The organism is Terrabacter sp. Root181 (assembly GCF_001428505.1).
Classification (GTDB): Bacteria; Actinomycetota; Actinomycetes; order Actinomycetales; family Dermatophilaceae; genus Terrabacter.
The window spans coordinates 602,457-660,127 of record NZ_LMHU01000001.1 but is presented as its reverse complement, the minus strand read 5'-3'; the positions used below and the strand labels follow the sequence as shown (position 1 = coordinate 660,127).

The following is a 57,671-nucleotide window of genomic DNA, read 5'->3' as shown; positions in this document are numbered from 1 at the left end:
CTGCGCTGCGGTGAGCGCTCGCGGCACCAGCGGCCGGTGAGGTCGAGCACCTCGTCGGCGCGCACGGGCAGCGGCAGGATCGCCCGCAGCGCCGACACGTCGAGGGGTGCGGTCTCGTCGCTCGTGTTGGTCACCGACGCGTCGACGCGGAGCACGCCGTGCTCGTCGAGCGCGTGCCGCACCTCCAGGCGTATGCCGTCCGGCGAGCTCGCGCGCGTCACGACGGCGCCGTCGGTGGCATCGCACGTCACGTCGCCCCAGCGCACGGCGCCCGCGGCACCGGCCCGGTGCCCGGACCAGCCGGGCGTGCCCGACCAGCCGTCGGCCTCGCCGGGCAGCACGGTGAGCGGCCACGGCACGTCGAGCGCACTGTGGGTGACGGGCGCCGTCGTCACGGCGGACAGGGCGGCATACGTGCTCGCCCCGCCCTCGAGCGCGGGGCCCCAGTGGACCACCTCGGGCAGCCCCGAGCCGCCGGGACGCGGCTCGAGCACGAGCGCGGTCCCGGCGGACTCCAGGTGGACGGTGGACGGTGCGGACTGGTCGGTCAGGTCGGTCACGTCATCCCTTGGTCGCGCCGAGCGTCAGGCCGGCCACGAAGTGTCGTTGGAGCACGAAGAAGATGACCAGGGTCGGGATCGCGACGATCATCGACCCGGCGGCCACGAGGTTGTTGTCGGTGAAGAACTGGCCCCGCAGGTTGTTGAGCGAGCTCGTCACCGGGAACTTGTCACCCTGCTGGAGCAGCACCGTGGCCCAGAAGAACTCGTTGTAGATCCACGTCGTCTGCAGCACCGCGAGCGCCGCGAGGGCCGGACGGCAGAGCGGCAGCGTGATCTGGAAGAACTGCCGGCTCACGCTCGCACCGTCGATGACGGCCGACTCGTAGAGCTCCTTCGGCAGCGCCTTCATGTAGTTGCTCAGCACGAAGGCGCAGAAGCCGATCTGGAAGGCCATGTTGACGAGGATCAGGCCGACGAAGCTGTTGAGCAGGGTGCCCGAGTCGCTGATCCACAGCGGCACCTCGATGGCGCGGAACATCCGGTAGACCGGGATGAGCAGCGCCTGGGGCGGCAGCAGGTTCGCCGCGAGGAAGAAGCCCAGCAGCGCGAGGTTGAACCTGTACGAGAAGCGCGCCACGACGAACGCCACGCAGCACGACAGGAACAGGGTGAGGATGACCGCGGGGATCGTGATGATCGCCGAGTTCATGAAGTGCAGGCCGAAGTCGGCCTGCTGCCACGCGTTCGTGTAGTTGTCGAAGGTGAAGCCGCCCCACGAGACGTAGCCGTTCTTCGCCGTGAAGGCGTAGTCGCGGAACGAGTTGACGAGGGCGAGGAGCAGCGGGAACAGCCAGATCAGCGAGATCAGGGTGAGCATGACCGGCAGCAGCCAGCGACGGCCGGACTGCGGGCCCCCCTCGCGCGGCTTGAGCAGTGCCTCGCTGCGCTCCTGGACCGGGTCGGCGGTGACGGACATGTCAGTCCTCCTTCATGGCGATGCGCAGGTAGACGAAGACGAGCACGCTCGAGATGAGCAGCATGATCGTCGCGAGCGCCGACCCGAAGCCGATGCGGCTCGCCTCGCCGACGACGTTCTGTGTCACGAGGGTCGAGATGAGCTCGAGGCCGTTGCGGCCCTTGTTGATGACCCACACGAGGTCGAAGGCACGCAGCGACTCGATGAAGGTCACGACGAGGACGATGATGTTGATCGGCCGCATGACCGGGAAGACGACCTTGAAGAACGTCTGCGACTCGCTGGCACCGTCGATCTTGGCCGCCTCGCGCAACGACGGGTCGACGCCCTTGAGGCCGGCCAGGTAGAGCAGCATGATGTAGCCCGCGTGGCGCCAGCTCGCGGCCACGAGCGCGGCCCACAGGTTGACGTTCGGGTCGCCGTACCAGTCCGTCGTGCCACCCGTGATCGCGTTGATCAGGCCCTGGTCACGCGAGTAGATCAGCTGCCAGATGAAGCCGATGAGGGCCAGGGACAGCACCACCGGGAGGTAGATGCTCGTCTGGTAGAACCGCGTGCCGGCCACGCCTCGGTCGACGAGCACCGCGAAGAGCATGCCGAGCGGGGTCGCGACGAGGAACATCACGGCGAGCCAGATCAGGTTGTGCTGGATCGCCGGCCAGAACGGCGGGTAGATCGTCGCGATGTCCCGGTAGTTCTGCAGGCCCACCGACTTGATGCCGGAGAGCGGCCCGATCCCGTCCCAGTTGGTGAAGGAGAGCAGGACCGAGCCGATCGCCGGCAGCCAGACGAGCCACAGGACGATGAGGGTCGGCACGATGACCATGAACGACACCACGACCTTGTCGCGTGTCGACAGCTGGTCGATACCTCTGTACTTGCGCTTGCTCGCCATGGCGGCTCGCCTCCCGTCAGGAACCGAAGATGCTCTTCTTCTGGGCCTCGATGCTGGTGAGGAGACCGTCGATGTCCTTCGGGTTCTTGATGAAGCTCTGGATCGCCGGGATCATCACCGTCGAGGCGAAGTCGGGGCGGGTGTCGCGGTCCATGAACTGCGCGATCGACTTGGCCGACTTCACGTACTCCAGCGACTTCTTCTGCAGGGCCGTGTAGCCGCTCGTGTCGGCCGTCTGGTTCGTGGCGATGACGCTCGGGTCGGCCTTGAGCGCGAGCAGCTGGGCCTCGGGCTCAGAGATGTACTTGAGCAGCTTCTTGGCGGCGCCCTCGTTCTTCGGCTTGGCGCTCATCATGTAGCCGTCGATGGGCGCCTCGATGGCGTCGGTGCCGATCGTCGAGTCGATCTCCGGGAAGGTGAAGAAGTCGAGGTCGTCCTGCTCGGCGCCCTTGCTGAACTGCTGGGCGAGGAAGGAGCCGAGGACGTACATGCCGGACTTCTTCTGCTGGAGCGACTGCGCCGCCTCCTGCCACGTGCGACCGAGCGAGTCGGCCTGGTGGAGGGGCAGGATGCCGGCCCAGGTGTCGAAGACCTTCTTGACCTTGGGGTCGGTCCAGGCCTCCTTGCCGGCCATCAGGCTGACGTGGAAGTCGTAGCCGTTGACGCGCAGGTTGATCTGGTCGAACGTGCCCATGGCGGGCCAGCCGTCCTTGTCGCCGAAGGCGATCGGGGCGAGGCCGTCCTTCTTCATCTGGGCGCCGAGGGCGTTGAGGTCATCGAGGGTCTTGGGGACCTCGTAGCCCTTCTCCTGGAAGACGCTCTTGCGGTAGAAGACTGCCCACGGGTAGTTGGTGATCGGCACGAAGTACTGCTTGCCGTCGGCGGCGGTCGAGGCCTTCTTGAGGGCGTCGGGCATGCCGGTGATGTTCTTCCACACGTCGGAGATGTCGCCGACGAGGCCCTTCTCCGCGAAGAACTGCATGCGGTAGCCGGCGAACCACGTGAAGACGTCGTCGGGCGAGCCCTGCAGGTAGTTGTTGATGTTCTCCTGGAAGGAGTTGTGGTCGACGGTGTTGATCTTGACCGTCGTGCCGGGGTTCGCCTTGGAGAAGGCGTCCATGTAGGACTGGACGGCGGCCTTCGGCACGGCGTCCGACTGGTTGGAGCCGACGGTGACGGTGCCGGTGACGGCCCCCGTCGGCACGCCGGTGCTGCCCGTGCTGTCGGAGCTGCACGCGGCGAGGCCGCCCGCTCCGAGCAGGGTGCCGACGCCGAGGGCGCCGCGCAGCAGGGTCCGACGGTCGACGCCGCGGACGGAGGGGGGAACCATGCGGGCCAGGTACTCGGCCTCGCTCGAGGGGCGGGTCATTGCGGTCTCCTTTGACGCTGTGCCGGGTTCGTTGTCGACAGGAGGCGACAGAGTCGAACATCTGCCACCAGAAACCTTCAACAACAAACAGAGGATGTCGGCGCCCGGTGGCGCTGTCAAGGGATTCGTCCAGACCCACAGACGTCCGCGACCGAACCGAGACCTCGAAACAGCGCTGACCTCCGGTTTTACACCGTTGTAAAGGGATTCGCGCCCTCTGCGAGGCCACGTCGCCGGACGGCGGACATCGGCCCCTGCGGCGTCCCACAGCGCGAGACCGCCACGCGACGTCCGAACATCGCCACGTCCGATGTGTTTGAAATTGTTGACATCGCGTCGAACGAGGAGACACCCTGTGTCCCATGCGCTCATGGCCGACGAAGACCCTGGCACTCGGTGGCGACTACAACCCCGAGCAGTGGCCCCGCCACGTCTGGGACGAGGACATCGAGCTGATGCGGCGCGCCAACGTGTCGTTCGTCAGCCTCGGCATCTTCTCGTGGAGCTGGCTCGAGCCGGCCAAGGGCGAGTACGCGTTCGAGTGGCTCGACACGATCATGGACAAGCTCTACGCCGGCGGCATCGCCGTCGACCTCGCGACCGCGACCGCGACCCCGCCGCCGTGGCTCTCGGCCGCACACCCGGAGATCCTGCCGGTGGACGTCGACGGCCACACCCTGTGGCCGGGCAGCCGGCAGACGTGGTGCCCCACCTCGCCGGTCTTCCGCGAGTACGCCGTCGCCCTCACGCGGCAGCTGGCGACCCGCTACCACGAGCACCCGGCCCTCGCGATGTGGCACGTGTCCAACGAGTACGCGTGCCACAACCTGCCGTGCTACTGCGACGAGTGCGCCCGGCACTTCCGCACCTGGCTCCGACGTCGCTACACCACGCTCGAGGTGCTCAACGACGCGTGGGGCACGGCCTTCTGGAGCCAGCGCTACACCGACTGGGAGCAGATCCTCCCGCCGCGCCGGTCGACGACGTTCAACAACCCGACCCACGTGCTCGACTACAAGCGCTTCAGCTCCGATGCCCTCCTCGACCACATGTGGGCCGAGCGGGCCGTCCTCGACGAGCTCTCCCCCGGCGTCCCCGTGACGACGAACTTCATGACGCTCGACCACTTCCGCCACCTCGACTACTCGCAGTGGACCCCCACCGTCGACGTCGTCAGCACCGACCACTACATCGTCGACGCCCTCGAGCACCCGCGCGCCGAGCTCGCCTACAGCGGCGACCTGACCCGCGGCCTCGCGGACGGCGCGCCGTGGATGCTGATGGAGCACTCGACGAGCGCCGTCAACTGGCAGCCGACCAACCACGCCAAGGACTTCGGCCAGACGATCCGCGACGCCCTCGCCCACGTGGCCCGCGGCGCCGACACCATCGGCTGGTTCCAGTGGCGCCAGTCGCGCGCCGGCTCCGAGAAGTTCCACAGCGCCCTCGTGCCGCACGCCGGCCCCGACAGCGCCCGCTTCCGCGAGGTCGAGGAGCTCGGCCGCATCGCCGGTCGCCTCGGGGAGCTCGTCGGCAGCCGCGTCGACTCCCGCGTCGCGATCCTCCATGACTACCAAGCGATCTGGGCCGCCGAGGGGCCCTGCATGCCGAGCTCCGAGCTCGACGCCCTGACCGCCGCGCAGGCGATCCACCGGGCGCTCCACGACCGCGGGGTCACGGCGGACGTCGTGCACCCGTCGGCCGACCTCACGGCATACGCCCTCGTCGTCGTGCCGCAGCTCTACCTCGTCACCGACGCGCACGCGGCCGCCGTCTCCGCGGCCGCCGAGGCCGGCGCTGAGGTCCTCGTCACGTACTTCTCCGGCATCAGCGACGACAACGACCACGTCCGGCTCGGCGGCTACCCGGGCGCGTTCCGCGACCTGCTCGGGGTGCGCGTCGAGGAGTTCTTCCCGCTCGGCCCCGACGAGAGCGTCGCCCTCGCCCACGGCACCGGCACGTGGTGGAGCGAGGACGTCACCGCCCTCCCCGGCACCGACGTGCTGGCGACGTATGCCGCCGGGCCGCTCACCGGCCGACCCGCGGTCACCCGTCGCGCGGGCACGGGCAGCGCCGGATCCGCTTGGTACGTCAGCACACTCCCGGACGACACCACCCTGGGCGCCCTTCTCGACGACGTCCTGGACGCAGCCGGCGTCGAGCCGACGGTCGCGGACCTCCCCCGCGGCGTCGAGACGACCCGGCGCCGCGGCGGCGGCAGCTCGTGGCTCTTCCTGCTCAACCACACCGGTGCCGAGCAGACCATCACCGCAAGTGGGTACGACCTCGTCGCGGACGCCCCTGTCGACGGCAGCGTCCGCCTCGCCCCCGGTGGCGTGGCCGTGCTCAGGGAGGACTGACGATGCTCGCCAGCCAGCGGCGGTCCGTCATCCTCGAGCTCGTCGAGGAGTCGGGTGCCGTCAAGGTCTCGGACCTCGTCGAGCGCCTCGGTGTCTCGGACATGACGATCCGTCGCGACATCGAGCGCCTGTCGACCGACGGCCTCCTCGAGCGGGTCCACGGCGGCGCCCTGGCGCTCGGCGGCACCCGGAGCAGCGAGGAGCCCGGCTTCTCGGCGAAGTCCCTGCTCCAGCTCGCGCAGAAGCAGGCCATCGCCCGCGCTGCCGCGCAGCGGGTCGAGGTCGGCAGCGCCATCGGCATCTCGGCCGGCACGACGACCTACGAGCTCGCCCGCGCCGTCAAGGACATCCCGCAGCTGACGGTGGTCACCAACTCCGTGCCGGTGGCCCAGCTGCTCCACGAGTCGGGAGCGCCCGGCCAGACGGTCGTGCTGACCGGTGGGGTGCGCACGCCCTCCGACGCCCTCGTCGGCCCGGTCGCGGTGTCGGCCCTGCGCAACCTCCACGTCGACCTGCTCTTCCTCGGCGCGCACGGCGTCGACGGCCGCACGGGCCTGACCACACCCAACCTCGTCGAGGCCGAGACCAACCGCGCCCTCGTCGCGTCGGCCCGGCACGTCTGCCTGCTCGCGGACTCCTCGAAGTGGGGCACCATCGGCCTCAGCACCTTCGCCGACCTCGCCGACGTCGACCTGTTCGTCACCGACAACGCCTTCCCGGAGCGCGCGCGAGACGCTGCGCGCGAGAGCGTCGGCTCCCTCGAGATCGTGGAGGCATGATGCCCACCGACAGCCGGACGGCCGCCCGCTTCACGACGAGGCACCTCGCCGACGGGCGCGAGATCATCTACGTCGACGAGCCCGGCACGCCCGAGCGCACCGCCGTGGACCCGCGCCCGGTCGAGCCGCGCGTCCAGTCGGGCGAGCTGCGCCACGACGCCCTCGTCGACGACTCGGTGGCGGTGGCCGCGCACCGCCAGCACCGCACCTTCATGCCGCCCAAGGACGAGTGCCCGCTCTGCCCCGCCGGGCACGGCTCGGCGCCGTCCGAGATCCCCGAGCGCGACTACCAGGTCGTCGTCTTCGAGAACCGCTTCCCGTCGTATGCCGTCACCTCCCTCGGTGCCGACGTCCCCGACCCGACGGGGATCTTCGGCACCCGTCCGGCTGTCGGCCGCTGCGAGGTCGTGTGCTTCACGAGCAACCACGAGTCGTCGTTCAAGGACCTCCCGGTCGACCGGGTGCGCACCGTCATCGACACGTGGGCGCAGCGCACCGCGGCCCTCGGCGCCCTGCCCGACGTCGAGCACGTCTTCGCCTTCGAGAACCGTGGCCGCGAGATCGGCGTGACGCTCCCGCACCCGCACGGCCAGATCTACGCCTACCCCTACCTGCCCGACCGCACCAAGGCGCTGCTCGACGCGGCCCGCCGTCACCACGAGCGCACGGGCCGGCTCCTCGGCGCCGACATCCTCGCCGCCGAGCGCGCCGACGGCTCGAGGGTCGTCGTCTCGGGGACGCACTGGACGGCATACGTCCCCTTCGCGGCGCGCTGGCCGGTCGAGGTGCACCTCGCCCCCCACCGCGACGTGCCCGACCTCGTCGCGCTCGACGACGACGAGCGCGACGAGCTGGCCGTCATCTACCGCGACCTGCTCGGTCGCCTCGACCGCTACTACGTCGCCGAGGACGGCTCGCCCGTCACGCTGCCCTACATCGCCGCGTGGCAGCAGGCCCCGGCCAGGACCGGACGGGACGTCTCGCGGCTGCACCTGCAGCTCATGTCGGTGCTGCGCGGCCCGGGGCGGCTGAAGTTCCTCGCCGGCTCCGAGTCCGGCGTCGGTGGCTGGGTCAACGACGTGGCGCCCGAGAAGGCGGCTGCCCGCCTGCGCGAGGTCGCCCGGTGAGCGAGCGCACCCCCGACGAGGTCGTCGAGTCGGTGTGGCGCGCGTTCGAGCGGAGGTTCGGCGACGCCCCCGCGGGCGTGTGGTCGGCGCCGGGCCGGGTCAACCTGATCGGCGAGCACACGGACTACAACGGCGGCCTGTGCCTCCCGATCGCCCTGCCGCACCGGACGTATGCCGCCGTGTCCCGACGCGACGACGGCGTCCTCCGGATGGCTTCCGCCCAGCAGGACGGCGTCGTCGAGGTCGCCCTCGACGACATCTCGCCCGAGCAGCCCGGTGGCTGGGGCTCCTACGTCGCGGGCGTCCTCTGGGCCCTGCGCCGCGACGGCCTCGACGTCGACGGTCTCGACGTCCTCGTCGACTCCACCGTGCCGCTCGGTGCGGGCCTCTCGAGCTCCGCGGCCCTCGAGTGCGCCGTCGCCGCGGCGGCGAGCGACCTCTTCGACCTCGACCTGCTCGGCTCGGCCGAGGGCCGCGCACGCCTCGCCGCACGCTGCGTCGAGGCCGAGAACGTCATCGCCGGCGCCCCGACGGGCGGCATGGACCAGTCGGCCTCGCTGCTCTGCGCCGCCGCCGCCGCGCTCCTGCTCGACTGCCGGTCGGGCGAGACGCGCCAGGTCCCCTTCGACCTCGACTCGGCGGGCTACGTCCTGCTCGTCACCGACACCAGGGCCGAGCACGCGCTCGTCGACGGGCAGTACGCCGCCCGGCGCGAGGCCTGCGAAGCCGCCGCCGAGGACCTCGGCGTCGAGACGCTGCGCGAGATCGACCCCGCCGGGCTCGAGGCCGCCCTGGGGCGGCTCGGGTCCGACGAGGTGCGGCGCCGGGTGCGCCACGTCGTCACCGAGATCGAGCGCGTCACGCTCACCGTGGCGGCTCTCGAGCGCGGCGACCTCGACGAGGTCGGGCGGCTCTTCGACGCCTCGCACGCGTCGCTGCGCGACGACTACGAGGTGTCGTGCGAGGAGCTCGACGTCGCGACGCAGACGGCCCGCTCGCACGGTGCACTGGGTGCCCGGATGACCGGGGGCGGCTTCGGCGGCTCGTGCATCGCCATCGTCCGCGCCTCCGACGCCGACGCCGTGACCGCGGCGGTCACGGCAGCCTTCGAGGCCGAGGGCTTCACGCCCCCGGTGTCGTTCACGGTGACCGCGTCGGGTTCCGCCGACCGCGACCGCTGAGGCTGCGCGCTCACTAGGGTGCGTCCATGACCTCGGCGACGCCGCCCACGACGAGCCCCGCCCTGCCCGCTGCCGTGCGGCGGGGCTACGGCCTCGGTTCGGTGGCGACCGGGTCCTTCGGCACGGTGCCGGGGCTGCTCCTGCTCCCCTACCTCACCGACCGGCTCGGCGTGCCGGCCGCAGCCGCCGGGGTCATCGTCTTCGCCCCCAAGGCCTGGGACGTCGTGCTCAACCCGGTCGCCGGCCGCATCAGCGACCGGTCGACCCATCCCGACGGGCGGCGCCGGCCCTTCCTCATCCGCGCCGGCCTGCTGCTCGCCGCGGCCTTCGCCCTGCTCTTCCTCGGTCCGACCGCGCCGCAGTGGCTCGCGGCCGGGTGGGTCGCCGTGGCCTATCTCGCCTGCGCGACGGCCTACAGCTTCTTCCAGGTGCCCTACGTCGCGATGCCGGCCGAGATCACTGACGACTACGACGAGCGCACCCGGCTCATGACGTGGCGGGTCGCGATCCTCGCCCTCGCGATCCTCGTCAGCGGCGGGGCGTCACCGGCCATCCGGGACGCGTTCGGTCCCGACTGGGGCTACCGCGTCGTCGGCTTCTTCGTCGCCTCCCTCATCGCCCTCGGGGCGTTCGGCGCGTGGCGCGGCACCCGGTCGGCGCCGGTCCGCATGGGCGCGCCGACGAGCACCACCTTCGGCGACCAGCTGCGGATCATCCGCTCCGACAAGCCGTTCCGGCTGCTGCTGACGACGTTCGTCCTCCAGGCGCTCGCCACTGGGGCGATGCTCGCGGGAGTCGACTACGTCTCCCGCTGGATCATCGGCACCCCGCTGTCCGCGACGCTGCTCTTCGTCTGCTTCGTCGCCCCCGCCCTCGTCGTGACCCCGCTGTGGCAGCGCCTAGGGACGAGCCGGGGCAAGAAGCCGGGCTACCTCGTCGCCTCGCTCCTGCTCGGCGGCGGCGCCCTCGCCCTCGTGCTGCTGCGCTCACTGCCCGAGGGCCTCGTCTACGCGTGCGTGGCCGTCGTGGGCATCGGCTACGCCGGCGCCCAGATGTTCCCGCTCGCGATGCTCGCCGACGTCGCGAGCCGCACGGAGGAGTCGCGCACGCGCGTCGGCCTCTACACCGGCGTGTGGACCGCGGGAGAGACGCTCGGCCTGGCGCTCGGACCGGCCACGTATGCCGCCGTGCTGGCCCTCGGAGGCTACGTGTCCTCCACGGGATCGACCGTCCCGCAGTCGGAGTCGGCCCTGGTCGCGATCGGGATCGGCTTCTCCCTCGTGCCCGCCGTCCTCGTCGCGCTCTCGTTCCTCTCCCTCCGAGCCTTCCCCTCCCCTGGTTCGATGTATTCCGCGATCACAGGTGACAGCCAGATACCTCGATCCGAAGGAGATGGATCCCTGTGACGATGGACCACGACGAGATCCGGGACGCCCTGCAGGCGATGCGCGCCCGCGACCTGCCGACCCACGGCGGGCGCACCCTCGCCTACGTCTACGACTCCGGCCTGGCCTCCGCCGACGCCATCGGCCGCGAGGCCCTCGCGGCGTTCGCGTCGACGAACGGCCTCGACCCGACCGCCTTCCCGTCGCTGCTGCAGATGGAGAACGACCTCGTCGGCATCGCCGGCCGACTGGTCGACGCGCCGGCGCGATTCGCAGGTGTGGTCACCTCTGGCGGCACCGAGTCGATCCTGCTCGCGGTCCTCGCCGCCCGCGACGCGCGGCCCGACGTCACCGCTCCACGGATGGTCCTGCCGACGACGGCGCACGCGGCCTTCCACAAGGCTGCGCACTGGCTGCGGGTCGAGCCCGTCCTGGTCGACGTCGACCCCGTGACGAAGCGCGCCGACCCCGAGGCGATGGCGGCCGCGATCGACGACCGGACCGTCCTCGTCGTCGCCTCGGCCCCGTCCTACGCGCACGGCGTCATCGACCCCGTCGCGCCGATCGCCGCAGCAGCCGCGGCCGCCGGGGTGCGCTGCCACGTCGACGCGTGCATCGGCGGCTGGGTGCTGCCACACCTGCGCGACTCCGAGCCCGGGCAGCCTCCGTGGACGTTCGCCGTCGAGGGCGTGACGAGCCTGTCGCTCGACCTGCACAAGTACGCCTACACCCCCAAGGGCGTCTCGGTGCTGCTCCATGCGTCAGCCGACCTGCGCCGCGCGCACCTCTTCGCGTCGGCCCGCTGGCCGGGCTACACGATGCTCAACACGACGGCCCAGTCGACGAAGTCGGGCGGCCCGGTGGCCGCGGCCTGGGCGGTCGTGCACCACATCGGCGCGGACCGCTACACGTCGCTCGCCCATGACGCGCGCACGGCCACGCTCGACCTCGCAGCTGCGGTGGACGGCATACCCGGCCTGTCGGTCGCGGCTCCCCCGGACTCGACGCTGCTCTCCCTCGTCACCGACGGCTCGTGCGACGTCTTCACGATCAGCGACGAGATGCTCGACCGTGGCTGGTTCGTCCAGCCGCAGATGCGCTTCCGGGACCTGCCGGCCACGCTGCACCTCACCTTCAGCGCGGCGACGGCGTCGTCGTCCGACCTCATCGCGACCGACCTCGCCGCCGCGACCGAGGCGGCCCGCGCTGCCGGCCCGGCCATCCCGCCGGCCGAGCTCGTCGCGATGGCCGCCGCCATCGACCCCGCGACCCTCGACGAGGCCACGTTCGCGGGGCTGCTCGCCGCCGCGGGTCTCGCGGGTGGCGACGGCGGGCTCGTGCTGCCCGAGCGGATGGCGCCGGTAAACGCGCTGCTCGACGCCCTGCCGACGGCCCTGCGCGAGGTGCTCCTGCTCGGGGTCGTCGACCGGCTGGCCCGTCCGACCGGGGACGACGGAGGCGGCCACCCCGGGCAGGGATGACCGCCTCTCGTGCGGTGCTGGAGGTCAGGCGGGGATGATGAGTCCCTTGGTGGCCTTGGCGCGCTCGAGGCGGGCGGCGACGTCCTCCCAGTTGACGAGGTTCCACCAGGCCTTGACGTAGTCGGCCTTGACGTTCTCGTACTGCAGGTAGAAGGCGTGCTCCCACATGTCGAGCTGGAGCAGCGGGATCTGGCCGACGGGGATGTTGCCCTGCTGGTCGAACAGCTGCATGATGTGCGGTCGCTCGGCGAGGGTGTCCCACGCGAGGATCGACCAGCCGGAGCCCTGGATCGCGTTGGCGTTGGCGTTGAAGTGCGCCTGGAACTTCTCGAAGCCACCGAAGTACTCGGTGATCGCCGCGGCGACCTCACCCTCGGGCTGGCCACCACCGTCGGGGCTCATGTTCTTCCAGAACACCGAGTGGTTGGTGTGACCGCCGAGGTGGAAGGCGAGGTTCTTCTCCACACCGTTCACCGCGGCGTAGTCACCCGAATCGCGCAGCTCCTCAAGCTTGGCGACGGCGGCGTTGGCGCCGTCGACGTAGGCCTTGTGGTGCTTGCTGTGGTGCAGCTCCATGATGCGGGCGCTGATGTGGGGCTCGAGGGCGGCGTAGTCGTAGTCGAGCTCGGGAAGCGTGTAAGCCACTTGTCGTTCCTTTCTGGAGACCATCCGGCTCCGACCACTCTATGCCGCACCGGAACGGCGTCGACAGGGTGTCCGTGAGCACGGGCTGTGGGTCACGTACCCACTTGGCCCACCCTCCGACTTCAACCCGACTTGAGGTCAAACGGCGCAGGTCACGCACGTCCGAGGAAGGCCTCGAGCGTCTCGACCACGAGCCGGTGGTCCTCGCGCTGCGGCAGGCCGGACACGGCGATGGTGCCGACGCAGCCCACGTCGCGGACGATGACCGGGAAGGCACCACCGTGGGCGGCATACCCTGCCGGGTCGAGGCGCGAGCTCTCCTCGAAGGTCTTGCCGGCGGCGCGGAACTCCTCGCCGACGTAGAGGGACGAGTGGCCGTAGCGGTCGACGACGGCGCTCTTGCGCTCGAGCCACCCGTCGTTGTCGGCCGTCGCCCCGGGCAGCGCCGCGTGGAAGAGGCGCTGCCCGTTGCGGCGGATCGAGATCGCCACGGGCGACCCTGCGGCCCGGGCCGCGTCGCGCAGCGCGACGCCCAACGCCCATGCCGTGTCGTCGTCGAAGCGGTCGAAGACGAGTCGCGCCTCCTGGGCGGCCAGCTCGTCGAGCACCGGGTGCTCGGTCACGCGCGGGCGATCCGCCGGAACGCGAAGCCGACCAGGACGAGGACGATGCCCACGCCGAACGCCATGAACGCGACGCCGAAGGCCAGGACCGACGTGAAGAGCGAGGCGCGCAGGAACGAGCCGGTCATGACGACCTGACGGTTCGGGTCATCCTTGGGCAGCTCGGCGTACGTCTTGCCGCCACTCGCCGCGAGGGCGTGCTTCTCGATGGTCTCGGCCTCCGAGTACGCGGTCCAGGGCGAGTTCACGGGCTGCCCGGCGAACCTCGCGGCGTCCTCCGAGACGGTGATCTTCTCGCTGGCGAGCTGGGACTGCACCTGGAACCAGGTGATGCCCCCGGCCAAGGCCATGATGACGCCGATGACGATGATGATCGTCCCGATGAGGGCGACCGAGCGGAGTCGGTCGGACGTGGCGGTGATGCTGGGGCTGACGGTGCTCATGCGGACCTCCGAGGGGGTGAGTTGTCTCGAGCCGTGCACGCGCCGCCCATCCGAAGCGGCTCACGTCCACGCTAGGGCCTCAGCCCCGGACGTGGGGCCGGATGCGAATCATGTTTCGGTTCAGGCGAGTCCGAGCAGGTCGCGCACGTCGTCGGCCGTGATCGCACCGGACAGCGAGCCGCCCTCGTCGACGACGCGCTGGAAGAGGTCGCGCTTGCGCTCCTGGAGGGCGACGACCTTCTCCTCGATGGTGCCCGTCGAGACGAGGCGGTAGACCGTGACCGGGCGGCTCTGGCCGATGCGGTGCGCGCGGTCGATCGCCTGGGCCTCAGCGGCGGGGTTCCACCACGGGTCGAGGACGTAGACGTAGTCGGCCTCGGTGAGCGTCAGCCCGAAGCCGCCGGCCTTGAGGCTGATGAGGAAGGCGACGGCGTCGCCTTCGCGGAAGCCGCGCACGACCGCCTGACGGTCGGTCGTCGACCCGTCGAGGTATGCCGTGTCGAGGCCCGCGCGTGTCAGCGCGGCCTCGACGAGGCGCAGGAAGCCGGTGAACTGGCTGAAGACGAGGGCCCGGTGGCCCTCGGCGGCGAGCTCGCGCAGCTGGTCGACGAGGAACTCGATCTTGGCGGCGGTCGCCTTGCCGGCGTGGACCTCGTCGACGAGGACCGGGTCGAGGGCGAGCTGGCGCAGGCGGGTGAGCGCGGCGAGGATCGCGACGCGGTTGGACTCGGGGTCGTCGAGCAGGCCGAGGACGCGCTGCCGCTCGCGCTGGAGGTGCTGGTCGTAGATGTGCCGGTGCACCGGGTGCGGGTCGAGGGCCATGACCTGGATCTGCTTGGGCGGCAGGTCGATCGCGACCTGCTCCTTGGTGCGGCGCAGCATCAGGGGCCGGATGCGGCGGCGCAGCAGGTCGAGCAGCTCGGGCCGCTCGCCGGACTCGATGGGCTTGCGGTAGTTCTTGGTGAAGACGTCGGGCCGCGGGTAGAGCCCCGGTGCGGTGAGCGACAGCAGCGACCAGAGGTCCATGAGGGAGTTCTCGAGGGGCGTGCCCGTGACGGCGACCGTGAAGGGCGCCCCGAGCCGGCGCACGGCGACGTGGGTCTTGGCCTGCCGGTTCTTGACGAACTGGGCCTCGTCGAGCACGACCCCACCCCAGCGGACGGCGTGGAAGGCGGCGTCGTCGAGGCGCAGGACGGCATACGAGGTGATGACGACCTCGGCACCGGCCACGGTGTCGGCGAGGGTCACCCCGCGCTTGCGCTCGGTGGCGGTGACCGCGACCGCGGACAGGTGCGGCGCGAAGGTCTCGAGCTCGCCCATCCACGTGCCGACGACGCTCGTCGGAGCGATGACGAGCACCGGACCACGGGACTCGGGACCCGCGTCACCGAGCTCGCCGCGGTCGCGCGCGCGGACGAGGACCGCGATGACCTGGAGCGTCTTGCCGAGGCCCATGTCGTCGGCGAGGATGCCGCCGATGCGGGCGTCCCAGAGGCGCGCGAGCCAGCGGTAGCCGTCGAGCTGGTAGGGACGCAGGGTCGCCCGGAGGTCGGGCGGCACCTCGGCGAGCGGGCCGGACTCGAGCGACCCGAGGGCCTCGACGTTGGCCGCCCATCGCGCGCTCTGCTCGTCGACGACACCGAGCGCGACCAGCTCGTCCCAGAGGTCGGCGTGGTGGGCACTGAGGCGCAGGCCGCCGGTCTCGGGGTCGGCGATGTCGCGGGCCTCCTCGATGAGGTCGCGTAGCCGGTGCAGCTCGGGACGGTCGAGCCGGAAGAAGGCGCCGGAGTCGAGGAGCATGATCTCGTCACCCCGGGCGAGCGCACCGAAGAGCGGCTCGAAGGGCACGTCCTCGCCGTCGACCTCGACGGACACCCGCAGGTCGAACCAGTCACCGGGCTCAGCCTGCTCACGCCGCTCACCGGCGCCCAGCCGGACGACCGGCGCCGACGTGACCTCCTCGTAGTCGGGGACGTCGCCGTCGACCTCGACCGTCACGTGCTCGTCGGCCTCGAGCAGCGGCAGCGTGTCGACGACGAACCGGGCGGCGGTGAGCCCGGTGAGCACGACCCGGGGCACGAGGTAGGCGTGCCCCCCGAGGTCGGCGCGGAGGGCTCCGGGCACCGAGCGCAGCGATGTCGCGGCCTGGACCGCTGCGGACTCGGCGTCGCGGTCGCGACCGCCGACCGTGCCGAAGCGCGCCGTCGTGAAGGGCCGCGGCGTGCCGTCGTAGGCGTGCCCGAGGTCGAGGCGCAGCTCGCCGGGCACGTCGCTGACGACCCGGACGTGGACCGTGACGACCTCGGGCTCGACGTCCTCGGGCAGCTCGGGCGCGGGCAGCGGCACCTCCGACCGGACGCGGAGGCGCTGCCGCAGGCCGGGCACGACGGAGCGCAGGAAGCGCCCCCGCTCGTCGGCGGGCACGCGCAGTCCGGCGAGCGCGGAGGCGAGGGCCTCGGGTCCGAGGTCGAGGTCCTGGTCGAGCGGCACGAACGTCAGCGAGGCGTCGTCACCCTCGACCGCGACGGCGTGGACGGGGTCGCCGAGGAAGAGCCGCTCGCCGGTGGCCCCGGCCGGCATCCCCTCGATGTCGACGTCGAGGTCGAGGTCGCCGCTGCCGTCGGGGGCCCGCTTGACGAGGAGCACGAGGGCGGCGTCGTCGGCGACGTGGACCGGGCCCGTGACGCCCTCGCCGGGCAGGACCTCGATGCCGGCCGCACGGGCCTCGCGCAGGAGCGGCCAGACCTCGGGACTCGCGTCGAGCGAGAGCGGCGGCGTCGACGAGAAGTAGGTGGTGCCGCCCGAGCCGTGCCGGGCGACGTCGTGCAGGCGTCCCATGATCCGCTCGTGCTCGGGCAGGAAGCGGATGCCGGCGCGCCACTGGGGCAGCGCGTCGTGCCACGAGAGCGTGCGGTGCCACGTGCCGGCGCGGGTCCAGCGGGTGGGCCTCAGGCCGTAGCTGAGCTCGGGCACCCCACGCCGGCCGCGCGGGTCGCGGTAGACGGTGTCGACGAAGAGGCCCGCGGGCATGAGGTCGCCGCGCGGCTCGGGGCGCCCGGCGGCGGGGGACGGCTCGACCGCGCGCGGCCGGACGTGGCCGAAGACGTCGGACCAGTGCGGCGGCACGACGAGCGGGACGGATGCCTCGGCGACCGGCTCGGCGGGGACATCACCGTCGGCCGCGGGTCGTGGCTCGACGACCTTGCCCTGCGCGACGTCACGCGCTGTGAGCATGAGGGCCACGACGTGCTTGCAGTCGGCCGCGACGGGGCAGCTGCACCGCCCGCTCCACAGGTGCGAGCGGCCCTTCGGGTGCGGTCTCGCCTCGACGATCGTCTGGTAGGTCTCGCTGCCGCTGCCCTCGATGGTGCCGAGCAGCATCATCCCGTCGGGGCGGGTGGCGAGCGAGCGGACCCGACGCTCGACGGCATACGCCTGCCCGCGCTCGAAGGTGCGCGTGCCGACCTGCTGGGCGATGTCGGGGTCGGTGACGTCAGCCACCCACGTCGCCCGACCCACGCTCCACACCACCTGAGCACTCTACGTTCGCCCGCCGACACCGCCGAGGTGTCGTCCACAAGGTCGGGCAGGATGGGGGCATGCCCAGCACGCCCGACGCCCGCGAGCTGACGCTCGCCGACTTCCCGGTCCATCGCCCGGTGACGACCCGGTGGTCCGACAACGACATGTACGGCCACCTCAACAACGCCGTCTACTACGAGCTGTTCGACTCGGCGATCAACGGCTGGCAGGCCGAGCACGTGACGGTCGACCCGATGACCGACTCGACTCAGGGCGTCGTGGCCGAGTCGTCGTGCGCCTTCTACGCCGAGGTGGCCTTCCCGGCGCCGCTCGTCGTCGGCGTTCGCGTGGTGCGGCTCGGCCGGAGCAGCGTCACCTACCAGCTCGGACTCTTCGTCGACCCCGAGCGGGGCGCGGCGCCCGACGCCGCGATCAAGGCGCTCGGGCACTGGGTGCACGTCGAGATCGACGCCGCGACCCGCCGCCCGACCCCCATCCCCGATCACCTGCGCGCCCTCATGGAGACGGCGGTGGTGGAGGTCCCCGCATGAGCGAGGGGCCGCTCGAGGAGTCGTGGGAGTCGTGGACGACCCGCATCGCCGCCGACCTCGCGGCGCTCACCGAGGACGACTGGCTGACCTTCACCGTGCACGTGTCGTCACAGGCGGCGAGCACGTATGCCGCCGAGCGGGCTCCCCGAGGCCGGCGCCGGGGCGGCGCGCGGCCGGCTCGACCGGCGCGCGTCCCGGACGTCTTCGTGCAGGCACGGCGGCTCGAGGGCGTGCTCGCGCTCGAGTGCATCGGTGACACGCAGTTCGAGGGTCTGACCGACCTGACGAGCGACCAGCAGGCCGCCCTCGCCGACCTCGGCTGGGAGCGCGAGGGCGACGAGCCGGAGTTCAGCCGCGCCCTCGACAGCGCGGCGGAGGCGGCGGGGCTGCTCCGGGCGAGCCTGGCCGGGGTGCTCGGCGCGGCCACGCCGGCCGACGTCGACATCCGGCGCGCTCCACGCCCCTGACCCGCCCGCCCGACTGACGGCCCGTGCCCGGCGCCTCAGCGACCGGCTGCGACCCGCTTCGCCGCTCGCTTCATGACGGCGGTGTAGGCCGGGCGGGCGAACCGCTTGGCCCGCCACGCGACGTGGCCGTCGCGGTCGGTGAGGATGACGTCGCGGCGGGCGTCGATGCCGCGGACGACGACGGCCGCGATCTCGTCGGCGGTGCGCTTCGAGCCGCTCACCATCTTCTTGCCGGCCTCCTCCATCTCGGTGTCCGCGCCCTGGAACGACGACCCGAGGTTGGTCCGGAAGAACGACGGGCACACGACCGAGACGTCGATGCCGTGCGGGGCGAGCTCGTGCGACAGGGTCTCGCTCAGGGCGACCACGCCGGCCTTGACGGTGTTGTAGGCGGCCATCCCCGGGGCGTGGACGAGGCCGGCGAGCGACGCGGTGTTGACGATGTGCCCGTTGCCCTGCTCCTTGAGGAGGGGCGTGAACGTGCGGCAGCCGCGGACGACACCGAGCAGGTTGATGTCGACGATCCAGTGCCACTCGTCCATCGTCGCCACGTCGATGCGCCCACCGGCGGCGACGCCGGCGTTGTTGACGAGCAGGTCCAGCCCACGCCAGGTCTCGCGCACGTGGGCGAGGGCCGCGGCCCACGCCTCGTCGCTGCGCACGTCGAGCGGGAGGTAGGCCGCCGCGTCCGGGAGCGCGTCGGGCCGGTCGGCCTGCAGGTCGGTCGCGAGCACGTGGTCGCCGCGGGCGACGAGGGCGCGCACGAGCGCGAGCCCGAGGCCGGACGCACCGCCGGTGACGAGGACGCGGCGCGGGGACGTGGGGGCGGAGCTCCGGACGCGGAGCGAGCGGGACGGCATACGGCCCAACCTACTGGCGGACGGTGAGCGTCACCTTGCCGTGGGCGCGGCGCTCGTCGATCTCGCCGAGGGCGGCCGCGACGTCGTCGAGCGGGTGCCGCGCGCCGATGGGCGGTGCGAGCGCGCCGCTCTCGAGGAGCGGGAGGATCGCGTCCCACTGGGTGCGCAGGTAGGTCGGGTCGGGCATCCAGAAGGCACCCCACCCGACGCCGACGACGCTGATGTTGCCCAGCAGGAGTCGGTTGACCTTGACCTCGGGGATCTGGCCGGCGGTGAAGCCGATGACGAGCAGTCGCCCCTCGGGGGCGAGGCTGCGGAGGCTGTCGGTGAAGCGGTCGCCGCCCACCGGGTCGACGACGACGTCGACGCCGCGCCCGTCCGTGAGCTCCTTCGCGGCGGCGAGGAAGCCGTCGGCGAGCACGATGTGGTGCGCGCCGGCAGCGCGGGCGGTCTCGATCTTGTCGTCGGACGACACGACGGCGATGACGCGGGCGTCCATGGCACGGGCCAGCTGGATGGCGGCCGTGCCGATGCCACCGGCGGCGCCGTGGACGAGCACGGTCTCGCCGCGCTCGAGCTGGCCGCGACGGGTCAGGGCGAAGTGGACGGTGAGGTAGTTCATCGGCAGTGCCGCGCCGGCCTCGAACGACACGGCGTCGGGCAGCGGGAAGACCATCGCCTCGGGCACGGCGACCGTCTCGGCGAAGGCGCCGAGCACCGGGAAGGCCGCGACGCGGTCGCCGACGCTGAAGGCGCTGCCCTCCGCGACCTCACGGACGACGCCTGCGCACTCGGCGCCCGGGACGAAGGGCAGGTCCGGGCGCATCTGGTAGAGCCCCCGGCTCATGAGGACGTCGGGGAAGCTCACCCCGGCCTCGTGGACGTCGACGAGGACGTGACCGGGAGCCGCCGCGGGCTCGTCGACCTCGCCGACGGTGACGGACGCCGGCCCGTCGAGGCTCGTGACTCGTGCGGCGCGCATGGGGCTCCTCATCATCGGTGGCGAGATCTCGACCCTAGCCGCCCGCAGGTCCACACTGGACGGGTCGGCAGACGGGTGCCGCGGGACCAGGAGGCGACCATGGGCGTGGCCAACCGGATGATGCGTGCGGGCAACTCGGCGCACGTGGCGCTCTACCGCCGCTTCGACGTGGGCTTCCTTCGCTCCGTCAAGGGCATGCCGATCCTCCTGCTCACCGTGGCCGGTCGGTCGTCCGGCACCCCGCGGACCAGCCCGGTCGGCTACTTCCTCGACGACGGGTCCTACGTCGTGTGCGGGAGCGCCGGTGGTGCCGCGGCGGAGCCACAGTGGTTCCGCAACCTCCGGCACGCCGACACGGCCACGATCGAGGTCGGCGACGAGCGGATGGAGGTGGACGTCCACGTCGCGCACGGCGACGAGCGCGACCGCCTGTGGCGGCGCCTCCTCGAAGTCGCGCCGTTCTTCGGCGGCTACGAGGCCAAGGCCGCCGGCCGCGTCATCCCGCTGGCCGCCCTGACGCCGAGGGCACCGGCGTCCGCGGCGCCGTGATCGTGAACGTCGCCCGGAGCAGGTCGGCGTCGCGCGAGCTCGGTCCGACCCGGAGCTCGAACTCGCCCGGCTCCACGATGCGGCGTCCCGCCGCGTCGACGATGGAGCAGGCCGCGGCCGGGACCTCGATGCGGGTGCTGACCGACGCGCCGGCCGGCACCGTGACGCGACGGAACGCCTTGAGCTCCTTGGCCGCCCACGTGACGCTCGTGACGACGTCGGTCACATAGGCCTGCACGACCTCGTATGCCGTCCGCTGCCCCGTGTTGGTCAGCGTGACCTCCGCGGCCACGACGTCGTCGGGGGAGAGGTCGGTGGCGTCGAGGGTGAGGTCGGACCACTCGACGGTCGTGTAGGTCAGGCCCTCGCCGAAGACGAACTGCGGCTCCTGGGTCAGGTCGGCGTAGCGGTGGCCGTGCTGCCCGCGCACCTGGTTGTAGTAGGTCGGCTGCTGGCCGACGTGGCGCGGGACGGAGACGGGAAGCCGGCCGGCGGGCTCGATGCGGCCGAGGACGAGCTCGGCGACGGCACGGCCGCCGCGCATCCCGGGGCTGAAGGCCTCGATGACCGCCGCTGCGCGCAGGGCGCTGGGCGGCAGGACGCTGGGCTTGGAGTGCAGCAGCACGACGACGACCGGGGTGCCGGTGCCGTCGAGCGCGTCGACGATGGCGTCGAGGAGCGCGACCTGGCCGCCCTGGAGGTCGAGGGTCGCGGTCGAGCAGCCTTCCCCCGTCAGGGCGATCGTGTCGCCGAGGACGACGACGGCGAGGTCTGCCGAGCTCGCGGTCGCGACGGCGTCGGCGAGCTGGTCGGGGTCGACGGGCGCCGCCGCCGAGACCGGCGGGCGCGGCTGCCCGTCGGGGAAGAGAGGGCCATCCGGGTCGGGCACGAGGGTCTCGATCTCGGCTCCGCGAGCATGGGTGACGGTCCACGACGGCGGGACGACGGCCCGGAAGCCGTCGAGCACGGTCTCGACCGTCTCGCGCGGGTGCCCGTCCGGCATCCAGTCCACCTGGCCCGAGGCCCCCGCCCAGTCGCCGAGGTTGGCCTGCGGGTCGTCGGCGTTGGGGCCGATGACGGCGGCGGTGCGCGGGGCGAGGTCGGTCGCATCGGGGGCGCCCACGGCATACGGCAGCGAGCCGTCGTTGGTGAGCAGCACGAGCGACCGGCGGGCCACGTCGAGGTTGAGGGCGGCGTGCTCGGCGGAGCCGATGACGAGGCGCTGGCGCTCGCCGTCCGGCGGGCGGGGGTTCTCGAAGAGGCCGAGCTCGAGCTTGACGCGCAGCACCCGGCGGGCGGCCTCGTCGATGTCGCGCTCGTCGAGCAGGCCGCGGGCGACGGCCTCCTGCGCGGCCTCGAAGAAGGCGGGTGTCGTCATGACGAGGTCGTTGCCGGCACGCACCGCGACCGCCGCCGCCTCGACGTCGTCGGCGCAGACCTTCTGCTCCCAGACCATGCGGCCGACGTTGTCCCAGTCGGTGACGAGGGTGCCGGTGAAGCCCCACTCCCCCTTGAGCACCTCGTCGAGGAGCCAGCCGTTGGCCGTCACGGGGACGCCGTCGATCGCCTGGTAGCCGAGCATGAAGGTGCGGCAGCCCTCCTGGACGGCACGCTCGAACGGCGGGAGGAACCACGACGTCAGCTTGCGGCGGCTGAGGTCGGCCTCGCTCGCGTCACGGCCGCCCTGGGTCTCGGAGTAGCCGGCGAAGTGCTTGGCGCACGCGAGGACGGCGGTCGGGTCGGTGAGGCCGTCGCCCTGGTAGCCGCGGACCATCGCCGCGCCGAGCTCGCCGATGAGGTGCGGGTCCTCGCCGAACGTCTCGCCGACCCGGCCCCAGCGCAGGTCGCGGGTGATGCAGAGGACCGGCGAGAAGGTCCAGTGGACGCCGGTCGCGGAGACCTCGACAGCGGTGGCCCGTGCGGCCTGCTCGACGAGCTCGGGGTCCCACGAGCACGCCATGCCGAGCTGGGTGGGGAAGATCGTCGCGCCCGGCCAGAAAGAGTGGCCGTGGATGCAGTCGTCCGCCGTGAGGAGCGGGATGCCGAGCCGGGTCTGCTCGGCGAGGGCGATGGCCTCGAGCATCCGCTCGGGGGAGGTGTGCAGGATCGAGCCGGCCAGCTTCGTGTGGACGATGTCGGTCAGGTCGCCGCGCGCGTCGAGCTGGAGCATCTGGCCGACCTTCTCGGGCAGCGTCATCCGGCCGATGAGGTCGTCGAGGCGCTCCTCGACCGGCAGCGACGCGTCGCGGTACGGCGGTGGGCTCTGGGGGTCGGCGTGGCGGTCGGCAGCGTTGTCGGGCACGCCTCGACGCTAGCCGACCGTGTCGACCTAGGCTGGCAGGGTGATCGAGCCCCTGACGCGACTGCCCGACGGGACCATCAAGCAGGTCAACCCCTTCACCGGCACGAAGGTCTGGACGCTGCCCGGCCGCGGGGCCCGGCCCCTCGGCATCCCCAGGCCGGATCCCCGCCCGCTGGACCCCGCCGAACACGACCGGCACTGCGCCTTCTGCTGGGGACGGATGATCGAGACGACCCCCGAGATCGCCCGGGTCGTCCGCGACGGCTCGTCGTGGCGCGAGGTGCGGGGACTCGTCGCGGAGCAGCTCGGCGACACCGTGCCGGAACTCCGGCTCTTCCCGAACCTCTTCGAGATCCTCACCTACGACTACTGGCACCTGACCCACGGATACGAGCCGACGCCCGAGTCGCTGGCGCACCGGACCGCATACCTCTCGACGCCCGCAGGGCGCGCGCACGTGACGGCGCTGGCGCGCATCCGGATGCGTTCGCGGGGCGTGTCGGGCGCTGGGGCCGAGCCGCTCGACGAGGACGACCTCGAGCGCGAGGCGGTCGGGCTCTTCGCCGGTAATCACCAGGTCGTCGTGGCCCGACGGCACTTCGTCGACGGTGCGACGGACGACACGCAGAACGCCGCAGCGGGGACGCTGACGCCCGAAGAGCACTGGCAGTACACGCGATTCACGATCACGGCCGTGTGTGACCTCTACCGCGGCAACCCGCACGCCCGCTACGTGTCGGCGTTCCAGAACTGGCTGCGGCCGGCGGGCGCGTCGTTCGACCACCTGCACAAGCAGCTCGTCGCCATCGACGAGCCGGGGGTCGACCTCGAGCGCGAGACGGAGCGGGTGCGGGCCGAGCCGGACCTCTTCGCGCGGTGGGGGCCGCAGTACGCCGAGGCACAGGGGCTCGTCGTCGCCCGCACCCCGACGGCCGCGGCCTTCGCCGGCATCGGCCACCAGTACCCGGCGCTCGTCGTCTACACGTCCAACACGTCGCGCCGCCCGTGGGAGCTCTCGGAGGACGAGGTGCGCGACTTCTCCGACCTCGTGCACGCGTGCCACGCCGCGACGGGCGCCGACGTGCCGACCAACGAGGAGTGGCACCACGGCCCGCCGTCGCTCGACCTGCCCGTGCCGCTGCGCGCCGTCATCAAGTGGCGGGTCTCGACGCTGGCCGGCTTCGAGGGCGGCACGAAGATCTACGTCAACACGATCGACCCGTGGGCGGTGCGTGAGCGCACGCTGACCCGGCTGCGGGCGCTGGCCGACGAGGGCCTCGTGTCGGACCGCATCGACATCGCCTGAGGCGGGGCGGTCCGGTCAGACCTCGCTCCGGACCGCGCGGTCGGGCATTCCGCGCGAGCGCACCCACGACGTCGAAACAGACCGCGGGACAGAGCGATTCGCTGTGCACAATCAGCAACAAGACCCTTGAAACGGTATCGAACATATGTTCTAATTGGGTACTGGACAAGCGCAGTGCGATTCGCGAGGAGGTCACGGTGACACCGTTCTTCAACCCGTCGCGCATCGGGCCGTCGCCGGCCGACACCGCCTTCGACGAGACCTACACCAAGGCCCATCTCCAGATCGACCTGACGATCGAGGGCGACCGCATCCTCCGCGAGATCGAGGCGCTCGAGGTCGAAAAGGCCCAGGTCGAGTCAGACCTGCTCGACGCCTATGCCGCCCTCCACACCATCGAGGCCCAGCAGATCGCGGCGGCCTCGGTCCACGTCTGCACCGACCGCATCGTCGCCGAGGAGATCGCCCTCGCGACCGGCGTTGGGGCCGGGGAGGTCGCACGGCGGCTGACGCTGGCCACCGGTCCGCGGCGCCACCGGCTCGTGCGCCAGGCCCTCCGCGACGGCTCGACGTCCCTGCACCGCGCGCTTCAGGTCGTCTCGGAGACCGGTCTGCTGCCCGATGCCGACGTCGAGTCTGTCGAGCGGTCGGTGCTGGCGCCGAGTCGCGACGGCCAGGTGCTGCCGCAGCGCACGTTCTCCACGCGGCTGCGTCGCGCCGTGGCCTCCGTCGACCACCGAGGGTCCGCTGAGCGCCACGAGCACGCCAAGAGCCGTCGCGGCGTCTTCGGCCGCCTGACCGAGGACGGGATGGGCTCCCTGACGCTGGTGGCCACCGGTGACGTCGTCGCCGCCGTGCTCGACAGGCTCGACACCGCGGCACGCGCCCGTCGCGGTGCCGGCGACCCTCGATCGCTGGACCAGCTCCGCTGCGACCTCGCCGGTCAGGCAATGCTCAGTGGTCCGCTGGAGGACGGGCGGCCGACCGCTGGCCCCGACGCCCCAGCGACCGCGTGGCTCGTCGTGCCGTTCGAGGTGGCCGTGGGTGAGTCCGACGCCGCGTGCGAGCTCCCGGGGCACGGCTGGGTCACCGCCCGGCAGGCGCGCGACATCATGACGCGGCCCGGGTCGGCGTGGCACACGCTGCCCGTCGCCGTGCGGACCGGCCGCGCCCTGAGCGCACCCTCGGACTCCTACCGACCCACGCGTGCGATGGTCGAGCACGTCCGCGCCGTCGACGGCGTGTGCCGCGGGCCGGGCTGCGAGGCGCCCGCGAGCCGCTGCGACCTCGACCACGAGATCGCATGGCCGCAGGGCCCCACATCGGTCGGCAACCTCCACGCCAAGGAGCGCTTCCACCACAACATCAAGACCGCCGGGATCTGGAGATCGGAGCCCGTCGACGACGATGGGCTCGCGTGGACCACGACGACCGGACGCCGCTACGTCACGAGGCCGAAGGACTGGCGCGCGAGCCTGGACGACGGCACCCCGGCGCCCGGTCTCGGCGCCGACCCGGACCCGCCCCCGTTCTGACGTCGCCATCCGGAGGCTTGCTTCGGGTACGTCTACCGTGCGCCGAGGGGCGCACCGAGGGCCACGGGAGCGAGGTCTGACCGGTGTTTCAGCGGGCGAAGGACATCGCTTCGGTGACGTCGCTGCGGAGCATGTCGCGGCGGTCGAGCAGGTAGTTCTGCCGCATCAGCCACGGAGCCGCGTCCCCCTGCTGCGGCAGGTCGCCCGCGGCACGCTGCACGTAGCCCGACGCGAGCGGCAGCAGCGGCTGCCCCTCCATGCCCTCCGGAGCGCGCGGGGTCGCCACCCGCCAGGCGTGGTGCTTCATGTGGTTGAGCAGCCGGCAGACGTAGCGGCTCGCCAGGTCGGCACGCAGGGTCCACGACGCGTTGACGTAGCCGACGCAGACGGCGAGGTTGGGCACGTCGGCGAACATGACACCGCGATAGACCGTGAGATCGCCTGTGGGACGGGCCTGCCCGTCGACGGTGATGGCGATGCCACCGGCGATCTTGATGCGCAGCCCCGTCGCCGTGACGACGACGTCGGCGTCGAGCTCACGTCCCGAGTGCAGCCGTATGCCGTGTGGCAGGAAGGTCTCGATCGTGTCGGTGACGACGTGGGCCCGTCCACTGCGCACCGCCTCGAAGAGGTCGCCGTCGGGGACGACGCAGAGGCGTTGGTCCCACGGGTCGTAGGTCGGGGTGAAGTGGTCGCTGGCGAGGTCCGTCGAGCCGAGGGACTTCGCGGCTCCCTTGGACAGCAGTGACCTCATGAGGGCCGGGCGCCGACGGCTCAGCTCGTACACGCCCATCGTCCCGAGGACGTTCTTGTAGCGGGCGGCGGTGCCGGCGGCCCGCGTCGGCAGCACCTTCTGCAGCACGTCGCGCGCCCGGTCGCGACGTGGCAGCGACGCGATCCACGTCGGCGTGCGCTGGAGCATCGTCACGTCGGCACCGGCGTCGGCGAGCGCGGGCACGAGGGTCACGGCCGTCGCCCCCGACCCGATGACGACGACCTTCCGGCCCGCCACGTCGAGGCCCTCCGGCCAGAACTGCGGGTGCACGACCTCACCCTCGAACGAGCCGAGGCCCGGCAGCTGCGGGTCGTGCGGTCGCTCGTAGTCGTAGTAGCCGCTGCACAGGTAGAGGAACCTGCACCTCAGCCGCTCTCGGACTCCCCCGCGGTCGACCGTCACCGTCCAGCGCGCGTCCTCGCTCGACCAGTCGGCGCCGACGACCTTGTGTCCCAGACGGATCCGCTCGGCGATGGAGTGCTTCTCCGCCGTCGACCGCAGGTAGTCGAGGATCTTGGGCCCGTCCGCGATCGCATCGGGGTCGGTCCACGGCTCGAAGGGGAAGCCGAGGGTCATCATGTCGGAGTCGGACCGGACGCCCGGGTAGCGGAAGAGGTCCCACGTGCCGCCGAGCGAGTCGCGCCCCTCGAGGATCGCCCACGAGCGCGACGGGCTCATCGTCGACAGGCGGTAGCCGGCGCCGATGCCGGACAGGCCGGCTCCGACGACGAGGACGTCCAGGTGCTCGGTCTCGCTCACCCCGCCATTCTCACCCACGGTTCCGACCCACTGTGACGCTCGACGCGCGATCGGCTACCGGACGGTAACCAGCGGCTACCCTCGGGCGGGTGACGACGGCATACCCCCACCTGCTCGAACCCCTCGACCTCGGCTTCACGACGCTGCGCAACCGCGTCGTCATGGGCTCGATGCACACCGGCCTCGAGGACCGCGCCAAGGACTTCGACCGGCTCGCGGCCTACTACGCCGAGCGCGCCCGTGGCGGGGTCGGCCTCATCGTCACGGGCGGCTTCGCCCCCGACCTCGCCGGCGCGCTCTACCCGGGCGGTTCCGTGCTCGTCACGAGCCGACAGGCCCGACGCCACCGCGTCGTCACGAATGCCGTGCACCGCGAGGGCGGCAGGATCGCCCTCCAGGTGCTGCACGCGGGCCGCTACGCCTACCACCCGCTCGCCGTCTCCGCGTCGGCGCTCAGGTCCCCGATCTCGCGCTTCAGGCCCCGCGCCCTGACCGCGCGCGGCATCCGCCGCACCATCGAGGCGTACGCCCGCTGCGCCCGCCTGGCGCGCGAGGCCGGCTACGACGGCGTCGAGATCATGGGCTCCGAGGGCTACCTCCTCAACCAGTTCCTCGCGCCGCGCACCAACCACCGCACCGACGAGTGGGGCGGCTCCCCGGAGAACCGTCGTCGCCTCCCGGTCGAGGTCGTCCGCGCGGTCCGCGCGGCGGCCGGCCCCGACTTCGTCATCGTCTACCGCCTCTCGATGCTCGACCTCGTGCCAGAGGGCCAGTCGTGGGACGAGGTCGTGGCGCTCGCCCACGAGGTCGAGGCGGCCGGCGCGACGATCATCAACACCGGCATCGGCTGGCACGAGGCGCGCGTGCCGACGATCGTCACCTCCGTCCCCCGCGGTGCGTTCACGCGCGTCACCGCGAAGCTGCGCCCCCACCTCACCGTCCCGGTCGTCACGTCCAACCGCATCTCGATGCCCGACCTCGCCGAGCAGGTCGTCGCCGACGGCAGCGCCGACCTCGTCTCGATGGCGCGCCCCTTCCTCGCCGACCCCGACTGGGTGGCCAAGGCGGCGGGCGACCGCGCCGACGAGATCAACACGTGCATCGCCTGCAACCAGGCCTGTCTCGACCACACCTTCGCCAGGAAGACGGCGACCTGCCTCGTCAACCCACGCGCCGTCCGCGAGACGACCCTCGTGCTCGCGCCGAGCCGACGCTCCAAGCACGTCGCCGTCGTCGGTGCGGGTCCTGCGGGCCTCGCGACCGCCGTCGCGCTGACCGAGCGTGGCCACCGGGTCGAGCTCTTCGAGGCGGCCGACGACCTCGGCGGCCAGTTCGCGATCGCCATGCGCATCCCCGGCAAGGAGGAGTTCGCCGAGACGATCCGCTACTACCGCCGGCGGCTCGAGCTCGGTGGCGTCAAGGTCCACCTCGGTCGCCGCGCCGGGGTCGAGGACCTCACCGACTTCGACGAGGTCGTCGTCGCCACCGGCGTCGAGCCCCGCGTACCCGACGTCCCGGGCGTCGACCACCCGAAGGTCGTGACGTATGCCGCCGCGGTCCGCGGCGAGGCACCCATCGGTCAGCGCGTGGCCGTGATGGGTGCCGGCGGCATCGGGGTCGACGTGTCGGAGTTCCTGACGCACGTCGAGTCCCCGATGACCGTCGAGCAGTGGATGGCCGAGTGGGGCGTCGGCGAGCCGGATGCGTCGCGCGGCGGGCTCGTCGAGGCACACCCGGCACCGTCACCGCGTGAGGTGCACCTGCTCCAGCGCAAGGCCACCCCGATCGGCAGGGGTCTCGGCAAGACCACCGGCTGGGTGCACCGGGCAGCCTTGAGGGCGAAGGGAGTCCACCACCACGTCGGTGTCAACTACGAACTCATCGACGACGACGGCCTGCACATCACTCACGGCGAGGACCGCTCCGACCCGCAGGTGCTCGACGTCGACACCATCGTGCTGTGCACCGGCCAGGAGTCGGTCGACACGCTCGGCCCCGCACTCGCGGCCGCAGGCGTCAGGGTCCACGTCATCGGCGGCGCCGACGTCGCCGCCGAGCTCGACGCCAAGCGCGCCATCCGCCAGGGCACCGAGCTCGCGGCCACCATCTGACGCCACTCGGACCGCGTTCAGCCGTCCGCGCCCTCGAGCAGGAAGGTGGTCATCGGCCCCTTGCTCTTGACGAGGATCGTCCCGCGGGGGCGGAGCGTGAACGCGGGCCCCAGGGCGGCCGCGACCCGCTCGGTCACCTGGATCTCTCCGGGCAGCCCGTGGGACTCCATCCGGCTCGCCGTGTTCACCGTGTCGCCCCAGAGGTCGTAGATGAACTTCCGGCGGCCGATGACCCCGGCGACGGCGGGCCCGGTGTCGATGCCGATGCGCACGGCGAGCCACTCGCAGCCCGGCTCGGTCGCGACGGAGGCGATCTCGTCCCGCATCGCGAGCGCCACGCGGGCAACCGCCTCGACGTGGTCGGGCCGCCGCTCCGGCAGGCCTCCCGCGACCATGTACGCGTCGCCGATGGTCTTGATCTTCTCGACGCCCTGGGCATCCGCCTCGTGGTCGAAGGCAGAGAAGATGCGGTCGAGGAGCGCGACGAGCTCGTCGGCGGGCATGACCTGGGTGCGCTCGGTGAAGCCGACGAGGTCGGCGAAGAGGACGGTCACGGCGTCGTAGTGCTCTGCGATGACACCCGACCCTCGTTTCAGCCGTTCGGCGATCGGGCCGGGCAGGACGTTGAGCAGCAGACGTTCGGAGCGCTCCTGCTCGGCCTCGAGGGCGATCCGGGCCCGCTCGCGCTGTTCGACGAAGTAGCCGAGCATGGCGTAGGCGCTGACGGTCACGCCCATGACGTTGAGCACGAAGAACGTGACGACGAACCCGGTCGGCAGGTCCGCGGGGTGCTGCGACAGCCGCGGGTCGAGCAGCGCCAGTGTCACGAGCGCGGTGAAGAACGCCACGAGCCAGCCGACCGAGCGCCGCACCCCGAGCAGCGCGAGCGCGGCGAGCGGCACGAAGATCGCCCACAGCACCATCCCGCTGGAGGCGATGAAACCGCCGAGCGACGCCTGGAGCAGCGAGGGGAGCACGAGGAACGCCACGAGCTGGGTCGTGCGGAACAGGGCGAAGCGCCCGGTGCGCGACAGGACGACGAGCCCCACGACGGTGATCGCCTGGTAGGCGGCCGGGATCGCGGCCGACCGCGGGTAGCCGTAGGCGAGGTAGGTGCCGACCCAGATGAAGGAGATCAGGGCGATGAGCACGGACGCGAAGATCAGCATGCCCTGGCGCAGCCCCTCGTCCTGGGACCTGCCCGGTCGCGCACCGATCTCGGCGAGACGCTCGACGATGCGGACGACAGCCCCTCTGAGGCCGGTCCGGGGAAGGGTGAGCACGTCGGATGCGCCCATGCCGCGATGGTACGGCGGAGGACACACCTCCCTCAGGGCATCGGCGCGTTGCCCTGAAGGTGGGCGTGGATGAGGGCTGCGGCATCGCCAGCGCCGTCCTCCGCGCCGACGCACTCACCGAGGGCGTATGCCGCCGCGCGGGCTCCCGGGGACAGCGCCACCTCGAGCGCCCGCTCGAGCCGGGCCGCTGTGAGGTCCTTGCGCGCGATCGGCGGCGCGGCGACGCCGAGGTCGGCCATCCGACGGCCCCAGTAGGGCTGGTCGGCGGCATGGGGCACGACGACCTGCGGCACCCCGGACCGGACCGCGGCAGCCGTCGTGCCCGCTCCCCCGTGGTGGACGACGACGCCGCACCGCGGGAAAAGGACGTCGTGCGGGGCTGATCCGATCCCGAGGAGCCGGTGCGTCCCGTCCTCCGGCTCGGCATCGACCGACAGCCCGGCGAGACCCTCGCTCACGACACCACGCACGCCCAGCCGGCCGAGCGCCCGCACGACGGCGGCCACGACTCCCGCCGGGTCGGGCGTCGGCATCGAGCCGAAGCCCACGAAGACCGGAGGATCCCCCTCGCCGAGGAACGCCTCGAGCGTCGGGTCCAGCGACCGGCCGGCGGCGTCGTCGCGCACCCAGTAGCCGGTCTGGCGCAGTGCCGGTGGCCAGTCGGCAGCGGGCGGGACGACGTGCGGACTGGCCGCGAGCAGGGTCGGGGTGCGCTCGGCCGTGGCCGTGTAGTGACGGAAACGCTGTCGTGGCAGTCCTCGTCGCGCGCGCACCACGTCGCCGGACGGACGGAAGAGGTCGAGGGCGACGCGGCCCGCGAGGGTGCTCCACGCGTCGTTGACCCACGACGTCGACCGCGGGCGCAGCGCGAGTGCGACCGATTCCCCGTGCGCGCTCGGCCAGACCGGGGCGAAGACCGCGTAGACGTGCGGTTTCGCGGGGCGACCACTGTGACCACCGGTCGACAGCAGGGCGTCGACGAGGTCGAAGGTCAGCGCCCCCGAGACCACGGCATCGGCGCCGTCGACGAGGCGCGAGACGTCCGCGGCGAGCGCCGGCGCCGTCCCGGCCATGACCTGCCGCATCAGCCGGGCCTCGCGCACCTGCGTCCGCGCCGAGCCCCGGAGCGAGTCACGTCCGAGCCCCTCCCGGAGCGGGCCCTCGAGGTCGAACGACAGCGGCTCGAAGTCGACACCACTGCCCGCCACGACGTGACCGAGGTCGGCCGGCGCGGCGAGCGACACGGCATACGCCATCCGCCGGAGGCGTTGCCCGAGCGCGACGAGCGGCTCGACGTCACCGCGGGATCCCATGCCCAGCAGCAGGATCCGCACGTCAGCCCTCACCGAGCTGCGCGCGCACGCGCGGCACGACCTCCTCGGCGTAGAGGCGGATGCACTGCATGCGCTGGTCGTGCGGGAGGGTGCCGAAGGAGTACTTCAGCTGGAAGCGCGAGAGGCCGAGCACGCGCACCGTGTCGACGATCTTGGCGGCGACGGTGTCGGGCGAGCCGCAGTAGACGGCACCCTCGGGCCCGAGCTGCTGGAGCGCCTGGTCCGTGCCCATGGGCGCCCAGCGGCGCTCGCGGCCGAGCTTGTTCATGTAGGGCAGGAAGTGCGGCATGAAGTCGTCGCGCGCCTGCTCGTCGGTGGCGGCGACGTAGCCCGGCGAGTGCACGCCCACCGGGAGCTCGGGCCTGCCCAGCTCGGACAGCGCGCGACGGTAGAGGTCGGCGAGCGGGGCGAACTGGCGCGCGGAGCCGCCGATGATCGCGATGACGACGGGGAAGCCGTAGTGCGCGGCGCGGACGACCGACTGCGGCGTGCCACCGACGCCGACCCAGACCGGCAGGTGGCCGGACTCCGTCGCCGGCATGACCTTCTCGACCCGGACGGGCGGGCGGATCGAGCCCTCCCACCGGACCGGCTGCTCGGCCACGACGGCGGCGAGCAGGTCGAGCTTCTCCTCGAAGAGGGTCTCGTAGTCGGAGAGGTCGAGGCCGAAGAGTGGGAACGACTCGACGAACGAGCCTCTGCCGACAGTGATCTCGGCGCGACCCCGGCTGATCGCGTCGACGGTCGAGAAGCGCTGGAAGACCCGGATCGGGTCGTCGCTGCTGAGGACCGTGACGGACGTGCCGAGCCGGATGTGCTCGGTGCGGCCCGCCAGGCCGGCGAGGAGCACGTCCGGGGCGCTGACGGCGTAGTCGTCGCGGTGGTGCTCGCCGACGCCGAAGAAGTCGAGGCCCAGCCGGTCGGCGAGCTCGCCCTCGGCCAGCACCTCCCGGATCACCGTCGCGGGGTGGAGCGGGGCGCCGTCGGGCCCGTCGGCGATGTCGCCGAACGTGTCGAGGCCGAGTTCGAGGCTCATGCGCCCATCGTAGGTAGGCCGCCGACCTGCGACGTGCGCCCGGCGTTGGGGTCCCAGCGCCGGACCGACTCGATCGTCCCGTCGAGCGGGCGGGCACGACCGAGGACGGCGAGAGCCTCACCGACCTGGCGGGAGCCGAGCCCGCGCGCGATGGTCACGTGCGGCGTCCAGCGTCCGGGGCGCACCTGATCGGGGATGTCGGGCGCCCCGACCATCGCGGCCGCGACCGACTGCTGGAGCCGGAGCAGCTCGGCCGTCGGGACGACGAGCCGGGCGAGCACGTAGCGGCGCGAGCCCGCGACGAGCAGGGACCCGAGACGGACCGGCACCGGCCGCATCGTCTCCAGGGTGCGGGCGATCCGGGCCTCGACGTAGTCGGGGATTGCACCACCCAGGGCCAGGGTCACGTGCGGCGCGTTCGTCGCGCCCTGGTGCTTCGCCTGGCTCGGCAGACCCGCCTCCGCGAGCGCCGCCCACTCACGCCGGACCTCCGTGTCGGTGGTGGCGTCGAGCAGGCCCTCGACCGAGTGGAGGGGCATGGTCAGGCGACCTGCTCCGACTCGGTGAGACCGGGGCGGTCGCCGAGGCCGAGGTGGTCGGCGACGAAGTCGCGCACGGCGGACTCGTGGTCGTCCCAGCGGCCGTCGCCGACCGGCAGGACGAGTGTCGGCAGGTCGAGCGCCTCGACGACCGCGAGCTCCTGCCCGCGGCGCTGGCCCTGCCGCGTGGACGCGGCGTCGCGCTCGTGGTCGAGGTAGACGAGTGCCGGCGCGTGCGGCCGCACGGCCTCGACGAGGCGGGCGACGACGTCGGCGTCGGGTGAACGGAGCAGGACCGACTCCCAGACGTGCACGCCACGGGGCAGCGTCGCGCCGAAGCGCTCCCACCTGTCGGCGACGAGTGCCGTGCTGACGTCGGCGGGGACACGAGTCCCACGGGCCGCGTCCACGATCCGCTCGACGAGCGCGAGCGGCAGGTCCGGGTGCCGCTCCTGACGGACGAGCCACACGTCACCGTGCTGCTCGGCCGCGCGGAGGAGGGCCTGTGACATCGCGGGCGACTCGGCGGCGAGCGCCAGGAGATCGGCGGTCTCGAGGACGACCACCTGCTCGGCGCCGACCGGGTGGTCGACGGGGTGGTCGACCCGACCCTCGGCCCAGTGCTCGACCTCGACCTGCTGGTCGGCGAGCCACGATGCGATGCCGCGCGCCGTCGTGCTCCTGCCCGATCCCGGTAGTCCTTCGACCATGACCAGCCCGTTGACGACAGCCACCCACCAGCTCCTCGCCGGTGCTCGCCCCGGCCTCGCGTGCCGTCGGTTGCCGGCAGCGAAGTGTATGCCAGAGGACATTTCGCCCCTCAGCCCTCTCGGGGCCCGCGGGGGTCGAGCCGGCCGAGGATGGTGGCGAGCGACGCGCGTTCGCGGTCGCTCAGCGCGCCGAAGAAGTCGGCCGCGCCCTCGCGCCGGGCCTCGTCGACCTCCGCGAGCACCGACTCCCCCACCTCTGTGAGCGAGACCGTCATGGCGCGTCGGTCGGCCGGGTCGGGGCTGCGGTGCACGAGCCCCCGAGACTCGAGCCGGTCGACGACATCGGTGGCCGAGCGCGGCGCGATGCGCAGGTGGTCGGCGACGACCCCGAGCCGCGTGGGGCCGTGGTGCCCGATGACGCGGAGCGCCCGGGCGTCATGGGGCGAGAGGTCGGGCCCGAGGCCGGTGGCCCAACGGCGTCGGAGGGCGCGTGCCGCGCCCATGAGCAGCTCGTCGAGGGAGGGCTCGTCGGCGTCACGCATGGTGAGCAGCATACGGGCCGATGTGTAGATCGACCTCATAATGAGGTAACCTCAGCATCATGAACCGGAGACCAGACATGGAGTGACTGCATGACCGACACCACCAGCCCCCTGACGCCCCCCACCCGCGGCGGCCGCGGCCGCCAGCCCGAGAAGATCGACCCGCAGGACCGCGCCCAGCTCGCCGAGTCCCCCGTCTCGCTGCGACGGGTCGCAGGCCTCTTCCGCCCCCACGTCCGCACCGTCGCCGTCGTCACGGCGCTCATCGTGGCGATCTCGGTCATCTCGATGGCCCAGCCCTTCCTCCTGCGCGCCGTCATCGACGACGCCCTCCCCCACCAGGACGTCCGACTCCTGCTGTGGGCCGTCGGCGGCATGCTCGCCGTCACCGTCGTGAGCCAGCTGCTCGGCGTCGTCCAGACCTGGCTGACCACCGCCGTCGGCCAGCGCGTCATGCACGGCCTGCGCACCGACGTCTTCCGCCACCTGCAACGCCAGTCCGTGGCCTTCTTCACCCGCACCCGCAGCGGCGAGGTGCAGTCGCGCCTGACCCACGACATCAGCGGCATGCAGTCGGTCATCACCTCGACGGCCACGTCGATCGCGAGCAACCTCACCACCGCCGTCGCGACGGCCATCGCCATGGTCGCCCTCAGCCCCCGACTCTCGCTCCTGTCGCTGCTCGTCATCCCGCCGGCCGTCCTCATGACCCGCAAGGTCGCCCTGCTGCGCCGCGACATCACGGCCCAGCGCCAGCGCCGCCTCGCCGACCTGCACAGCCAGGTCGAGGAGGGCCTGACCGTGAGCGGCGCCACCCTCGTCAAGACCCTCGGCGCCGGCGAGGCCACGGCCGACCGCTTCGCCGCGACGTCCACCGACCTCATCGACCTGGAGCTGCGCTCACAGCTCGCCGGCCGCTGGCGGATGGCGACGATGCAGATCATCTTCGCCGCGATCCCCGCTCTCATCTACCTCGCGGCCGGGCTGCCCGCGACCTCGGGCGGCATGACCATCGGCACGCTCATCGCCTTCACGACCCTCCAGTCCGGCATCTTCCGGCCCCTCATGGGACTGCTCGACGTCGGCGCCCAGTGGGTCACCTCGATGGCCCTCTTCAGCAGGATCTTCGGCTACCTCGACCTGCCCGTCGAGGTGGCACCACCCGCCGATCCCGTTGCGGTGCAGCACGACCGGCTCCGCGGGGAGGTGCGCTTCGAGGGCGTCGCCTTCAGCCACGACCCGTCCGCCGCCGAGCACACGTATGCCGTCGACGACGTCACGCTGCACGTCCCCGCGGGCACGACGCTGGCTCTCGTCGGCGAGACCGGCTCAGGCAAGTCGAGCCTCGCCGGCCTGCTCGCACGGCTCCACGACCCCCAGTCCGGCCGCGTCACCATCGACGGGGTGGACCTGCGGGACCTCGACCCGGCCGACCTCGCCCGCATCGTCGGAGTCGTCTCGCAGGACACCTACCTCGTGCACGCCTCGATCCGCGACAACCTGCTGCTGGCGGCCCCCGGTGCCACCGACGACGAGCTGTGGCAGGCCCTCGCGGCCGCCCAGGTCGCGCCGCTCGTCGCGAGCCTGCCCGACGGGCTCGACACCGTCGTCGGCGCCCGCGGCCACCGGTTCTCCGGCGGTGAGAAGCAGCGCCTCGCGATCGCCCGCACGCTGCTGCGCAACCCGCGCGTCCTCGTGCTCGACGAGGCGACGAGCGCCCTCGACAACGAGACCGAGCGCGAGCTCCAGGCCGCGATCGACCGGCTCATGGCCGGACGCACCACCCTGACGATCGCGCACCGCCTGTCGACGATCCGCGACGCCGAGCAGATCGCCGTCCTCGACCGAGGCCGGGTCGCCGAGCTCGGCGACCACGACGAGCTGATGGCTCGTGGAGGTCGCTACGCGCGGCTCGTCGAGGCCCGCGAGGGCTCCGCACGCGAGGCGCTCGCTGCCTGATGCGCGGAGGGGCATGGGTGCCCGTGCCCGGCGTGTGGCACCGTGGGGTCGTGGAACCCGCCGACGTCCCCGTCGCCTCCGACCCCGTGCTCCGCGACCCCGCCCACCGCGTCTCACGCCGCGCCGTCGTCATGTGGACGTTCCAGGCGCTCGTGGTGCTCGCAGTCCTGCTGGCGGGTCAGGTCGTCTGGTGGCTCGTCGACGACGCACCGTCACGCACCCCGCACTGGGTCGTCGGCGCCGTCTGGCTCGTCGCCGGGGCGGCCTACGCCGTGGCGATGCCGCAGTGGCGCTACCGCGTGCACCGCTGGGAGGCGACGCCGCGCGCGATCTACACGCAGAGCGGCTGGCTCTGGCAGGAGCGCCGCATCGCGCCCCTCGGCCGCGTGCAGACCGTCGACCTCGAGCGCGGGCCCGTCGCGCAGCTGCTCGGACTCGCCGCCGTCACCGTCACGACCGCGTCGGCCGCCGGGCCCGTCACGATCCACGGGCTCGACCTGCCCGTTGCCCGCGAGCTCGTCGAGGCCCTGACGGCGGCGGCCGTGGCCGAGACGGGCGACGCCACGTGAACGAGGAGAGCGCGCCCGGCGAGCTCCGCGAGCCCGCGGACGACACGGACGGCTGGCGCCGACTCGATGCCCGGATGCTGCTCGTCCACCCCCTCGAGACGCTGATCCGCTTCCTCCCGGCGCTGCTCGCGCTCGTGATCTTCCGGGCCGGCTCCGACCAGAACGACCGCTGGGAGCTGTATGCCGTCCCGCTCATCGTCGCGTTCGGCGTGCTGCGCTGGGTGACGACCCGCTACCGCATCACCGCGGGCCAGATCGAGCTGCGACGTGGCCTCTTCACGAAGCAGACGACGACGGCGCGCCTCGACAAGGTGCGCACCATCGACCTGACGGCGCAGGTCCACCACCGGCTGCTCGGCCTGGCCAAGGTCGAGATCTCGACGGCCGGCGGCGGCCACGACCGGCTCGTCCTCGACTCGCTGAGCGTCGACGCCGGTCGTCGGCTGCGGGCCGAGCTGCTCCACCGGGTCGACCCCGCGGTCACCGGCCTGCCCGCCCCGACCGGCGCGCCCGTGCCGGCCGACGCGGTGCCCGGCGACGCGCCCCCTCCGGTCGACGACGAGGTGCTCGTGCGCCTCGACCCGTCGTGGATCCGCTACGCGCCGCTCACCGTGACCGGGCTCGCGAGCGCTGCGGCGATCGTCGGCTTCGCGTCGCAGGGCTTCTCGCGGTTCTCGCAGGAGCGGTCGGTCTTCCGCGACGGCGCGTCGTTCGTCTCACGGCTGTCGTGGTGGCTCGACGTGCTGCTCCTGCTCGGCGTCGTGTCGCTCCTCGCGGTCGGTGCCTACGTCCTGACCTTCTGGGGCTTCCGCCTCACCCGCAACCGTCTCGGCACCCTGCACACGCGTCGCGGCCTGCTCACCAACCGTGAGACGAGCATCGACGCCGCCCGCGTGCGCGGCATCCGGCTCGACGAGCCCTTGGGGCTCCGGCTCGCGGGCGCGCGCCGGCTCAAGGTCGTGACGTCGGGCCTGCTGCGCGAGCAGGGTGGGTCCGACTGGCTGTGCCCCCCGGCGCCGGCGGGCGTCGTGACGCCCCTCGCCCTGCGCATACGGCCCGACGAGGCCGCCGTGTCGGGTCCGCTGACGCCACACGGCCCGGCCGCCCGGCGACGACGGATGACGCGTGCGCTCGTGCCGGCCACCCTCGTCGCGGCCGGTCTCGTGGTCGCCCGCGTGCTGTGGGACTGGCACGGCTCGCTGCTCGTCCTCGTGCCGATGCTGTTCGTCGGGGCCGTGGCCCTGGGCCGCGACCGCTACGGCGCCCTCGGGCACGCCGTGACACCCGACCACCTCGTGTCTCGCCACGGCTCGCTCGACCGGCAGCGTGTCGTGCTCGACCGCGACGGCATCATCGGCTGGAAGGTCGAGCAGTCGTTCTTCCAGCGGCGCGTGGGCGTCGCGACCCTCGTCGCCACCACGGCCGCGGGAGCCCAGCACTACGACGTCGTCGACGTGCCCGTCGAGATGGCGTATGCCGTCCTGGCGCGGGTGAGCCCCGAGCTGTCGGCCGAGTTCAGCTGAGACACCCGCCCGTCGAGTGGCGGCGTCGCCACCTCCGCCGTCAGCCCACCGAGGGGTCGAGCGGCGCTGTCGACCCGCGCAGGACGAGCTCGGTGGCGAGCTCGACGTGGTGTGACTCGATCGCCTCGCCCGCGATGAGCCGAAGAGCGGTGAGCACCGCGACGCGCGCCATCTCGGTCAACGGCTGGCGAACCGTCGTGAGCGGCGGCGACGCCATGCGCGCGAGCTGCGTGTCGTCGAAGCCGACGATGCTGAGGTCGTCCGGTATCCGCAGGCCGCGGGCCCGGGCCGCCTCCATGACGCCGACCGCGATCTCGTCCGACGCGGCGAAGATCGCGGTCGGGGGCACCGGCAGGCCGAGCAGGGCCGCACCACCCTCGACGCCGTTGACGTACATGAAGTGCGACGAGCGGACGTACTCCGACCGCACCGGGACGCCGATGCGTTCGAGGGCCGCCCGGTAGCCGTGCATGCGGGCCTCGTTGCAGGCGGCGAGCGGGTGTCCGCCGAGGAAGGCGATGCGCCGGTGTCCGAGCTCGAGCAGGTGCTGGGTGGCCGAGACCCCACCCGCGAAGTTCGTCGAGCCGACGCTCGTGACGTCGATGTTCGGCAGCTCCAGCGGGTCGATGACGACGAGGTGCACACCCCAGCGTGCCAGCGCGGCGATCTGGTCCGCCGACATGACGCTCGTGACGGCGATGAAGGCCCCGATGCCCCGGTCGGCGAGGTCCTGGGCCCACTGCTCCGGGGGCCCCAACAACGGCGCGCCCGTAGGCTGCCGGGTGATGATGACCGGCGTCCCGGACAGTGCCGCGGCGTCGACGACGCCCTGGATGATCTCGGCCGAGTAGGCGTGCAGGTCACCCTCGAAGCCGAGCTCGATGGACGCCCTGGCCGTCGGGCGCCCCCGTCGCGGGCCGCGGGGTCGGTAGCCGTTCTGGTCGAGCAGCTCCTGCACGCGCGCTCGGGTCGTCTGGGACACGTCCCGACGACCGTTGACGACCTTCGACACGGTGGCCACCGAGACCCCTGCCGACGACGCGACCTCCGCCAGCGTCGTGCGCGGCGAGCTGCTCATGGACGACCTACCGTTCGCGTTCGGCCCCGGAGACCTGCACGGGCGTGACGAGGACACGCTCGGCGCCGACGAGCCGGGGTTCGCCCGTCAGACGCAGCACCGCCACGCACGGCAGGTCGGCGGCGGAGCTGCCCACCATGACCTGGAGGTCACCCGGCTCCACGACACGACGAAGGTCGCGACCGGTGAAGGCCGTCCTGTCGGCGTGGAGTGTGAACGTCACAACGCGCGACTCTAGGGGTTCGAGGTCGACGCGAGCGAAACCGGCGAGCTGCAGGACCGGCCGTGTCACCTGCGCCACGGCGTCGTGCAGGTACAGCTGGACGACCTCGGCGCCCGGGAGGTCGCCCGTGTTGGTGACGCGCACCGTGATGCGCACCTCGCCGTCGGTCGCGATCTCGTCGTCGCTGAGCTCGAGACCGTCGATGACGAAGCTCGTGTACGACCGGCCGAACCCGAACGGGTAGAGCGGCGTCGGGTCCAGGGTGCTGATGCCGTGGTTGCCGACGCCGAGCAACGGCTGGAGGTAGGTGCCCGGCTGCGCACCGGGCGACCGCGGGATCTGGACGGGAAGCCTGCCGGACGGCTGCACCCGACCAGAGAGGACCCCGGCGATGGCCGCGGCGCCCTCCTCGCCCGGCATGAAGGCCTGGACGAGGCCGGCGGCGCGTCCCGCGACCTCGCCGAGGGCGTACGGCCGCCCCGAGACGACGACCACCACCACCGGAGTGCCCGTCTCGATGAGGCGGGCGACGAGCTCGCCCTGCACGCCGGGAAGGCTCAGGTCGGGGGCGTCACAGCCCTCACCCGAGGTGCCGTGGCCGAAGAGGCCGGCCAGGTCACCGACCGCGACGACGCACACGTCGGCGTCGGCCGCCATGGACACGGCCTCGGCGAGGCCCGAGCGATCGGACCCGCTGGTGCTGCAGCCGCGTGCGTGCACGATGCTCGCATCCGGCAGCTCGGAGCGCAGTGCCTCGACGAGGGTCGGCACCGAGATGCCGAGTCCCTTGGCCGGGTAGCGGGGCAGGACGTGGTTCGGGAATGCGTAGCAGCCCATGAAGGTCCGGGGGTCGTGGGCCGCCGGGCCGATGACGGCGACCTTTGTGTGGGCGGGGCGTCCAGGGCCGGCCAGAGGCAGCACGTCGCCGGCGTCGAGCAGCACGATGCTGCGCTCCGCCATCGTGCGGGCCAGGGCCCGGTTGTCTGCGGAGTCGAGCTCCACGTCGGCCGCCCGCTCGACCGAGCCCTCCGGGGTCCAGCCGGGGTCGAGCAGGCCGAGGCGGATCTTCTGGAGCAGGACCCGCCGGGCCGCCCGGTCGACGACCGACCCGTCGAGGTCTCCCTCGGCGACCCGCGCCGTGAGCTGCTGGCCGAAACCGAGGGTGTCGGGCAGCTCGACGTCGATGCCGGCCGCCAGGGCGAGCGCCCCGGCGTCGTCCGCGTCCGCGGCGACGCGATGCATCGAGGAGAGGAACGGCACGGCCCAGTAGTCCGAGACCACCGTGCCCGTGAAGCCCCACGTGTCGCGCAGGGTCTCGGTGAGCAGCCACGGGTCGGCGCCCGCCGGAACCCCGTCCACGTCGGAGTACGAGTTCATCACCGAACCGACGCCGGCCTCGCGGACGGCCATCTCGAACGGCGGCAGGATGACGTCGAGCAGCTCGCGCCGGCCCATCGGCACCGGCCCGTGGTTGCGGGCCGCCCTCGAGGCGGAGTAGCCGGCGAAGTGCTTGAGCGTCGCGATGACACCCGCCCCCTGCAGGCCACGGACGTACGCCGCCCCCAGCATGGACACGAGATAGGGGTCCTCCCCCATCGTCTCCTCGACGCGCCCCCACCGGTAGTCGCGCACGACGTCGAGGACGGGCGAGAGCCCCTGGTGCACCCCGACGGCCGCCATGTCACGACCGATGGCGGCCGCCATCGCCTCGACGAGCTCGGGGTCGAAGGTCGCGCCCCACGCGATCGCCGCCGGGTAGACGGTCGCGCCGTAGGCGGTGAAGCCGGTCAGGCACTCCTCGTGCACGATCGCGGGGATCCCCAGTCGCGACCGCTCGATGACGACGCGCTGCTGGCGGACGACCTCGGCGGCGCCCTCCGAAGGCGTGAGCGGCAGGCTGCCGTGGACCCGGGTCAGGTGCCCGAGCCCGTGCGCAGCCGCGTCCTCCAGCGCCAGGGTCCCGGAGGCCGCGAAGACGTCCTGCATCGGAGCGACGTTCATCACCTCGGCCTGGTCGAGCCCCTCGGAAGCCTCGTCGTCGGGCTCACCGGTGGCCGACATGTCGTTGAGCACCCACCGGCTGCCGAGCTGGCCGACCTTCTCCGCCAACGTGAGTCGGGCCAGCAGGTCGTCGACCCGCACCTCGGGGCTGCGCAACGGGTCGAGCCACACCTCGTCCTGCGGCAGCCGGGTGGCCTCGATCATGGTGGTCCTCCTTCGAGACGACAGCGCGTCGAAAGTTTCGACCACCTGTCGATAGTCACGATGTGTGCCGAACGTGACTGTTTGAGCACGGAATATGGGATCACCTTCTACCCGGACACGATCCGAACACAACCCTTGACACGAAAAACCGGCGAAAAGTATCGTCGCTCGCACCAAGTTGTTGCGTGCCCGGACGCCCTCCTGGCCAACGCTCATGCGACACAGGCCAGGCCGCCCGCGGCCATGACACAGTGGAGATCAACGTGGATCCCAGAACAACCTCTCGTCGCACCTTCCTCGGGCTCGCCATGGGCGTTCCCCTGGCCGGGGCCCTCGCCGCGTGCGGAAGCTCGGGGCCGAGCAGCAGCACGTCCTCGGGCAGCGCCGGCGCCGCCGGCTCCGGCGCCTCCTACTGGTACCTCACCGGCCAACCCGGTGAGGGCATCCGCAAGGGGGCCGTCGACCGTTTCAACGCCGCCAACGCGAGCACCCAGATCGCCCAGACGGCGTTCCAGAACGACGCCTACAAGACGAAGATCAAGACGGCCCTCGGTGCCGGCCAGGCACCCACCATCATCTGGGGCTGGGGCGGTGGCGGGCTCAAGTCGTACGTCGATGCCAGCCAGGTCGAGGACCTCACCTCGTGGTTCAGCGACAACGCCGCCGTCAAGGACAAGCTCTTCCCGTCCTCGTTCGGGGCAGCGACGGTCGGCGGGAAGATCTACGCCATGCCGTGCGAGACCGTGCAGCCCATCGTGCTCTACTACAACAAGTCGGTCTTCGAGAAGGTGGGCGTGCAGCCCCCCACCTCGTGGGACGACATCATGGCGCTGGTCCCGAAGTTCAACGCCCAGGGCATCGCCCCGTTCTCCCTCGGTGGCCAGTCCCGGTGGACCAACATGATGTGGCTCGAGTTCCTCTTCGACCGGATCGGTGGTCCCGAGGTGTTCCAGGCCGCGTTCGAGGGCCAGAAGGACGCCTGGTCCAACCCCGACGCGATCACGGCCCTCACCAAGGTGCAGGACCTCGTCAAGGCCAACGGCTTCATCAAGGGCTTCTCGTCGATCACGGCCGACTCCAACGCCGACCAGGCCCTGCTCTACACCGGCAAGGCGGCCATGATGCTGCACGGCGCCTGGACGTACGGCAGCATGAAGAGCGACGGCGGCGACTTCGTCAAGGGCGGACACCTCGGCTGGATGAACTTCCCGCCGGTGGCCGGCGGCAAGGGTGACCCGACGAACACCGTCGGCAACCCCGGTCAGTACCTCTCGATCTCGTCGAAGGCCACTGCCGCCGAGAAGGAGACGGCCAAGAAGTTCTTCACGACCGGCGTGCTCGACTCGACCGAGGTCAAGGCGTGGATCGACACGGGCTCCATCCCGATCGTCAAGGGCGCCGACTCCAACATCGGGAGCTCCGAGGACGCCGAGTGGCTCAAGTTCCTCTACGGGGTGTCGAGCAACGCCAAGGTCTTCGCGCAGTCGTGGGACCAGGCCCTGCCGCCGAGCGCCGCCGAGACGCTCCTCGACAACATCGCCAAGCTGTTCCAGCTGAGCATCACCCCGGAGCAGTTCGCCACCAACCTCAACGCGGTCACGAACTCGTGACCGCCGCCAGCGTCGGGTCCGCCAGGCCGGCACCGTCCCGTTCCGCCAAGAGCGTGCACGGTCGCTCGCTCGGGTGGCTGGCGGTCCCGGCGCTGGTCTTCTTCGTCGCCTTCGGCGTCATCCCGCTCATCGGCGTGCTCCTGCTCAGCTTCACCACGTGGGACGGCATCGGCGAGGTCGTGCCCTCCGGCCTCACCAGCTGGAAGTCCGTGCTCTCCGATCCCGGGCTCCCGCACGCCATGTGGGTCACGTTCCAGGTGGCGGCCCTCTCCTGGCTGTTCCAGACGCCGATGAGCATCCTCCTCGGCGTCTTCCTCGCCGGGGCACAGAAGTACCGTGCGTTCCTCGCGGTGCTCTACTTCATCCCGCTGCTGCTCAGCTCGGCGGCGATCGCGATCACCTTCAAGGCCCTGCTCGACCCCAACTTCGGCATCGGCACCGGCCTGGGGCTTCCGTTCATGTCCCAGGACTGGCTCGGTGAACCGAAGCTCGCTCTCGGGGTCGTCGTCTTCGTCGTGTCCTGGCAGTTCATCCCGTTCCACTCGCTCATCTACCAGGGCGCGGTCCGCCAGATCCCGACCTCGATGTACGAGGCGGCCCAGATCGACGGAGCCGGGCGCATGCGGCAGTTCTTCTCGATCACGCTGCCCCAGCTGAAGAACACGATCGTCACGTCGTCGACGCTCATGGTCGTCGGTTCGCTGACGTTCTTCGACCTCATCTACGTCCTCACCGCCGGCGGACCGGGCGATGCCACCCGGGTGCTCGCACTCGACATGTACAAGCGCGGCTTCCAGGCGAACCTGATGGGCCCGGCCAGTGCCATCGGCGTCATCCTCGTCCTCGTCGGCCTGCTCCTCGCGCTCCTGTTCCGACGCCTCGGCGGGGGCGACCAGACCGCCAGCCAACTCGAGGGGGCCTGAGCCGTGGCCGACACACCACAGAAGACCACCCGCATCCGCAGCACGAACTGGATCGGCGGCACACTCAGCTGGTTCTGGCTCTTCATCGTGATCCTGCCGATCTACTGGATCGTCATCACGAGCATCAAGAGCCAGTCCGAGTACTTCGTCACCAACCCGTTCGTGCCATCGTCCGAGCCGACGCTCGACGCCTACCGGCTCGTGATCGAGTCGGGCTTCATCCGCTACTTCTTCAACAGCGTCATCGTCACGGTCGGCGCGGTCATCCCGGCGGTCCTCGTCTCGTTCATGGCCGCCTTCGCGATCATCCGGAGCCGGCCGCACTGGTTCCTCAAGTCCACGAACGCGGTCCTGCTGATGGGCCTGGCGATCCCGCTGCAGGCGACGATCATCCCGGTGTACCTCATCATCATCCGGCTGCACCTCTACGACACCCTGCTGGCGCTGATCCTGCCGTCGATCGCATTCGCGATCCCGCTCTCGGTCCTCGTCCTGTCCAACTTCATCCGCGACGTGCCCAACGAGCTCTTCGAGTCGATGCGCCTCGACGGCTGCAGCGAGTGGCAGACGCTCTGGCGGCTCGCCCTCCCGCTGACGCGCCCGGCGCTCGTGACGGTGACGATCTACAACGCCCTGCTCATCTGGAACGGCTTCCTGCTCCCGCTCGTGCTCACCCAGAGCCCGAACCTGCGGGTGCTGCCGCTCGCGCTGTGGACCTTCCAGGGCCAGTACGGCATCAACGTGCCGGCCATTCTCGCCGCCGTGCTGCTCACCGCGCTGCCGATTCTCGCGCTCTACGTCGTCGGACGCCGTCAGCTGCTGAGCGGCCTGACAGCCGGCTTCACCAAGTAGGGGGAAGCCGGCCGCCACGGTCTGGTCGCGTGGGGCCGGCCGTCCCTGACTCGCCCAGCGGGTCAGGGACGCTCGAGGATCCGGGCGATGGCGGCATACCCTTTGGCGCGGGCGTGCTCGAGCGCGGTGACCCCGTCCTTGTCGGCGATGGACCGGTCGGCGCCGGCGTCGAGCAGGATGCGCACGATCTGCTGGTGGCGCTCACCGCCGTCGCCGAGGATGACGGCCTCGAGCAGAGCGGTCCAGCCGAGGTCGTTGACGTGGTCGACGTCGATGCCGGTCGTGACGACGCGGCGCACGTAGTCCACGTGGCCGCGCTCGCTCGCGGGGATGACGGAGACACCGCCGAAGCGGTTGCGGATGGTCAGGTCGGGTCCCGCGGGCAGGAGCGCCTCGAGCATCGGGACGCTGCCGGTGACGCCGGTGACGAGCCACGGCGTGTCGTGGCGGTCGTCCAGGGCGTCTGGGTCGGCACCCATCGCGACGAGCACCCGTGCGGCGTCGACGTGGTCGCCGGTGGCCGCGAGCAGCAGCGCGGTGCGCTGCTTCGCGTCCCGCGTCTCGAGACCCGCACCCGCGCGCAGGGCCAGAGCCACTCCGTCGGCGTCGCCGCTCGACGCGGCCGCGAGGAGGGCGGCGTCCGGGTCCTTGACGGGGTCGGTGGTGGTCGCTGTCACGAGGACTCCTGTCAGTCGGTCGAACCCGCGTTCGCGGGCCATCTGGAGCGGGGTGAGGCCCTCGTCGCGCGAGGGTCGGGTGAGCTCGGCACCGCCGGCCACGAGGAGGCGGACCGTGTCGACGTAGGTCGTGGTGTCGCGCCCGAGCCAGACGGCCTCGTGGACCGCCTGGTAGCCGATCCGGTTGACGTGGTCGCGGTCGATGCCGGCCCGGAGCAGCGCACCGACGACGAGACCGTGCCCGCGCTCGGCCGCACGGATGAGGCCGGTGCCGTTCCAGCTGTCCTTGTCGTCGACCCGGGCGCCGTGCGCGAGCGCCAGCCGGAGCAGCCCGAGGCGGCCCTCGCTCGTGGCGATGAGGTACGCCGACTGCTGGGTGTCGTCCTTGGCGTTGACGTCCGCGCCCCGCGCGACGAGGGCCGTGGCGCGCGGCAGGTCGTCGTCCCACGCGGCGGCCCGCAGGTCGGCGTCGAGCAGCGCCCGATCGGCCGCCGACGGCGTCACCGTCTCCTCGTCGAGTGGCCTCGTCGCCGCGCCGGTCGCGGTGGCCGGTGCTGCTGCTGGGGTCACCGTGGTCGCGGGGCCACTCGAGGTGCAGGCGACGAGGGTGGTGAGCGCGAGCCCGGCGAGGGCCGCCACCGCTGCCGTCCCCCTGCTGCCTCGTCCCATGGTGCTCATCGTGCCAGCGGGTCGGTGACGACCTCGTAGGGTCCGGACGCCACCGGCTCGTCGAACTTGCTGTCGACGTAGAGCGTGCGGCCGTGCAGCACCTTCGCCGTCGTCAGCACGCGGGCCGGGTCGGTGGCCTGCTGCGAGACGAGCCGTGCGCTGCGTCCGTCGGCGGTCAGCTCGAGCGTGGCGAGCATCCGGGCGACGTTGCGCACTACGGTCAGGCGCGAGCCCTGCCGCACGAGCCCGTCGGCGTCGGTGAGGGCGGCGCCGCCGGTGTCCACGGACGTCGCGGCCCCGGTCGCGAGGTCGAAGCGCCAGAGCAGCCCGGCGTTGCCCTGGGCGACGACGAGGGCGGAGCGGTCGGCACTGACGACGACGCCGCCGAGGTTGAAGCCGGGCCGCTGCTCGATCGTGCCCGTCGCGTCGGCCCACTGCGTCACGGACCAGTCGCCACCGTCGCGGGCGACCCGGTAGACCTGCGGCGCGTTGGAGTTCGTGAAGTAGGCGGCGCCGTCCGGCCCGATGGCGACGTCGTTGAGGAAGACGTTCCCGTCCGGTGCCCGGAGGGCCGCGAGCAGCTCGCCGTCGGGCGAGTACACCCAGAGGTCGGGTCGTCCGGTGCCGATGCCGTTGGGCCCGCCGGCGACGTAGACGCGCCCGCCGGCGTCGGTCGTGACGCCACGCGCCGTGAAGCGACCGTCGGTCCCGTCGCCACCGAGCCACTGCTCGGTCTGCGCGACCCCCGCCGATCCGCGGTGGATCTCCCCGCCCGTCGTCTCGCTGACGTAGAAGAGGCCCCGGCGCTCGTCGGCGCCGATGCCCTCGAACTTCGAGCCGCCGGTGTCACCCGTCAGCAGGTAGGTCCCCGGTCGGCCGCGGTCAGACGGCTGTGCCTGGGCCTGAGCGGGGAGCAGCAGGGGCGCGGCGGCGAGGACGGTGAGGACCGTGAGGACTGTGGGGGTGCGCGTCATGGTGGTCTCCGATGGGGATCGCGGTGGGGTCGGTGCAGTCCCACCACCGTCGCGGGCGCACCCCGTCCACCGCGTCGGGCGACCGGCCACTCCCGGATAGCCGATCGGATGATGCCGACGCGCCCTCGACGTCCCTAGGCTGCCGGTCATGGAGGAGGGCATCCTCGCGCCGGTGGCGCGACTCGACCGGTGGCTCGACGCCGTCCTCGTCGCGCTCCTCGTGACGTGCTCGGTGCGCTATCTCCTGCGCCACGACCTCGACGGCACGGCGGTGCTCGTCCTCGCGGGTGCGGCCGTCCTCGGCGCCGCCTACCTCACCCGTCGGCTCGTCGCCGGCCACGCCGCCTGGCCCTACGTGTGGATCACGGTCGTCGTCGTCCTGTGGGTGGCCCTCAGCCTCGTCGCCCCGTCCTTCGCGTGGACGGCGGTGCCGGTGGCCTTCGCCGTGCTCCAGGTCCTTCCCTTCGCGTATGCCGTCACGGTCGTCGTCGTCATGACCACGGTCGTCAGCGTGGCGTGGAGTCGCATCATCGACGAGCTGGACCCGACGGTCGTCGTCGGGCCCGTCGGCATCGCGCTCGTCACCGTGCTGTCGTACCGCGCACTGGAGCGCGAGGCGCGCACCCGACAGACCCTCATCGACGAGCTCACCGATGCACAGGCCGATCTCGCTGCGGCCCAACGCCGCTCGGGCGCCCTCGCCGAGCGGACCAGGCTGTCGCGGGAGATCCACGACTCCGTGGGCCAAGGCCTCTCGAGCATCACGCTGCTCCTCAGCGCGGCTGAGCAGGACTGGGACCGCAGGCCCGCCGCCGCCCGCGAGCACGTCGCCACCGCCGGCGTCGCGGCGCGTGAGGGGCTCGACGAGGTGCGCCGCGTGGTGCGCGACCTCGCCCCGGCCGGCCTCGAGGACGACGCGACCGGCGACGCCCTGACGGCGGCCCTCGAGCGGGTCGCCGGCGGGACCCACGGGCTCGACGTGCAGGTCCGGGTCCACGGTGCCCCCGTCGCCGTGGACCCCGCTGTCGCGAGCGCGCTCGTCCGGTCGGCGCGGGGAGCCGTGGCCAACGTCGTCGAGCACGCCGACGCCACCCGGGCCGTCGTCAGCCTCACCTTCCTCTCGGACGAGGTGCGCCTCGACGTCCGCGACGACGGGCACGGCTTCGACCCGGCCCGCCGCCCGGGAGCGCGCGGAAACCGCGGACACGGGCTGGACGGCATACGCGAACGGGCGTCGGGCCTGGGCGGCAGCGCCGCCGTCGAGAGCGCCCCGGGTGAGGGCACGACCGTGACGGTGCGCTTCCCCCTCGTGGTGGAGGAACCCCGTGGCTGACAGCGGCTCCGACGTCGTGCGCGTCGTCCTCGTCGACGACCACCCCGTCGTGCGCGCGGGCCTGCGCGCGCTCGTCGACGGGCAGGAGGGCATCGCCGTCGTCGGTGAGGCGAGCGACCTGGCGAGCGCCGTGCGGGTCGTCGCGGCGGAACGCCCCGACGTGGTCCTCATGGACCTGGGCCTCGGCGACGGGCCGGGCGGGGCGGAGGTGACCGCTCGGCTGCGAGCCCTGCCGCACCCGCCGCACGTGCTGGTGCTGACGACCTACGACACCGAGGCCGACATCCTGCGGGCGCTCGACGCAGGCGCCCTCGGCTACCTCCTCAAGGACGCTCCGCCCGACCGGCTCTTCGCGGGCATCCGCGCCACCGCACGCGGCGAGACGGTGCTCGCGCCTTCGGTGGCGGCGCGGCTCGTCCGGCGCACCGCCTCACCCGGTCCGGTCGTCACGGAGCGGGAGGTGGAGGTGCTCGAGCTGCTCGCCCGGGGGCTCGGCAACCGCGACATGGCGCGCGAGCTCCTCGTCTCGGAGGCGACCGTGAAGTCGCACCTCTCGCACGTCTACACCAAGCTCGGCGTCGACACCCGAGCCGGCGCGGTCGCGGCGGCGTTCGAGCGCCGCATCATCCGGCCAGGCGGATGATGCGGCGCGCTCGAGGGGTCTGCCGGTGACGGTCTGACGCGACCTCGGTCAGAGGCGCATCGACGCGCCGACCTTCTCGGTCTGCTCGTCGACCGCGCCGCCCAGCCCGTCCTGCGCCGCGACGTCCTCGGCCACGACCGGGTCGGCGACGGGGTCGGTCTGGACCATCTCGCCGACGCCCTCGCCGGGCGCGGTCTCCTGCACCGTGAGCGAGAAGTCGTCACCGTGCTCGCTGACGCCCGCGACGACGGCGTGCTCGACGGCCGCGACGGCATACTGGCGCCGGACGACCTGCGGGTCGCGCGACAGGTCCTTCACGAGCGCGACGGCCAACCCGACCATGATCACGAGGAAGGGCAGGGCCGCGACGATCGTGACGTTCTGCAGGCCCGACAAGGCGTCCTCGCCGCCGATGAGCAGCATGGTCGCGGCGACGGCACCCGTGGCCGCGCCCCAGAAGACCACGGTCTTCTTCGACGGCTCGAGCGTGCCCTTCTCCGAGAGCGTGCCCATGACGATCGACGCGGCGTCGGCACCCGACACGAAGAAGATCGCGACGAGGAGCATGACGACGACCGCGGTCACGGTCGGCCAGGGAAGGTTGCCGAGCATCGCGAAGAGCGAGCCCTCGGGCGAGGCCTGCCCGGCGATGTCCTGGCCGTTCTGCTGCTGGTCGATGCCCGCGCCGCCGAAGATGGCGAACCAGATGAGCGAGACGACGGACGGCACGAGCAGCACGCCGGAGACGAACTGGCGGATCGTGCGGCCACGCGAGATGCGCGCGATGAACATGCCGACGAACGGCGTCCAGCTGACCCACCAGGCCCAGTAGAAGATCGTCCAGCCCGCGAGCCAGTCCTTCATGCCGTCGCCACCCGCGGCGTCGGTGCGGGCCGACATCATCGCGAGGTCCTTGAAGTAGGAGCCGATGGTCGTCGGCACGAGGTTGAGGATGAAGACCGTCGGGCCGACGACGAAGACGAAGAAGGCGAGAGCCAGGGCGAGCACCATGTTGATGTTCGAGAGCCACTGGATGCCCTTCTCGATGCCGGAGACGGCCGAGAGGATGAAGCAGACGGTCAGGACGGCGATGATGCCGATGAGCACGCCGTTGCCGACCGTGCCGATGCCGCCGACGATCTCGAGGCCGGAGCCGATCTGGAGGGCGCCGAGGCCGAGCGAGGTCGCGGAGCCGAAGAGCGTCGCGAAGATCGCGAAGATGTCGATGACGCGGCCGGCCGGGCCGTTCGCACGCTTCTCGCCGAAGAGCGGGGCGAAGGCCGAGCTGATGAGCAGCGAGCGGCCCTTGCGGAACACGCCGTACGCGACGGCGAGACCGACGACCGCGTAGATGGCCCACGGGTGCAGCGACCAGTGGAACATCGTCGTGGCCATCGCGGTCTGCACGGCCTCGGGGTTGCCCTTGGCACCGGTGCCGGGCGGCGGGGTCACGAGGTGGGTGAGCGGCTCGGTGACGCCGTAGAACATCAGGCCGATGCCCATGCCGGCGGAGAACATCATCGCCACCCACGACGACGTGCGGAACTCGGGGGCCTCGCCGTCACCGCCGAGGGGGATGTTGCCGTACTTGCTCGCGGCCAGCCAGATGACGAAGACGACGAAGCCGGAGGCGACGAGCGAGAAGAGCCAGCCGGTGTTGTGGACGACGAAGTCGAGGCCGGCGGTGGCGCTCGCGCTGAGGCTCTCGGTGTCGAGGGCGCCCCACAGCACGAACGCGATGGCGACAGCCGCCGCGACGCCGAAGACGACCGTGTCGACCCGGGAGGGTGCGGCCTCCTCGTGGTTCACGGGTGGCGGTTCGAGCGCCGGGTGCAGCGCGTCGTCGGGACTCTTGGTCAGTTCACTCATACGTCATGGACGGCACCCCGACGAGGTGCCGTCTGTCTCCTCACAGTTACGTGTCACAGATGTCTCGAAGAAGCGTCCACTGTGTCGAAGATGGGGGGACGAGCGCAAAGCGAGCGCGGTCCAGGGACGTGGCAGACGGCATACGCAGGCGGGAATCCCCATGTGTGCCAAAGGTTCCCGAAGTGCCGGACGCGCAGGAGTGACATGGGCCACGACCACGGAGAAGGGCCGCGAACCCGGCAGGTTCGCGGCCCTTCGACGGTCGTGTCAGCGACTGGCGCCGACGAGCTCGGGCTCGTGACGGCGGGCGTCCGGGACCTGGTCGTCCAGGACATCGTCGTCGTGGTCGAGCATGCTCGCCTCGTCGAAGCGGTCCTGGCCGGAGAGGACGCGCGACGCCTTGTCGCGGTCGATCTCGCCGACCCAGGTGCCGATGAGGACGGTCGCGATGGCGTTGCCGGCGAAGTTCGTCAGCGCGCGGGCCTCGCTCATGAGGCGGTCGATGCCGACGATGAAGCCGACACCGGGCACGAGGTCGGGGCGGTGCGACTGGAGGCCACCGGCGAGGGTCGCCAGACCGGCGCCGCTGACGCCCGCAGCGCCCTTGCTGGCGATGATCATGAAGACGAGGAGCGAGATCTGCTCGCCGATGCTGAACGGCTTGTCCATGGCCTCGGCGATGAAGAGGCTCGCCATCGTCAGGTAGATCGCGGTGCCGTCGAGGTTGAAGGAGTAGCCGGTCGGCACGGTGATGCCGACGACCGGGCGGGAGACGCCGAGGTGCTCCATCTTGGCGATGAGGCGCGGCAGGGCCGACTCCGACGACGACGTCGACAGGATGAGGAGGAACTCGCGGCCGAGGTAGCGGAAGAGCGAGAAGACGTTCATCCCCGTGACGACCTTGAGGATGCTGCCGAGGAAGGCGAAGACGAAGATCGCGCACGTCGCGTAGAAGGCGACCATGAGCAGGCCCAGGCTCTTGAGCGAGCCGATGCCGGTGGCACCGACGAGGGCGGCCATCGCGCCGAACGCGCCGATCGGGGCGGCCCACATGATCATCGCCATGAGGCGGAAGACGAGGCGCTCGAGGTACTTGATGGCATGGAGGATCGGCTCACCGGTCTTGCCCATCTGCTGGAGTGCGAAGCCGACGAGGAGCGCGATGAGCAGTGCCTGGAGCACCGAGCCCGACGTCAGCGCGGAGACCAGCGTGTCGGGGATGAGGCCGAGGAGGAAGTCGACCGTGCCCTCCGACTCGGCGGCGATCTGCGACTGCCCGGACTCCGCGACCGCGGCCGTCAGGTTGAGGCTGTCGCCCGGCTTGATGATGTTGCCGACGACGAGGCCGATCGCGAGGGCCACCGTCGACATCGTGATGAAGTAGCCGAGGGCGAGACCGCCGACCTTGCCGACCTGGGCGGCCTTCCGGACCGAGCCGATGCCGAGGACGATGGTGCAGAAGATGATCGGCGTGATCATCATCTTGATGAGGTTGACGAAGCCGGTGCCGAGGGGCTTGAGGCTCTTGCCCACCTCGGGGAAGGCCCATCCCACGAGGATGCCCGCCACCATGGCGACGATGACGGCGATGTAGAGGAAATGGGTGCGGTCGCGCTTGGGTGCCGAGCCCGGCTGGGCGTCGACGGCGCTGTCGGCGGTGGAACTCACGGTGACCTCCGTTGGCTGGGTCCCACGCTGGGCGCGGGACCGGTGAATGTGACGAGGCTGCCGTGGCCAGTGACTAGGGTCACCTTTGTGTTCATTGAGTTCTCGCGGCCCGAGGTATGCCGTTGAGCTCGCTCTCGTCGACCGCCACCCGGGTGCTCGGTGCACCCGGTCGCTGGAGCGTCGCGGGGCAGACCTTCGCGCTGCAGGTGCTCATCGCCGTGCTCGTCGTCGCCGCCGGGCTCGCCGGGGTGTACGGCCAGGCGCAGCGGGCCGGTGACCAGGAGGCCATCGCCCGCGCCCTCGCGGTGGCCGAGACGATGGCCGCGACGCCCGACGTCGTCGCCGGCGTGCAGGGTCCCGACCCGTCGGCCGCGCTCCAGCCCTACGCCGAGCGCGTGCGGGTCGAGTCGGGCACCGATTTCGTCGTCGTCATGAGCCGCGACGCGATCCGCTACACCCATCCCGACCCGACCCAGATCGGGAAGAAGTTCCTCGGCCACACGGAGGCGGCGCTCGCGGGCGGGGTCGTCGAGGAGGACTACACCGGCACCCTCGGGCCGTCGTCGCGGGTCGTGGTCCCCGTGACCGACCAGGGCACGGTCGTGGCGCTCGTCTCCGTCGGCATCCGCAAGTCGGCGGTCGGCGAGCGGGTGCGCGCCCAGCTGCCGGGGCTGCTGCTCGCGGGACTCGTGGCGGCGCTGCTGTCGGGGCTCGGGACGGGTCTGGTGTCCCGCCGCATCCGACGACAGACGCACGGCCTCGGCGAGCAGCAGCTGCGCGAGATGTACGAGTACTACGACGCCGTCCTCCACGCCGTCACCGAGGGCCTCATCATCACCGATCTCGACGGCCGGCTCCGGCTCGCGAACGACGAGGCGACCCGGCTCCTCGCCCTGCCCGCCGACGCCGTGGGTCGACCGGTCGCCGAGCTGGGACTGACGCCGGCCCTGACGGCCGCGCTCACCGACGACGCCGCCCACGAGGACGAGCTGCACGTGACGTCGGCCCGGGTGCTCGTGCTCAACCGCGGCCCGGCGCGCTGGCAGGGGCGCCTGCTCGGCCACGTCGCGACCCTGCGCGACCGCACCGACCTCGAGGCCCTGACGGGCGAGCTCGACTCGGCCCGCGGCCTCACCGAGGCGCTCCGGTCGCAGGCGCACGAGTCGGCCAACCGGCTCCACACCATCGTCAGCCTCATCGAGCTCGGGCACACCGACCGCGCGCTGGACTTCGCCACGGACGAGCTGCAGGTCTCGCAGCTGCTCACCGACCGCGTCGTCGGCTCGGTCGACGAGCCGGCGCTCACGGCGCTGCTGCTCGGCAAGGCGGCCGAGGCGCACGAGCGCGGCATCGCCTTCGAGATCGAGCCGGGGGCGCACTGGCCGCGCGACGTCGCGCCGACCCGGGACGTCGTGACCATCGCCGGCAACCTCATCGACAACGCCCTCGATGCCGTGGCCGGCGAGCCCGGGACCCCCCGGCCGGAGCGGCACGTGCGCTTCGACTCCCGGGTCGAGGACGCGTATGCCGTCCTCGAGGTCTCCGACGACGGGCCGGGCCTGCCGCCGGGTGCGGTCGACGACGCCTTCCGGCGCGGCTGGTCGACGAAGGAGCAGGGCAGCGCCGGGCGCCGCGGCATCGGGCTGGCCCTCGTGGGGCAGACCGTCGACCGGCTCGGGGGGACGCTCGAGGTGTCGGGTCCGCCGGGGGCGACGTTCACGGTGCGGCTGCCGGCGGGTGGTGGCGATGACTGAGCCACCGGTGTCCGCGGTGCTGCGGGTCCTCGTCGTCGAGGACGAGCCGATCGCGGCCGAGGCCCACACGGCATACGTCGGCCGCGTCGACGGCTTCGAGGTCGTCGCGACCGTAGGCACGTCCCAGGCGGCGCTGAAGACCTTGCAGGACAAGGAGATCGACGTCGTCCTGCTCGACATGAACCTCCCCGACCGGCACGGTCTCGACGTCGTGCGCGCCATGCGTGCCGCCGGCCACCGCGCCGACGTCATCGCGGTCACGTCGGCGCGGGACCTCGACGTCGTCCGCGCCGCCGTGTCGCTCGGGATCGTGCAGTACCTCCTCAAGCCCTTCGTCTTCGCGACGCTGCGCGAGCGGCTGCTCGCCTACCGCGCCTACCGCGACCAGGTGACGAGCGGCGCGGAGATCGGCACGCAGGCCGAGGTCGACGAGGTCTTCGCCGGCGCGCGCGTGGCGACCGAGGCGCGGCTGCCCAAGGGGATGGGCGAGGAGCTGCTCGCTCGCGTCTCACGCCTGTTGCGCGACGCCGACACGGGCCGCTCGGCGACCGAGCTCGGAGAGGAGCTCGGCGTCAGCCGGGTCACCGCGCGCCGCTACGCCGAGTACCTCTGTGAGACCAGGGTCGCCGTGCGACGGTCGAGGTATGCCGGCGCGGGACGTCCCGAGGTCGAGTACCTCTGGGCGCGGTGACCACTCAGGCCTTCGCGGGCGTCCGACGGCCGATGTGGTGGTCGAGGTCATGGGGGTCACGCCAGGAAGCCCGCCGTCGGTGGGTCTTGGTACTTTTCGACACGTGACGACGTCTACCGGGGCAGGACGGACGGCGGCCCGCGACGACATCGAGCGGGCCCACCTCGTCGACCCCACCGACCACACGTGGTCGATCGCCCGCGCCTCCGTCTCCCCGGACCTCACCGACCTCGCCCGCCGGTTCTGGATCCCGGTGTGGGACGTGCCGGAAGGACGCGACTCGGTGCAGCGGGTGCTGCAGTACCCCGTGTGCCTCGTCGTCGTCTCCGACACCTACACCCGTTTCTACGGGGTCGTGTCCGGCCTCTCGCACACCATGCTCACCGGGCGCGGCTGGGCGGTCGGTCTCATGCTCCAGCCCGCAGCCGGACACCTCCTGACCCGTGAGCCGGTGCGCCGGATGACCGACCGCTACGTCGACCTGTCGACGGTGACGACGCTCGATGGCCCGGGCCTCACCAGGCGCCTGCGGTCGCTGATGCGACCCGACCCGACGTCGCCCGCGGCGCAGGCGGACGCACGCGAGGTCGTCGAGGACGCCCTGCGGCCGCTGCTGCCCGTCGACGACGAGGGCCTCATCGTCAACGCCATCATCGAGGACGTCGAGACCTCGCCCGAGCTGCTGCGTGTCGACGACCTGTGCGCTCGCTTCGACATCAACGAGCGCACCCTGCAACGCCTGCTGCACAAGCGGATCGGGCTCGGACCCAAGTGGCTCATCCGTCGTCGCCGGCTCCAGGAGGCGGCGGACCGTCTGCGCGACTCCGAGGCCGAGCTGGCCGGCATCGCGGTCGACCTGGGCTACGCCGACCAGGCGCACTTCACCCGTGACTTCCGCAAGGCGACCGGCATGACGCCGGGCGAGTTCGCCGCCCGCTTCCGCTGACGGTTCGCTACGAGTTGTGTTGCGGGACAGTGGATTTCGTGTGGACAAGCCTTGTCGGGTCGTTCGAACACCTGTACGATCAGAGGATGGAGCAGAGCCGGACCGCGCAGCAGATCGAGCAGGACTGGGAGCACGTCGCGTCCCTGGCCGCCGACCTGCACGACGCGCACGCCCGGCTCGTCGACTTCGTCGCGACCGTCCTGTCGGACGGGTCGTGGCAGGCCGCGGGGCTGCGCTCACCCGAGCACTGGCTGATGCTCCGCGCCGGACTGTCCCGCGGCCAGGCGGGCGCGGTGATCCTGCTCGCCCGCCGCGCCCAGGAGCTGCCCGCCACGGCCGCCGCGCTGCGGGAGGGGCGGATCAGCCTCGACCAGGCCGCGGTCGTGGCCCGGCACACCCCGGCCGCGTTCGACGCGACGGCCGCCGAGTTCGCGCAGCACGCGACCGTCACCCAGCTGCAACGCTCCGTCACCCGCTACGACTTCACCCTGCAGCCCGACACCGTCGACGATCGCGGCCGCAGCCTGCCCGGCGAGCTCCAGCCCGAGCAGCACGACCCG

The 57,671-nt window shown here is 72.0% G+C and carries 47 protein-coding genes and 1 pseudogene (1 of these 48 only partly in view); 24 read left to right on the top strand and 24 right to left on the bottom strand.

Annotation, left to right across the window (positions count from 1 at the left end; all coding sequences use genetic code 11):
- The 4 genes in view from ASD90_RS02995 to ASD90_RS02980 are tightly spaced (at most 16 nt apart) and all read right to left on the bottom strand, a layout consistent with a single transcriptional unit that may run on beyond the window.
- Positions 1 to 560 carry the 5' end (the start) of an alpha-galactosidase gene (locus tag ASD90_RS02995; RefSeq protein ID WP_082588441.1) on the bottom strand. It extends 1,642 nt beyond the left edge of the window, so the window shows 560 of its 2,202 coding nt (coding positions 1–560); it begins with the start codon at positions 558 to 560; its stop codon lies off the left edge, out of view.
- Position 561: 1 nt separating this feature from the next.
- On the bottom strand, positions 562 to 1,479 hold the full coding sequence (locus tag ASD90_RS02990) for a carbohydrate ABC transporter permease (protein ID WP_200958521.1): 918 nt from the start codon (positions 1,477 to 1,479) through the stop codon (positions 562 to 564).
- Between the two features lies 1 nt (position 1,480).
- Entirely contained in the window at positions 1,481 to 2,374 is an 894-nt protein-coding gene (locus tag ASD90_RS02985) for a carbohydrate ABC transporter permease (RefSeq protein WP_056751446.1), read from the bottom strand.
- A 16-nt stretch (positions 2,375 to 2,390) separates the two neighbouring features.
- The gene (locus ASD90_RS02980; protein ID WP_056751443.1) at positions 2,391 to 3,743 is read right to left on the bottom strand and encodes an ABC transporter substrate-binding protein; all 1,353 of its coding nucleotides are present in this window, start codon (positions 3,741 to 3,743) and stop codon (positions 2,391 to 2,393) included.
- Positions 3,744 to 4,105: 362 nt separating this feature from the next.
- On the opposite strand from ASD90_RS02980, the gene ASD90_RS02975 reads away from it, so the two are divergent.
- The 6 genes from ASD90_RS02975 to ASD90_RS02950 are packed head-to-tail and all read left to right on the top strand — an operon-like array spanning position 4,106 to position 12,056.
- Positions 4,106 to 6,103: a beta-galactosidase gene (locus ASD90_RS02975; protein WP_056751440.1), complete on the top strand. Its 1,998-nt coding sequence runs from the start codon at positions 4,106 to 4,108 to the stop codon at positions 6,101 to 6,103.
- Positions 6,104 to 6,105: 2 nt separating this feature from the next.
- Positions 6,106 to 6,882 carry a DeoR/GlpR family DNA-binding transcription regulator gene (locus ASD90_RS02970; RefSeq protein WP_056751438.1) on the top strand — a complete coding sequence of 259 codons (777 nt, stop codon included), beginning with the start codon at positions 6,106 to 6,108 and terminating at the stop codon, positions 6,880 to 6,882.
- A complete protein-coding gene (gene galT / locus ASD90_RS02965) occupies positions 6,882 to 8,009 on the top strand; it encodes a galactose-1-phosphate uridylyltransferase (protein ID WP_056751435.1) in 1,128 nt (375 codons plus the stop codon). Before ASD90_RS02970 ends, galT begins: the two co-directional genes overlap by 1 nt.
- Positions 8,006 to 9,190, top strand: coding sequence for a galactokinase (galK, locus tag ASD90_RS02960; protein WP_056751434.1), 1,185 nt, complete (start codon positions 8,006 to 8,008; stop codon positions 9,188 to 9,190). Before galT ends, galK begins: the two co-directional genes overlap by 4 nt.
- A 26-nt stretch (positions 9,191 to 9,216) precedes the next feature.
- The gene (locus ASD90_RS02955; RefSeq protein WP_056751429.1) at positions 9,217 to 10,596 is read left to right on the top strand and encodes an MFS transporter; all 1,380 of its coding nucleotides are present in this window, start codon (positions 9,217 to 9,219) and stop codon (positions 10,594 to 10,596) included.
- A 2-nt stretch (positions 10,597 to 10,598) separates the two neighbouring features.
- Entirely contained in the window at positions 10,599 to 12,056 is a 1,458-nt protein-coding gene (locus ASD90_RS02950) for an aminotransferase class V-fold PLP-dependent enzyme (protein WP_056751426.1), read from the top strand.
- 24 nt (positions 12,057 to 12,080) lie between these two features.
- On the opposite strand, the gene ASD90_RS02945 is transcribed toward ASD90_RS02950, so the two are convergent.
- The 4 genes from ASD90_RS02945 to ASD90_RS02930 all read right to left on the bottom strand — a co-directional run bounded on the left by ASD90_RS02945 (position 12,081) and on the right by ASD90_RS02930 (position 17,298).
- Positions 12,081 to 12,725, bottom strand: a complete 645-nt coding sequence (locus tag ASD90_RS02945; protein ID WP_056751423.1) for a superoxide dismutase — start codon at positions 12,723 to 12,725, stop codon at positions 12,081 to 12,083.
- A 128-nt stretch (positions 12,726 to 12,853) separates the two neighbouring features.
- Positions 12,854 to 13,324: a heme-degrading domain-containing protein gene (locus ASD90_RS02940; protein ID WP_056751421.1), complete on the bottom strand. Its 471-nt coding sequence runs from the start codon at positions 13,322 to 13,324 to the stop codon at positions 12,854 to 12,856.
- Entirely contained in the window at positions 13,321 to 13,767 is a 447-nt protein-coding gene (locus ASD90_RS02935) for a hypothetical protein (RefSeq protein ID WP_056751418.1), read from the bottom strand. Before ASD90_RS02935 ends, ASD90_RS02940 begins: the two co-directional genes overlap by 4 nt.
- Before the next feature lie 120 nt (positions 13,768 to 13,887).
- Positions 13,888 to 17,298, bottom strand: coding sequence for a DEAD/DEAH box helicase (locus tag ASD90_RS02930; protein WP_235506364.1), 3,411 nt, complete (start codon positions 17,296 to 17,298; stop codon positions 13,888 to 13,890).
- A gap of 68 nt (positions 17,299 to 17,366) precedes the next feature.
- Between ASD90_RS02930 and ASD90_RS02925 the strand changes: the two genes are divergently transcribed.
- Entirely contained in the window at positions 17,367 to 17,840 is a 474-nt protein-coding gene (locus ASD90_RS02925) for a thioesterase family protein (RefSeq protein ID WP_056751415.1), read from the top strand.
- Positions 17,837 to 18,307, top strand: a complete 471-nt coding sequence (locus ASD90_RS02920; protein ID WP_056751412.1) for a hypothetical protein — start codon at positions 17,837 to 17,839, stop codon at positions 18,305 to 18,307. The genes ASD90_RS02925 and ASD90_RS02920 overlap by 4 nt, the downstream gene beginning before the upstream one ends.
- Positions 18,308 to 18,342: 35 nt before the next feature.
- On the opposite strand, the gene ASD90_RS02915 is transcribed toward ASD90_RS02920, so the two are convergent.
- Positions 18,343 to 19,167 carry an SDR family NAD(P)-dependent oxidoreductase gene (locus ASD90_RS02915; protein ID WP_056751410.1) on the bottom strand — a complete coding sequence of 275 codons (825 nt, stop codon included), beginning with the start codon at positions 19,165 to 19,167 and terminating at the stop codon, positions 18,343 to 18,345.
- A gap of 10 nt (positions 19,168 to 19,177) precedes the next feature.
- On the bottom strand, positions 19,178 to 20,149 hold the full coding sequence (locus ASD90_RS02910) for an NADPH:quinone oxidoreductase family protein (protein WP_056751407.1): 972 nt from the start codon (positions 20,147 to 20,149) through the stop codon (positions 19,178 to 19,180).
- Between the two features lie 99 nt (positions 20,150 to 20,248).
- Here ASD90_RS02910 and ASD90_RS02905 point away from each other — a divergent pair, with 99 nt between their 5' ends.
- A complete protein-coding gene (locus ASD90_RS02905; protein WP_056751404.1) occupies positions 20,249 to 20,698 on the top strand; it encodes a nitroreductase/quinone reductase family protein in 450 nt (149 codons plus the stop codon).
- Here ASD90_RS02905 and ASD90_RS02900 read toward each other — a convergent pair.
- Complete coding sequence (locus ASD90_RS02900) at positions 20,646 to 23,000, bottom strand: glycoside hydrolase family 3 N-terminal domain-containing protein (protein ID WP_056751403.1); 2,355 nt, start codon at positions 22,998 to 23,000, stop codon at positions 20,646 to 20,648. The genes ASD90_RS02905 and ASD90_RS02900 overlap by 53 nt on opposite strands.
- A 40-nt stretch (positions 23,001 to 23,040) precedes the next feature.
- Here ASD90_RS02900 and ASD90_RS02895 point away from each other — a divergent pair, with 40 nt between their 5' ends.
- Entirely contained in the window at positions 23,041 to 24,306 is a 1,266-nt protein-coding gene (locus ASD90_RS02895) for a DUF4921 family protein (protein ID WP_056751400.1), read from the top strand.
- Between the two features lie 197 nt (positions 24,307 to 24,503).
- Complete coding sequence (locus tag ASD90_RS02890) at positions 24,504 to 25,841, top strand: HNH endonuclease signature motif containing protein (protein WP_056751395.1); 1,338 nt, start codon at positions 24,504 to 24,506, stop codon at positions 25,839 to 25,841.
- 88 nt (positions 25,842 to 25,929) lie between these two features.
- On the opposite strand, the gene ASD90_RS02885 is transcribed toward ASD90_RS02890, so the two are convergent.
- Positions 25,930 to 27,375 (bottom strand): NAD(P)/FAD-dependent oxidoreductase, encoded by a 1,446-nt coding sequence (locus ASD90_RS02885; protein WP_056751392.1) that lies wholly within the window; start codon positions 27,373 to 27,375, stop codon positions 25,930 to 25,932.
- An 89-nt stretch (positions 27,376 to 27,464) separates the two neighbouring features.
- Here ASD90_RS02885 and ASD90_RS02880 point away from each other — a divergent pair, with 89 nt between their 5' ends.
- Positions 27,465 to 29,486, top strand: coding sequence for an NADPH-dependent 2,4-dienoyl-CoA reductase (locus ASD90_RS02880; RefSeq protein ID WP_056751389.1), 2,022 nt, complete (start codon positions 27,465 to 27,467; stop codon positions 29,484 to 29,486).
- A 17-nt stretch (positions 29,487 to 29,503) separates the two neighbouring features.
- On the opposite strand, the gene ASD90_RS02875 is transcribed toward ASD90_RS02880, so the two are convergent.
- The 6 genes from ASD90_RS02875 to ASD90_RS02850 form a co-directional block, all read right to left on the bottom strand.
- Positions 29,504 to 30,784, bottom strand: a complete 1,281-nt coding sequence (locus tag ASD90_RS02875) for an adenylate/guanylate cyclase domain-containing protein (RefSeq protein ID WP_082588440.1) — start codon at positions 30,782 to 30,784, stop codon at positions 29,504 to 29,506.
- A gap of 32 nt (positions 30,785 to 30,816) precedes the next feature.
- Positions 30,817 to 32,130 (bottom strand): glycosyltransferase, encoded by a 1,314-nt coding sequence (locus tag ASD90_RS02870; protein WP_056751386.1) that lies wholly within the window; start codon positions 32,128 to 32,130, stop codon positions 30,817 to 30,819.
- Positions 32,120 to 33,154, bottom strand: coding sequence for an LLM class flavin-dependent oxidoreductase (locus ASD90_RS02865; protein WP_056751384.1), 1,035 nt, complete (start codon positions 33,152 to 33,154; stop codon positions 32,120 to 32,122). Before ASD90_RS02865 ends, ASD90_RS02870 begins: the two co-directional genes overlap by 11 nt.
- Positions 33,151 to 33,693, bottom strand: coding sequence for a 2'-5' RNA ligase family protein (locus ASD90_RS02860; RefSeq protein WP_056751381.1), 543 nt, complete (start codon positions 33,691 to 33,693; stop codon positions 33,151 to 33,153). The genes ASD90_RS02865 and ASD90_RS02860 overlap by 4 nt, the downstream gene beginning before the upstream one ends.
- Positions 33,694 to 33,695: 2 nt before the next feature.
- The gene (locus tag ASD90_RS23315) at positions 33,696 to 34,427 is read right to left on the bottom strand and encodes a hypothetical protein (RefSeq protein ID WP_056751378.1); all 732 of its coding nucleotides are present in this window, start codon (positions 34,425 to 34,427) and stop codon (positions 33,696 to 33,698) included.
- A gap of 86 nt (positions 34,428 to 34,513) precedes the next feature.
- The gene (locus ASD90_RS02850) at positions 34,514 to 34,945 is read right to left on the bottom strand and encodes a MarR family winged helix-turn-helix transcriptional regulator (protein WP_235506363.1); all 432 of its coding nucleotides are present in this window, start codon (positions 34,943 to 34,945) and stop codon (positions 34,514 to 34,516) included.
- Positions 34,946 to 35,035: 90 nt separating this feature from the next.
- Between ASD90_RS02850 and ASD90_RS02845 the strand changes: the two genes are divergently transcribed.
- Genes ASD90_RS02845 through ASD90_RS02835 form a run of 3 tightly spaced genes read left to right on the top strand, consistent with a single transcriptional unit; the run spans position 35,036 to position 38,996 of the window.
- Positions 35,036 to 36,904 (top strand): ABC transporter ATP-binding protein, encoded by a 1,869-nt coding sequence (locus ASD90_RS02845; protein WP_056751371.1) that lies wholly within the window; start codon positions 35,036 to 35,038, stop codon positions 36,902 to 36,904.
- Between the two features lie 50 nt (positions 36,905 to 36,954).
- Positions 36,955 to 37,473: a PH domain-containing protein gene (locus ASD90_RS02840; RefSeq protein ID WP_056754299.1), complete on the top strand. Its 519-nt coding sequence runs from the start codon at positions 36,955 to 36,957 to the stop codon at positions 37,471 to 37,473.
- Positions 37,470 to 38,996, top strand: a complete 1,527-nt coding sequence (locus ASD90_RS02835; RefSeq protein ID WP_235506362.1) for a PH domain-containing protein — start codon at positions 37,470 to 37,472, stop codon at positions 38,994 to 38,996. Before ASD90_RS02840 ends, ASD90_RS02835 begins: the two co-directional genes overlap by 4 nt.
- A 40-nt stretch (positions 38,997 to 39,036) precedes the next feature.
- Here ASD90_RS02835 and ASD90_RS02830 read toward each other — a convergent pair whose 3' ends face one another.
- The gene (locus ASD90_RS02830; RefSeq protein ID WP_056751368.1) at positions 39,037 to 40,074 is read right to left on the bottom strand and encodes a LacI family DNA-binding transcriptional regulator; all 1,038 of its coding nucleotides are present in this window, start codon (positions 40,072 to 40,074) and stop codon (positions 39,037 to 39,039) included.
- 7 nt (positions 40,075 to 40,081) lie between these two features.
- Positions 40,082 to 42,502, bottom strand: coding sequence for a glycoside hydrolase family 3 N-terminal domain-containing protein (locus ASD90_RS02825; RefSeq protein ID WP_082588438.1), 2,421 nt, complete (start codon positions 42,500 to 42,502; stop codon positions 40,082 to 40,084).
- Between the two features lie 263 nt (positions 42,503 to 42,765).
- Here ASD90_RS02825 and ASD90_RS02820 point away from each other — a divergent pair, with 263 nt between their 5' ends.
- From ASD90_RS02820 to ASD90_RS02810, 3 genes are read left to right on the top strand one after another with little or no spacing between them, the layout of a single operon-like run.
- Positions 42,766 to 44,112: an extracellular solute-binding protein gene (locus ASD90_RS02820; protein WP_235506361.1), complete on the top strand. Its 1,347-nt coding sequence runs from the start codon at positions 42,766 to 42,768 to the stop codon at positions 44,110 to 44,112.
- A 53-nt stretch (positions 44,113 to 44,165) separates the two neighbouring features.
- A complete protein-coding gene (locus ASD90_RS02815) occupies positions 44,166 to 45,035 on the top strand; it encodes a carbohydrate ABC transporter permease (RefSeq protein WP_157611000.1) in 870 nt (289 codons plus the stop codon).
- A gap of 3 nt (positions 45,036 to 45,038) precedes the next feature.
- Positions 45,039 to 45,887 carry a carbohydrate ABC transporter permease gene (locus ASD90_RS02810; protein WP_056751359.1) on the top strand — a complete coding sequence of 283 codons (849 nt, stop codon included), beginning with the start codon at positions 45,039 to 45,041 and terminating at the stop codon, positions 45,885 to 45,887.
- A 62-nt stretch (positions 45,888 to 45,949) separates the two neighbouring features.
- Here the strand turns inward: ASD90_RS02810 and ASD90_RS02805 are convergent, their stop codons facing one another.
- Positions 45,950 to 47,233 (bottom strand): ankyrin repeat domain-containing protein, encoded by a 1,284-nt coding sequence (locus tag ASD90_RS02805; RefSeq protein ID WP_157622952.1) that lies wholly within the window; start codon positions 47,231 to 47,233, stop codon positions 45,950 to 45,952.
- A gap of 5 nt (positions 47,234 to 47,238) precedes the next feature.
- Entirely contained in the window at positions 47,239 to 48,207 is a 969-nt protein-coding gene (locus tag ASD90_RS02800) for an SMP-30/gluconolactonase/LRE family protein (protein ID WP_056751356.1), read from the bottom strand.
- 148 nt (positions 48,208 to 48,355) lie between these two features.
- On the opposite strand from ASD90_RS02800, the gene ASD90_RS02795 reads away from it, so the two are divergent.
- Positions 48,356 to 49,540, top strand: a complete 1,185-nt coding sequence (locus tag ASD90_RS02795; protein WP_056751353.1) for a sensor histidine kinase — start codon at positions 48,356 to 48,358, stop codon at positions 49,538 to 49,540.
- Complete coding sequence (locus ASD90_RS02790) at positions 49,533 to 50,183, top strand: response regulator transcription factor (protein WP_082588437.1); 651 nt, start codon at positions 49,533 to 49,535, stop codon at positions 50,181 to 50,183. Before ASD90_RS02795 ends, ASD90_RS02790 begins: the two co-directional genes overlap by 8 nt.
- Positions 50,184 to 50,231: 48 nt before the next feature.
- Here the strand turns inward: ASD90_RS02790 and ASD90_RS02785 are convergent, their stop codons facing one another.
- Positions 50,232 to 52,052, bottom strand: a complete 1,821-nt coding sequence (locus ASD90_RS02785) for a BCCT family transporter (protein WP_056751351.1) — start codon at positions 52,050 to 52,052, stop codon at positions 50,232 to 50,234.
- 267 nt (positions 52,053 to 52,319) lie between these two features.
- Positions 52,320 to 53,720, bottom strand: a complete 1,401-nt coding sequence (locus ASD90_RS02780; RefSeq protein WP_056751348.1) for a cation:dicarboxylate symporter family transporter — start codon at positions 53,718 to 53,720, stop codon at positions 52,320 to 52,322.
- Between the two features lie 122 nt (positions 53,721 to 53,842).
- On the opposite strand from ASD90_RS02780, the gene ASD90_RS02775 reads away from it, so the two are divergent.
- The 4 genes and pseudogenes from ASD90_RS02775 to ASD90_RS24155 form a co-directional block, all read left to right on the top strand.
- Positions 53,843 to 55,474: a sensor histidine kinase gene (locus tag ASD90_RS02775; protein ID WP_235506360.1), complete on the top strand. Its 1,632-nt coding sequence runs from the start codon at positions 53,843 to 53,845 to the stop codon at positions 55,472 to 55,474.
- On the top strand, positions 55,467 to 56,165 hold the full coding sequence (locus ASD90_RS02770) for a response regulator (protein ID WP_056754286.1): 699 nt from the start codon (positions 55,467 to 55,469) through the stop codon (positions 56,163 to 56,165). Before ASD90_RS02775 ends, ASD90_RS02770 begins: the two co-directional genes overlap by 8 nt.
- Positions 56,166 to 56,268: 103 nt before the next feature.
- Positions 56,269 to 57,111, top strand: coding sequence for an AraC family transcriptional regulator (locus ASD90_RS02765; RefSeq protein ID WP_056751342.1), 843 nt, complete (start codon positions 56,269 to 56,271; stop codon positions 57,109 to 57,111).
- An 86-nt stretch (positions 57,112 to 57,197) separates the two neighbouring features.
- Positions 57,198 to 57,671, top strand: a pseudogene (locus tag ASD90_RS24155) (DUF222 domain-containing protein); the annotation flags it as partial.

Coding starts and splice junctions, on each gene's coding strand:
- ASD90_RS02990 (WP_200958521.1), bottom strand. CDS start 1,479: ATGTCCGTCACCGCCGACCCGGTCCAGGAGCGCAGCGAGGCACTGCTC.
- ASD90_RS02985 (WP_056751446.1), bottom strand. CDS start 2,374: ATGGCGAGCAAGCGCAAGTACAGAGGTATCGACCAGCTGTCGACACGC.
- ASD90_RS02980 (WP_056751443.1), bottom strand. CDS start 3,743: ATGACCCGCCCCTCGAGCGAGGCCGAGTACCTGGCCCGCATGGTTCCC.
- ASD90_RS02975 (WP_056751440.1), top strand. CDS start 4,106: ATGCGCTCATGGCCGACGAAGACCCTGGCACTCGGTGGCGACTACAAC.
- ASD90_RS02970 (WP_056751438.1), top strand. CDS start 6,106: ATGCTCGCCAGCCAGCGGCGGTCCGTCATCCTCGAGCTCGTCGAGGAG.
- galT (WP_056751435.1), top strand. CDS start 6,882: ATGCCCACCGACAGCCGGACGGCCGCCCGCTTCACGACGAGGCACCTC.
- ASD90_RS02955 (WP_056751429.1), top strand. CDS start 9,217: ATGACCTCGGCGACGCCGCCCACGACGAGCCCCGCCCTGCCCGCTGCC.
- ASD90_RS02950 (WP_056751426.1), top strand. CDS start 10,599: ATGGACCACGACGAGATCCGGGACGCCCTGCAGGCGATGCGCGCCCGC.
- ASD90_RS02945 (WP_056751423.1), bottom strand. CDS start 12,725: ATGGTCTCCAGAAAGGAACGACAAGTGGCTTACACGCTTCCCGAGCTC.
- ASD90_RS02935 (WP_056751418.1), bottom strand. CDS start 13,767: ATGAGCACCGTCAGCCCCAGCATCACCGCCACGTCCGACCGACTCCGC.
- ASD90_RS02925 (WP_056751415.1), top strand. CDS start 17,367: ATGCCCAGCACGCCCGACGCCCGCGAGCTGACGCTCGCCGACTTCCCG.
- ASD90_RS02920 (WP_056751412.1), top strand. CDS start 17,837: ATGAGCGAGGGGCCGCTCGAGGAGTCGTGGGAGTCGTGGACGACCCGC.
- ASD90_RS02915 (WP_056751410.1), bottom strand. CDS start 19,167: ATGCCGTCCCGCTCGCTCCGCGTCCGGAGCTCCGCCCCCACGTCCCCG.
- ASD90_RS02910 (WP_056751407.1), bottom strand. CDS start 20,149: ATGCGCGCCGCACGAGTCACGAGCCTCGACGGGCCGGCGTCCGTCACC.
- ASD90_RS02905 (WP_056751404.1), top strand. CDS start 20,249: ATGGGCGTGGCCAACCGGATGATGCGTGCGGGCAACTCGGCGCACGTG.
- ASD90_RS02875 (WP_082588440.1), bottom strand. CDS start 30,784: ATGGGCGCATCCGACGTGCTCACCCTTCCCCGGACCGGCCTCAGAGGG.
- ASD90_RS02865 (WP_056751384.1), bottom strand. CDS start 33,154: ATGAGCCTCGAACTCGGCCTCGACACGTTCGGCGACATCGCCGACGGG.
- ASD90_RS02860 (WP_056751381.1), bottom strand. CDS start 33,693: ATGCCCCTCCACTCGGTCGAGGGCCTGCTCGACGCCACCACCGACACG.
- ASD90_RS02850 (WP_235506363.1), bottom strand. CDS start 34,945: ATGCGTGACGCCGACGAGCCCTCCCTCGACGAGCTGCTCATGGGCGCG.
- ASD90_RS02845 (WP_056751371.1), top strand. CDS start 35,036: ATGACCGACACCACCAGCCCCCTGACGCCCCCCACCCGCGGCGGCCGC.
- ASD90_RS02830 (WP_056751368.1), bottom strand. CDS start 40,074: ATGAGCAGCTCGCCGCGCACGACGCTGGCGGAGGTCGCGTCGTCGGCA.
- ASD90_RS02825 (WP_082588438.1), bottom strand. CDS start 42,502: ATGATCGAGGCCACCCGGCTGCCGCAGGACGAGGTGTGGCTCGACCCG.
- ASD90_RS02805 (WP_157622952.1), bottom strand. CDS start 47,233: ATGGGACGAGGCAGCAGGGGGACGGCAGCGGTGGCGGCCCTCGCCGGG.
- ASD90_RS02800 (WP_056751356.1), bottom strand. CDS start 48,207: ATGACGCGCACCCCCACAGTCCTCACGGTCCTCACCGTCCTCGCCGCC.
- ASD90_RS02795 (WP_056751353.1), top strand. CDS start 48,356: ATGGAGGAGGGCATCCTCGCGCCGGTGGCGCGACTCGACCGGTGGCTC.
- ASD90_RS02785 (WP_056751351.1), bottom strand. CDS start 52,052: ATGAGTGAACTGACCAAGAGTCCCGACGACGCGCTGCACCCGGCGCTC.
- ASD90_RS02770 (WP_056754286.1), top strand. CDS start 55,467: ATGACTGAGCCACCGGTGTCCGCGGTGCTGCGGGTCCTCGTCGTCGAG.